The 41,961-nt window shown below is 28.8% G+C and carries 55 protein-coding genes, 1 tRNA gene and 1 pseudogene; 6 read left to right on the top strand and 51 right to left on the bottom strand.

Annotated elements, in window-relative coordinates:
• Positions 1-156: 156 nt before the first annotated feature.
• The 49 genes and pseudogenes from BLS00_RS05675 to BLS00_RS05465 form a co-directional block, all read right to left on the bottom strand.
• Positions 157-687 carry a hypothetical protein gene (locus BLS00_RS05675; protein ID WP_091403543.1) on the bottom strand — a complete coding sequence of 177 codons (531 nt, stop codon included), beginning with the start codon at positions 685-687 and terminating at the stop codon, positions 157-159.
• Positions 684-986 (bottom strand): hypothetical protein, encoded by a 303-nt coding sequence (locus BLS00_RS05670; RefSeq protein WP_091403541.1) that lies wholly within the window; start codon positions 984-986, stop codon positions 684-686. The genes BLS00_RS05675 and BLS00_RS05670 overlap by 4 nt, the downstream gene beginning before the upstream one ends.
• Positions 983-1,333, bottom strand: a complete 351-nt coding sequence (locus BLS00_RS05665; RefSeq protein WP_091403539.1) for a phage holin, LLH family — start codon at positions 1,331-1,333, stop codon at positions 983-985. The genes BLS00_RS05670 and BLS00_RS05665 overlap by 4 nt, the downstream gene beginning before the upstream one ends.
• 104 nt (positions 1,334-1,437) lie before the next feature.
• Positions 1,438-1,911 (bottom strand): transglycosylase SLT domain-containing protein, encoded by a 474-nt coding sequence (locus tag BLS00_RS05660; RefSeq protein WP_091403537.1) that lies wholly within the window; start codon positions 1,909-1,911, stop codon positions 1,438-1,440.
• A gap of 3 nt (positions 1,912-1,914) precedes the next feature.
• Positions 1,915-2,244: a hypothetical protein gene (locus tag BLS00_RS05655; protein ID WP_091403535.1), complete on the bottom strand. Its 330-nt coding sequence runs from the start codon at positions 2,242-2,244 to the stop codon at positions 1,915-1,917.
• A gap of 60 nt (positions 2,245-2,304) precedes the next feature.
• A complete protein-coding gene (locus BLS00_RS05650; protein WP_091403534.1) occupies positions 2,305-3,009 on the bottom strand; it encodes a hypothetical protein in 705 nt (234 codons plus the stop codon).
• Between the two features lie 78 nt (positions 3,010-3,087).
• Positions 3,088-7,533: a methyl-accepting chemotaxis protein gene (locus tag BLS00_RS05645; RefSeq protein ID WP_091403532.1), complete on the bottom strand. Its 4,446-nt coding sequence runs from the start codon at positions 7,531-7,533 to the stop codon at positions 3,088-3,090.
• A gap of 47 nt (positions 7,534-7,580) precedes the next feature.
• Positions 7,581-8,825 carry a hypothetical protein gene (locus BLS00_RS05640; RefSeq protein WP_091403531.1) on the bottom strand — a complete coding sequence of 415 codons (1,245 nt, stop codon included), beginning with the start codon at positions 8,823-8,825 and terminating at the stop codon, positions 7,581-7,583.
• Positions 8,826-8,866: 41 nt separating this feature from the next.
• On the bottom strand, positions 8,867-9,202 hold the full coding sequence (locus BLS00_RS05635) for a hypothetical protein (RefSeq protein WP_091403529.1): 336 nt from the start codon (positions 9,200-9,202) through the stop codon (positions 8,867-8,869).
• Positions 9,203-9,243: 41 nt separating this feature from the next.
• Positions 9,244-12,579, bottom strand: coding sequence for a phage tail tape measure protein (locus BLS00_RS05630; protein ID WP_091403527.1), 3,336 nt, complete (start codon positions 12,577-12,579; stop codon positions 9,244-9,246).
• Positions 12,580-12,591: 12 nt separating this feature from the next.
• Positions 12,592-13,092: a hypothetical protein gene (locus BLS00_RS05625; RefSeq protein WP_091403524.1), complete on the bottom strand. Its 501-nt coding sequence runs from the start codon at positions 13,090-13,092 to the stop codon at positions 12,592-12,594.
• Positions 13,076-13,450: a hypothetical protein gene (locus BLS00_RS05620; RefSeq protein ID WP_091403522.1), complete on the bottom strand. Its 375-nt coding sequence runs from the start codon at positions 13,448-13,450 to the stop codon at positions 13,076-13,078. The genes BLS00_RS05625 and BLS00_RS05620 overlap by 17 nt, the downstream gene beginning before the upstream one ends.
• Before the next feature lie 12 nt (positions 13,451-13,462).
• The gene (locus BLS00_RS05615) at positions 13,463-14,428 is read right to left on the bottom strand and encodes a phage tail tube protein (RefSeq protein ID WP_091403521.1); all 966 of its coding nucleotides are present in this window, start codon (positions 14,426-14,428) and stop codon (positions 13,463-13,465) included.
• On the bottom strand, positions 14,425-14,817 hold the full coding sequence (locus BLS00_RS05610; RefSeq protein ID WP_091403519.1) for a hypothetical protein: 393 nt from the start codon (positions 14,815-14,817) through the stop codon (positions 14,425-14,427). Before BLS00_RS05610 ends, BLS00_RS05615 begins: the two co-directional genes overlap by 4 nt.
• Positions 14,810-15,280, bottom strand: coding sequence for a hypothetical protein (locus BLS00_RS05605; RefSeq protein WP_091403517.1), 471 nt, complete (start codon positions 15,278-15,280; stop codon positions 14,810-14,812). The genes BLS00_RS05610 and BLS00_RS05605 overlap by 8 nt, the downstream gene beginning before the upstream one ends.
• Positions 15,270-15,590, bottom strand: a complete 321-nt coding sequence (locus BLS00_RS05600; RefSeq protein WP_091403515.1) for a hypothetical protein — start codon at positions 15,588-15,590, stop codon at positions 15,270-15,272. Before BLS00_RS05600 ends, BLS00_RS05605 begins: the two co-directional genes overlap by 11 nt.
• A 1-nt stretch (position 15,591) precedes the next feature.
• Entirely contained in the window at positions 15,592-15,873 is a 282-nt protein-coding gene (locus BLS00_RS05595) for a hypothetical protein (RefSeq protein ID WP_091403512.1), read from the bottom strand.
• A 48-nt stretch (positions 15,874-15,921) separates the two neighbouring features.
• Complete coding sequence (locus BLS00_RS05590) at positions 15,922-16,938, bottom strand: major capsid protein (protein ID WP_091403510.1); 1,017 nt, start codon at positions 16,936-16,938, stop codon at positions 15,922-15,924.
• A 13-nt stretch (positions 16,939-16,951) separates the two neighbouring features.
• The gene (locus tag BLS00_RS05585) at positions 16,952-17,293 is read right to left on the bottom strand and encodes a head decoration protein (protein ID WP_091403508.1); all 342 of its coding nucleotides are present in this window, start codon (positions 17,291-17,293) and stop codon (positions 16,952-16,954) included.
• A 17-nt stretch (positions 17,294-17,310) separates the two neighbouring features.
• The gene (locus BLS00_RS05580) at positions 17,311-17,937 is read right to left on the bottom strand and encodes a capsid assembly scaffolding protein Gp46 family protein (RefSeq protein ID WP_091403507.1); all 627 of its coding nucleotides are present in this window, start codon (positions 17,935-17,937) and stop codon (positions 17,311-17,313) included.
• 155 nt (positions 17,938-18,092) lie between these two features.
• Positions 18,093-19,022, bottom strand: coding sequence for a hypothetical protein (locus tag BLS00_RS05575; RefSeq protein ID WP_091403505.1), 930 nt, complete (start codon positions 19,020-19,022; stop codon positions 18,093-18,095).
• 4 nt (positions 19,023-19,026) lie between these two features.
• Complete coding sequence (locus BLS00_RS05570; RefSeq protein WP_091403504.1) at positions 19,027-20,244, bottom strand: hypothetical protein; 1,218 nt, start codon at positions 20,242-20,244, stop codon at positions 19,027-19,029.
• Between the two features lie 9 nt (positions 20,245-20,253).
• Positions 20,254-21,501: a phage terminase large subunit gene (locus BLS00_RS05565; protein ID WP_091403502.1), complete on the bottom strand. Its 1,248-nt coding sequence runs from the start codon at positions 21,499-21,501 to the stop codon at positions 20,254-20,256.
• Positions 21,498-21,923 carry a hypothetical protein gene (locus BLS00_RS05560; RefSeq protein ID WP_091403501.1) on the bottom strand — a complete coding sequence of 142 codons (426 nt, stop codon included), beginning with the start codon at positions 21,921-21,923 and terminating at the stop codon, positions 21,498-21,500. Before BLS00_RS05560 ends, BLS00_RS05565 begins: the two co-directional genes overlap by 4 nt.
• A gap of 72 nt (positions 21,924-21,995) precedes the next feature.
• A complete protein-coding gene (locus tag BLS00_RS05555; protein WP_091403499.1) occupies positions 21,996-22,199 on the bottom strand; it encodes a hypothetical protein in 204 nt (67 codons plus the stop codon).
• Positions 22,200-22,290: 91 nt separating this feature from the next.
• The gene (locus BLS00_RS05550; protein ID WP_091403498.1) at positions 22,291-22,626 is read right to left on the bottom strand and encodes an HNH endonuclease; all 336 of its coding nucleotides are present in this window, start codon (positions 22,624-22,626) and stop codon (positions 22,291-22,293) included.
• Positions 22,623-22,934, bottom strand: a complete 312-nt coding sequence (locus BLS00_RS05545; RefSeq protein ID WP_091403497.1) for a hypothetical protein — start codon at positions 22,932-22,934, stop codon at positions 22,623-22,625. Before BLS00_RS05545 ends, BLS00_RS05550 begins: the two co-directional genes overlap by 4 nt.
• A gap of 70 nt (positions 22,935-23,004) precedes the next feature.
• On the bottom strand, positions 23,005-23,589 hold the full coding sequence (locus BLS00_RS05540; RefSeq protein WP_091403495.1) for a hypothetical protein: 585 nt from the start codon (positions 23,587-23,589) through the stop codon (positions 23,005-23,007).
• A gap of 152 nt (positions 23,590-23,741) precedes the next feature.
• On the bottom strand, positions 23,742-24,233 hold the full coding sequence (locus BLS00_RS05535; protein WP_091403494.1) for a hypothetical protein: 492 nt from the start codon (positions 24,231-24,233) through the stop codon (positions 23,742-23,744).
• A gap of 61 nt (positions 24,234-24,294) precedes the next feature.
• Positions 24,295-24,462, bottom strand: a complete 168-nt coding sequence (locus tag BLS00_RS10590; protein ID WP_176759855.1) for a hypothetical protein — start codon at positions 24,460-24,462, stop codon at positions 24,295-24,297.
• Between the two features lie 10 nt (positions 24,463-24,472).
• Positions 24,473-24,859: a DUF1064 domain-containing protein gene (locus tag BLS00_RS05530; RefSeq protein WP_218119796.1), complete on the bottom strand. Its 387-nt coding sequence runs from the start codon at positions 24,857-24,859 to the stop codon at positions 24,473-24,475.
• Complete coding sequence (dut, locus tag BLS00_RS05525) at positions 24,840-25,253, bottom strand: dUTP diphosphatase (protein WP_091403492.1); 414 nt, start codon at positions 25,251-25,253, stop codon at positions 24,840-24,842. The genes BLS00_RS05530 and dut overlap by 20 nt, the downstream gene beginning before the upstream one ends.
• 73 nt (positions 25,254-25,326) lie before the next feature.
• Positions 25,327-25,497, bottom strand: a complete 171-nt coding sequence (locus tag BLS00_RS10585; protein WP_176759854.1) for a hypothetical protein — start codon at positions 25,495-25,497, stop codon at positions 25,327-25,329.
• Between the two features lie 11 nt (positions 25,498-25,508).
• On the bottom strand, positions 25,509-25,955 hold the full coding sequence (locus BLS00_RS05520) for a single-stranded DNA-binding protein (protein ID WP_091403491.1): 447 nt from the start codon (positions 25,953-25,955) through the stop codon (positions 25,509-25,511).
• Positions 25,939-26,307, bottom strand: a complete 369-nt coding sequence (locus tag BLS00_RS05515) for a hypothetical protein (protein WP_091403489.1) — start codon at positions 26,305-26,307, stop codon at positions 25,939-25,941. Before BLS00_RS05515 ends, BLS00_RS05520 begins: the two co-directional genes overlap by 17 nt.
• 3 nt (positions 26,308-26,310) lie before the next feature.
• Positions 26,311-26,487 carry a hypothetical protein gene (locus tag BLS00_RS10580; protein WP_176759853.1) on the bottom strand — a complete coding sequence of 59 codons (177 nt, stop codon included), beginning with the start codon at positions 26,485-26,487 and terminating at the stop codon, positions 26,311-26,313.
• 266 nt (positions 26,488-26,753) lie between these two features.
• Positions 26,754-26,912, bottom strand: a complete 159-nt coding sequence (locus BLS00_RS10575; RefSeq protein ID WP_176759852.1) for a hypothetical protein — start codon at positions 26,910-26,912, stop codon at positions 26,754-26,756.
• Positions 26,913-26,933: 21 nt separating this feature from the next.
• Entirely contained in the window at positions 26,934-27,134 is a 201-nt protein-coding gene (locus BLS00_RS05510; protein WP_091403488.1) for a hypothetical protein, read from the bottom strand.
• Positions 27,131-27,280, bottom strand: a pseudogene (locus BLS00_RS10910) (DUF6011 domain-containing protein); the annotation flags it as partial. The pseudogene BLS00_RS10910 and the gene BLS00_RS05510, both read right to left, overlap by 4 nt.
• A gap of 19 nt (positions 27,281-27,299) precedes the next feature.
• Positions 27,300-27,494: a hypothetical protein gene (locus BLS00_RS05505; protein WP_091403486.1), complete on the bottom strand. Its 195-nt coding sequence runs from the start codon at positions 27,492-27,494 to the stop codon at positions 27,300-27,302.
• Between the two features lie 25 nt (positions 27,495-27,519).
• On the bottom strand, positions 27,520-28,278 hold the full coding sequence (locus BLS00_RS05500) for an ATP-binding protein (protein WP_176759851.1): 759 nt from the start codon (positions 28,276-28,278) through the stop codon (positions 27,520-27,522).
• A complete protein-coding gene (locus tag BLS00_RS05495) occupies positions 28,193-28,954 on the bottom strand; it encodes a conserved phage C-terminal domain-containing protein (RefSeq protein WP_091403483.1) in 762 nt (253 codons plus the stop codon). The genes BLS00_RS05500 and BLS00_RS05495 overlap by 86 nt, the downstream gene beginning before the upstream one ends.
• Positions 28,955-29,293: 339 nt before the next feature.
• A complete protein-coding gene (locus BLS00_RS05490; protein ID WP_091403482.1) occupies positions 29,294-30,007 on the bottom strand; it encodes an MBL fold metallo-hydrolase in 714 nt (237 codons plus the stop codon).
• The gene (bet, locus tag BLS00_RS05485; protein WP_091403481.1) at positions 30,001-30,762 is read right to left on the bottom strand and encodes a phage recombination protein Bet; all 762 of its coding nucleotides are present in this window, start codon (positions 30,760-30,762) and stop codon (positions 30,001-30,003) included. Before bet ends, BLS00_RS05490 begins: the two co-directional genes overlap by 7 nt.
• Positions 30,759-32,783 carry an ATP-binding protein gene (locus tag BLS00_RS05480; RefSeq protein ID WP_091403479.1) on the bottom strand — a complete coding sequence of 675 codons (2,025 nt, stop codon included), beginning with the start codon at positions 32,781-32,783 and terminating at the stop codon, positions 30,759-30,761. Before BLS00_RS05480 ends, bet begins: the two co-directional genes overlap by 4 nt.
• The gene (locus tag BLS00_RS10570) at positions 32,767-32,928 is read right to left on the bottom strand and encodes a hypothetical protein (protein ID WP_176759850.1); all 162 of its coding nucleotides are present in this window, start codon (positions 32,926-32,928) and stop codon (positions 32,767-32,769) included. Before BLS00_RS10570 ends, BLS00_RS05480 begins: the two co-directional genes overlap by 17 nt.
• Positions 32,921-33,346 (bottom strand): hypothetical protein, encoded by a 426-nt coding sequence (locus tag BLS00_RS05475; protein WP_091403478.1) that lies wholly within the window; start codon positions 33,344-33,346, stop codon positions 32,921-32,923. The genes BLS00_RS10570 and BLS00_RS05475 overlap by 8 nt, the downstream gene beginning before the upstream one ends.
• 57 nt (positions 33,347-33,403) lie before the next feature.
• The gene (locus BLS00_RS05470) at positions 33,404-34,141 is read right to left on the bottom strand and encodes a phage antirepressor KilAC domain-containing protein (RefSeq protein WP_091403476.1); all 738 of its coding nucleotides are present in this window, start codon (positions 34,139-34,141) and stop codon (positions 33,404-33,406) included.
• Between the two features lie 348 nt (positions 34,142-34,489).
• A complete protein-coding gene (locus tag BLS00_RS05465; RefSeq protein ID WP_091403474.1) occupies positions 34,490-34,681 on the bottom strand; it encodes a hypothetical protein in 192 nt (63 codons plus the stop codon).
• A 208-nt stretch (positions 34,682-34,889) separates the two neighbouring features.
• On the opposite strand from BLS00_RS05465, the gene BLS00_RS05460 reads away from it, so the two are divergent.
• From BLS00_RS05460 to BLS00_RS05440, 5 genes are all read left to right on the top strand, one after another.
• Complete coding sequence (locus BLS00_RS05460; RefSeq protein ID WP_091403471.1) at positions 34,890-35,480, top strand: XRE family transcriptional regulator; 591 nt, start codon at positions 34,890-34,892, stop codon at positions 35,478-35,480.
• 83 nt (positions 35,481-35,563) lie between these two features.
• Positions 35,564-36,172, top strand: a complete 609-nt coding sequence (locus BLS00_RS05455; protein WP_091403469.1) for a hypothetical protein — start codon at positions 35,564-35,566, stop codon at positions 36,170-36,172.
• A 5-nt stretch (positions 36,173-36,177) separates the two neighbouring features.
• Positions 36,178-36,669 carry a hypothetical protein gene (locus tag BLS00_RS05450; RefSeq protein ID WP_091403468.1) on the top strand — a complete coding sequence of 164 codons (492 nt, stop codon included), beginning with the start codon at positions 36,178-36,180 and terminating at the stop codon, positions 36,667-36,669.
• Positions 36,670-36,917: 248 nt separating this feature from the next.
• The gene (locus BLS00_RS05445; RefSeq protein ID WP_091403466.1) at positions 36,918-38,627 is read left to right on the top strand and encodes an AAA family ATPase; all 1,710 of its coding nucleotides are present in this window, start codon (positions 36,918-36,920) and stop codon (positions 38,625-38,627) included.
• Between the two features lie 45 nt (positions 38,628-38,672).
• Complete coding sequence (locus BLS00_RS05440; RefSeq protein WP_091403465.1) at positions 38,673-39,515, top strand: DNA adenine methylase; 843 nt, start codon at positions 38,673-38,675, stop codon at positions 39,513-39,515.
• Positions 39,516-39,528: 13 nt separating this feature from the next.
• On the opposite strand, the gene BLS00_RS05435 is transcribed toward BLS00_RS05440, so the two are convergent.
• On the bottom strand, positions 39,529-39,804 hold the full coding sequence (locus BLS00_RS05435) for a hypothetical protein (RefSeq protein WP_091403462.1): 276 nt from the start codon (positions 39,802-39,804) through the stop codon (positions 39,529-39,531).
• Positions 39,805-40,254: 450 nt separating this feature from the next.
• Here BLS00_RS05435 and BLS00_RS05430 point away from each other — a divergent pair, with 450 nt between their 5' ends.
• Positions 40,255-41,721 carry a recombinase family protein gene (locus BLS00_RS05430; RefSeq protein ID WP_176759849.1) on the top strand — a complete coding sequence of 489 codons (1,467 nt, stop codon included), beginning with the start codon at positions 40,255-40,257 and terminating at the stop codon, positions 41,719-41,721.
• Between the two features lie 49 nt (positions 41,722-41,770).
• Here the strand turns inward: BLS00_RS05430 and BLS00_RS05425 are convergent.
• Positions 41,771-41,845, bottom strand: a tRNA-Glu gene (locus BLS00_RS05425).
• Between the last annotated feature and the right edge of the window lie 116 nt (positions 41,846-41,961).

Raw genomic sequence — 41,961 nt, 5'->3', positions numbered from 1 at the left:
GAGTGGATTATATGAGATAAAGATGAAATAAAAAATAACCCAAAGTTACCGAATTAAAGGTCACTTTAGGTTATTATCTCTGGTAGCCCCACGGGACTACCAGCTTTATTGATAAAAGGTTATTAATCCGAATACTTAAATAAAGTCTTTATTTATCTATATTCTATAAAATAATCCTGAATCAACTATTTCTTGAGGTGTTACATATTCAGACTTATCATGGAATGATACTCCAAGAGATTCATAGATTCTTGATACCATTTCCGAACATATTAGCATAAACTTAGTATCATAAGGAAATTCAAAATCTACACCAAATATCTTAGTAATCTCTTTAATTATATTCAAATAAAGTGAAGTAAAATCGTAAGGTTTATTATGATATTCATCAACTAATGATACCAATAAATCTTCATCTATATCAAATTTAGGTCTAAAAATATCAAAATTATCTATAATAGTTCTAACAGGATATTTAGATAATTTAACACCATTTACAGTAGCAGAAATAATCCAACCTTCACCTAAATATAATTCTACATGTAGATATTGCTGGCCTGTAACCGCGGTTGCTATATTTTCTACAATTGTTCCATAATGTTCTCTAAGGTAAGCGTGAACAATACTCTTTTCTTGTTTCAAAAGTAATAAATCACCTGGTTTTAACTCTGTAGCTTGAGCAATCATTTAGAAACCTCCTTTATTCTTACAAGGTATCTGTTCTGTTCTTCATAATAAGCAATTTCAATAATCTCATAATCTGGATAATTTTCTTTTATCCAACTTCTAACTTCTTTTTCTGTAGCACCTGGAGAAACATCTACAATAATATCTTTAATCTCAACATCATCTGTTATTTCTTCTTGATATTCATTTACTATAGCTGGATCTTGTTCCTCATATTGGTAAACAAACATTCCAGTACCTAAAGCAAGAACTGCTGCAATAACCAATATCCATTTTTCTAATGTCATCTCAAAACTCATACATTAGCCTCCTTTTTGTATTCTTTGCCTTCGTCTCTCATCTTTTTAACATTTGCATCTATAAGATTTTTTATAAATTCTTCATCAACAGAAATCCCTAACTCATTTGCATATTTTGCAACCTGCCTATAAGCATATTCTCTTTTTTCTTCAGAAGTCATTTTTCTAAATTTTGAAGATTCTTCTACAGCAAGAACAATATCATTAATTACATTAATTATTTCTTGCCATTTTTGATTTTTGCTTTCATCTTCTTTCAAGTTACCAAATTTTTGAAGAAACATGTTACCAAAATAGAAAATTAAACCTAAAATTACAGTGGAAATTATTTCCTGGAACATTCCCATAAAAATCACTCCTTTTCAATTTAATACCTCTTTATCAGCCTTTTATTTTAGAATTTTTTATATTTTTTCGATTAATCTATCTACAGAGAACATAAAAGTGTGTATCAAGCGTTAAAACGTTCTCTCGCAAAAGACATCCAAAACATAACATTTTCGTTGTAATATTTCTTTTTTTCGGGTATTGACTCGTCAATTTGAGAGTTATCTGCTACACTTTTTAACCATTTTATTGAATTTGTAATCCCCCAAGCATAACTTAAAATTGCAAGTGAAATTGACAAATAATTTTCATCGTATTTCTTTTTCCAATAAGTTATCATTTTTTTCAAAAATATAGTTCCAACCTCAACATTAATCTCAGGCTTAAATAAATCTGAATATTTGTACTTGTGTAATAAATCTTTTTGAATATCTTTTAAAGCAATGCGACTCATTTGCATTAATCCTCTTGCATATCCAGAGTCTGCATATTCGTTCCCAGCGGATTCAGTTTTTATGATTCCAAAAATAAGATATGGATCTACATCATATTCACTTCCAAATTTTTTACATAGTTTAAATATCTCTTTGTCAATCATTATTTAACCTCCAAACATTTCAATTAAAAAGAAAATCAGGGTTAAAATGTTTGTTCCTATTAATGCCATAACCCATTTACCAATTTTTTTATAAATAATGTCACCTACAATCTTTTCCATTAATTCGTCTTCTTGCTTCAGAGTTTCTATAGTCCTGCGAGGGATGTATCCATTTTTTATTTGCTCAATAAAAGTATCAAATTTGTTGTCAATTTTGTCTAATTTTTTGTCTAACTTATCTAATCTTTCGTTTTGATGTTGTTGAATAATGCGTTGTTCTGTATCTTTCATTTGCAACTCCTTTATTGTGTTTTCGTACTTACATTCCTGCATCAATATCCCACCTTTACTATAAAAAAAGAAGCCCGTTAAGGCTTCTTGATTGATTTGTTTTTAATTTGTATGAGTTAAAGTTCCTATATCTGTTATTGTTGTATTCCCAGAATTGTCAATTATTTTTATATAGTAGTTCCATGTGCTTGGCGGAGTTGGATCAGTTAAAAAATAGCTCATCGATTTATTTGTACTCCATTCAAATGTCATTAATTCATTTTCTAAGTATATAGTTCTTGGCTCTTCAAATTTTCCATATTCATCTATTCTTGTTAATTTTATCAATGCTTCTTTTACTCCTGATGGCTTTTCGTCAATTTCAAGAGTTAAAGGTGATGCCATATCTCCTGTTTCTTCTAAACTGTAATTATTCTCAACTATAATTGGTGGCGTTGAATCAGAAGTCACTTTTGTTTCAAATTCACCTAAGCTATCACCATATATAATTTTATCTTCAATAAATATTTTCCTATTAAATTGTGTTCCAGGGTTAATGTTAGTAGCCTCAAAAGTATATTCTGTATTATCAGAGTTCGCGTTACCAATAAAAGTTTTGGTCCAACCATTTTTTCTTATAAGCATCTTTACATCATCAGTTGGAACAGGATAATCAGAATCAAAGATAATTTTAAGCCTGACTCCTGTATTTTCTTCAATTGTTTCAATGCTTTTTATTTTTGAATTCTCGAAATTTTTCTGAGTTGTACAACTTAATAATAACAACAATAAAACAACAACTAACCCAATAAAAATAATTTTTTTCAATATAATCACCCTCGCTTTATTAAATATTCATCAATATTGTATCAGAATTTCACGTTAATAAATCAATCACTTGATTAATTAATAACCTATTACTACATATTCGATATCTGCTTCAGCAGATTGTTTTGTAGCTCCAGTCCATATATCTGTTAAATCTGCTGTATATGATGGATTTTGAGCTGTTTTAGTTTCTTTTGTATAATCTACTGAATAAACATCAAAAGGGTGGTTTGTCACTATATCTGGCTCAAAATCAAGAGATTTTATAAGAACTGTTTTGATTAAACTTGAATTTTTATAAATATATGCATATAAATCTGCTTCGTAACCATTATAATTTTCTGTTTTTACTTTCACTTCAATTGTACCTTGAAGATTTGAATCAAAAGATATTATATAATCATCTTGAGTATGAGATGAAGAATTATAGTTAGATAAATAACCATAGTCTATACTTATTTGCTTTACTGACTCGTTTCCTGTAAAAGTTCCTAAATTTATTTTACCAGTATCCAACGGATAAGTGTTAAGACTTACTAATTTTTGCTCCCATAAATAGTCAACACTAGGATTTATAGATTTAGATTTAGTTATTGAACCACCATTTCCAAAATTAACTGTTATATTCTGAGTGGTTACAAAAGTTGTTGAATTAACACTCGAACTTCTGCTTATTGTTATTGTAGTTGAAGTCGCTGTTCCATAATCATATAAAAATTCTAGATTAGAATATACAACTCTTGCTTTTAGTATATTAAGTAAATTAGAAACTAAAGTAAATGTACTGTCTGATGAAATAGTAACAGAGTCACTTCTTTTTATATTAGTATTTGAAATTACAGTATAAGCATTAATAACAAAACCAGAAGCGTTTTTATTAGAAACATGTTGAGTTAAATATCTTTTTTGTTGAGTTTGAAAATTTTCATCCCAGTATTTAAAATTCACTGCATTTAAAATTACATTATAAGAATTTTCTGATGAAGCATTAGGATTTAAGGTGATAGCTTTTTGTGTCTCGTTAGAATCAAAACTTACTATATCCCTTTGTAAAATTGAAGGTATTTTCTTCTCTTGACCACCTATCAATCTACTTAATCCTGTCGTACCATCTAATTTATACCCATTATTACTATCTCCAACTTGGATATACTTTCCAGCCTCTAAAATAAGAGAAGATAGCTTATCTGCTGAAATAGTTCCATTTACTATAGCATCACCTAAGACTTCAAACATGGAAGCAATCACTTGTATTTTTCCATCACTTATCAATAATTCCGTATTTCTAAGCACTTCGCCTGTATCCATGTCCTTTGCAACTATTCTCTGAGATATTTCATCTGAGTGCTGTGCGATGGTTGAAAGTGTTTTTTCATAAGGTTGCCAAGTTTCTGTGTAACCCTCTGGAGTTAATCCGTTTATTTTGTCAAATAAACTATCAGACCAGTAAGCAATAGCTCCTTCTGGTACACTTAGAGCATATTTATATTTTATTCCTTCCACTGTGCTTGATATTTCATCCGCATTTTGAACTATAGCAGAGATGCTGTTTTCCATGCTTGTACCATTACCGTCTACATCATTTAATCTTTGAACTGTCGAACTTATTGAAGTTGCATTTTGAGTAATCAATGATGAATTAGAAGATATGTCCGTTTCATTTGTATCAATTCTTGAAACAGCTGTAGTTATACTGTCTGCGTTTTGTTTTATAGCTGTATATTGATTTGTTGCTCCTGGAGTTGAATTTAATATTCCAACCATAGATGTTATATTGTCAGCATTTTGAGTTATTTCTGAAATTAAAGTCTCTGTTTCACCAAGATTATTAATTCCAGTCTTAGTTACTAATTGAGTAATATTATCAGCATTTTGAGTTATCTGGGTCGCATTAGTTGAAATTGCATTGTTATTGTTTGATATATCATTTTCAGCTGTATCTATTCTAGATACTGCAGAAGTTATTGATGTTGCATTTTGGCTTATTTTAGAGCTTAATGTTTCAGTCTCTCCTAAATCATTAACTCCAGTTTTTGTAACTAAACTTGATATTTCATCTGCATTTTGTGTAATTTGAGATGCGTTTGTAGTTATATCCGTTTCAGCTGTATCTAACCTTGTACCATGATTTGAAACTGTTGTTTGTATTTGTCCTTGAGTTGTTTCTATACTAGTTATATTTTCGTTTATGTTTGTTATATCAGTATTCATTCCATTTATATTTACTTGTATTGTATCTATATCTGTATTTATATTGGAAACATTAGTATTTAAACTTGTAATATCTGAATTAATAGTATTTATATCTGTGTTTATATTTGTTATATTTCCGTTTATGTTATCAATAGCTTCTTCTGAAGCAGCTTTTCTTTCTGTAGTAAAACTCCCAGTTGCAGCAGTGGACTCGTTTTCTGAATAGTCTATAGCAACAATAGAATAATTATAAGTTGTCTCTGGTTGAAGCCCGCTTATCACTATATAGTTGTTCGAAAATACATACTCTACAGTGTTGATAGTTAGTTTATATTCTTTGAAATCTTCTTCTGTGTTTTGTATAAGCTTGAAAACTACGCCTGCATAATTTGGGGTTACTGATATCCCTGTTGGAGTTGCAGGAGCAGTTGAATCTTTTGCTGTTGTTACACTCAAAATATTAGTAAACAGCGAAGCATTCCCTTCTGCATCTAAAGCTCTAACTCTTGCATAAACTGTTATATTACCTTGTACTTCTGCTTGAGCTAGATTGTCTTTTGATTGTATAGAATTCCAATTAATCTGGTCGTAGCTCCACTGAAATTCATAACCAATAAGGTCTGTTTCTGTATTTTCATCACAACTCATTTTTATAACTGAGCGTTTATTCAAGAATTGTGTTTGAAGAGAGAAATTGGTTGGTTTTGCTGGTGCATTACTATCAAGAAAATCGGTCTTTTGTTTCTGATCTTCTACATCACCTTTTAGTTCTTCCACTTCTCCTTGAATGAAATCAATTTGATCTCCTGTTCCTGGAGCTGCTCCTGTATTTATTTTTTCATATTCTTTGTCATTTATATTAAAAACTACGTCTTTGTATTCTGTTATTGTAATGTTTGTTTTATATGTAGATCCTTCTATCTTATGAGTAACTGAATTGACTATGAATGTACCGTTTGAAATTCCTTTTTCTGGTAATGTAAGATTAATCAAATTACCAGCATAAAGCTCTGGATAAAACTCATTTAGAGACAACTCAAAAACTATATCTTTTGATATCAAATTCTCAGCTACATCTGCAATATTTGAAAGCATTGCTTTAGTACTATAGAATGATTTTATAGCGTATTCCTTGTCTGGGAAGCCTGTATTATTTACTTTCACGAGATTTTCTAATGACACTTTATTTATTTGTCTACCGTCTAATTTAAGAGCATCAATGAGTATATCTATGCTTGTATTTAAGTTTTCTATTTCTAAGATTAATTTATCTGGTCTTATATCAAATTTGTTGATCTTTATATTGCTGTCTGAATCGTTAAGAGAAAAAGCACTGTCATAAGCTATACCTTCAGTATTAGGACTTGAATAACTTATGAACACAGTATTTGCTACATCTTTTGCAAAATCTGATTTATATTCAAAGTCAAATGTTTCTATTTCTCCTTTTTTTATAGTTCTATTCTCATCATCTTGAAGTTCTACATTGATTATTTTAGATATATATGTATCTATTTTATAGCCCTCTGATTCTACTTTTATTTTGTTGTATTTTTGGTCTCCAAGAAGCTCATATTCTTGAATTTTATCTGCATCTATTGATAGAGCAATATCTGGGTCATAAAAGTTTTCTATCTTAGTTCTGTATATTACTTTTCCTTCTGGAGTTACCGAAAATCTTGCCTGTGTACCTTTTATTATTTTGAGAATATTTCTCCATACAGTAGTGTTTTCTTCGGTTATATAAACTTCGAAAGGTGTTGTAAGAGATTGAAAGTCTTGATTTTCTACTGCTATTCCTGCTCTTGTTAATAAGTCTGAAATTATATTATTTGGTGTGTAATTTGGATATAACAAAGGATATGTAAGCTCTTTATTAATCGCATAGTGCAGAATATCTTTAACAACAATCTCTGCTTTTTTATGTTTTTCTGTTATCCCTCCAACGGGTTTTATTCCAGTAAAAAGAGGAATTGCTATTTTATTTGCATCTTCATTACTAATTTCTACATATATTTTTATTTCCCATTCTTTGTTAAGATAATTCTGCTCAACAGTGCCATTAAACTTACCCACACTTGGATCAAAAACATCATTGAATTGTGTTTTAGTGAACATATTATTTTTGTTGGCAACTGTTATCTTGGCGTTGTCTATTGCTGGATCTTCAAGCAATTCTATTTTGTTGTTTGTTGTTATTTTTTGTACGTATTCACTTATGTCATAAAAGTTTGTACCATCTATTTTAGCTAACACTTTTATTTTTTTATTTCGTGTTGGTTTTCGTATATATTCTAAAAAACTATTATCATAGCTTATAGGAGGAAACATATTATCACCTCAATTAAAAAAATGCGTATAATCAGTCTTATACGCACTCATAAATTAGTATTGAATGGTTTCTTCGCTTCGTACACTTCTTGTATATATTCATCTGTCCATATTACATTTCCTTGCTCATCTTTATATTTGCCGATGAAAAGGTTTGAGATTAAATTCGAACGATTTCTATAATCTTCATTAAACCATATATCATCGTTTATTGATGGGCTACCAGAAACATATAAATTAGCAAATACATCTCTTTTTAAAATTCCGTCATAATAAACTTTGTGTTCTCTATATATTTCAGTTGAACTTTCATTTATTACATCAAAGATAAAAACTATATGATGCCACTTATCTTCATAATTTCCAACCGTATCTAAAACATTAACATAATGGCTAAAACCTAAATAAGGTGCTGAAATACCTAAATCCCCATCTTGTCTTGAGATTATAATCGCCCATTGCCTTCTTCTGTGCGAACCCGTCAATACATCATGGTCGTTTCCTATTATTTGTTGAATAAAATCCCAAGTATAAGTTTCTGAGATTATTTCTTCATCTTGAACTTTTGGAACTTTAAACCAAAATGACACAACATGATTATTAAATAAATTAACCTTTGAGCCATCATCCAATGTATAATTTTTTGTGTTTAATTTTTCTGAAGAAAAATATAATTTCCCTTTTGCTCTACTCCCATCAACAAAAGAGGTTGGATATGGCTTAATTTCAATTTGAAAATCACAAAATAAAATTGTACTATTCGGTGGCATTTCTGAAATACCAACAGATCCTGTAATATCTGAAGTATCTGTCCATTCAGGGCTTGTTCCATATCTTAACTTCCAACCATTACCAATGTCTATATCATTTATAGGATATGTCGTAGAAAACCCCCATGTTCTAAAATTAAAAGTACCACCAGACCCAGGATCTATTATTTTATACTTAATTTGATAAGAAATTCTATCTCCAACTTGTATATTATTTTTAATATTACTTGTAATATTTGTATCGTAAATTTGAAAATTAATTTGAGTGTCATCTTTTACAATTTTTACAGCATTTCTACCATTGTATCCTCCACCTTCTATAATTTCCCTGGATATTATACTTACAGATCCCCAATTCAAATCCTCAAAATTTGCAAGATTTGATGGTACTAAATTCTCTGTACTTTCCTCAATCGCATAAGATTTTACTCCTTCAAAAGGTACATCATCTTCTCTAACAGTTACACATAAACTACCATCATCGTTGTATATTAAGCCATAATCTTCTTTTATTAAAGCCATTTAATTCACTCCTTTGCTTCGTATAATACAAATTATACGCATTAAATATCGAACTCTCGAGGTAATTCAACATCTGCATAATCACCTAAACTTTCTAGCCTAGGGCTGATTTCTGTGTATAAACTTTTTAATATATCTGGAATTGATGATTTTAAAAATAAATCAAATTCTTGTTCAGAAATATATTCTTTATATTCCCATGCTAGCACTTGATTAGTTACTTCTTCTCCTGTTTCTTCATTGAAAGTTGCTTGCTCTGTTGTTGTTTCAATTATTGAATATCTAAAAGCAAACTTAACTTTCACCTTTCCATTTTTTATATCATCTTTACTATTTAAAATTATTATTTGTTTAGGTTTCTCTGTACTTGCAATCATATAAATACCTCCATAAAAAGAAGCCCCGAAGGGCTTCGTTATTAAGTTGCAAATTTTAAACCTGATTCTTTTTCATATTCTTTTATTAGTTTGAATATTAAAGTTTTGAATTTTTCTTGACTATCTTGAATAAAACTATCATTAGCATTTATATTAAAAGTATTATAAACATTTTCTGGGCCAGAGCTAGTAACTGAACTCTTATATTCTGTGTTATATTCGTCTTGTTTTTTGATATCAATTTCCTGGAATTTTTCTCCTGCTTCTTTTATGATTTGATCCATTGATTTTACTGCTCTTTTACCCATGTTTATAGCTCCAAAAGTTAAGCCTTTTATTATGTCTGAAACGACGTTATATACCCAATTAAACCCAGAAGCTATTGAAGCAAACACTATATACATTCCCTTTCCAATTGGTACTAAAACTTTGTTATATACCCAAGTTAAAACATTACCTAGTATCTGCAATCCTGCTAAAAGTGGATTTAACAAAGGAACTAATAAAGTACCAAGCATTTTACCAAGATTTGTAAGTATATTGACAAAAGGCATAAGAGCATTGTTTATCAATGGCCCTAATATTGTCATCATTCCTTCTACAATTGTTGTTATTGGATTTAAAAGAGCTTGAACATTTGAAAGCATTGCAACAGCTTCTCCAAGAGGACCTATTAAATCTTTAAATAAACCAGCAAAACCTCCAAGGAAGTTATCTTTCATACTCCCTTGCCCTGCCATACCCAAAGAGAATATTTTACCTAAATTACCTGCTTCACCTTTATCTTTATCGTAATACTGCTTCATTTCTGGAAAGAATGTATATAACTTATCTATGGTTTTTTCTACATTACTTTTTTCTGGTTTTTCTTCATCTGATTTTTGGATTCCAAGCATTTCATTCACTGCTTGCTGAATAACTGATAACTCCTCTTCTTGCTCTGGTATGTAATTCTTAACAAAATCAAATATATATCCAACTGTGTCTGTGGTTGTATTTATATCTTTACTAACTCCACTATCTTCTTCCCCACCTATGAAGTATTTTTTTAATAATTCAACAACATCTCCACCATCAAAATAACCAGGTAAAAATCCAACAGCTCCACCATTTGCGTATCCTTGTTTTCTGACATTTTCAATCGTTCCAACAAGTCCAGGAGCTTTTTTAACAAGCCACTGCGGAATAACATATTCCCCCGCATGAACTATCCCAGCAGGTTGATATTTTCCCCCGTCTCCTGTATATCCACCAACATCAAATTGTCCACCTTTATAACCACCTGGTAAAAAAATCTCTGGTGATGGAATGAGATATTTTAACCAACCATCATTTTTCTTTTCTTCACCGAATGGCCCTATATTAAATAAAGTTCCATCTTCAAATTCATTTTTTCCCATCAACAAGTCTAATGTAATCTGTATTGCATTATCTTCCCACTCTTTCATTTTTTCATACCATTCCCATGCAGTACCTTCTAAATTTATTTTAAAATTTTCTACTGCTTCTGAATCAGCCCCAAATAATCCATAAAGCCAACCCAAAACATCAGATAATATATTTATTCCAAATTTTACAGTTGTATCTACAATTGAAGATAACCATTTTAATACTGCACTTAAGGGACTATCTTCACCATTTTTTATATTTAAAAACATTTCTTTAGTTGCACCAATTATTCCAGAAAGCCAATCATAAGCATCACCAGCTAACTCTAAAGCTAATTTTGCTGTATTTAAAGCTCCTTTTAAAACATTCTTAGCCCATTGAGGTAATCCACTTTCATCAACCTTAGCTATGAGCATATCAATAGCTTGTTTACCTTTATTTATCCATTCTGGTATTTTGTCTCCAAGCCATTTAACAACTTCAACAGCTATCCCAATAGTAAAGTTGCCTATATTTCCAAACAAACTGCCAATATCTTTAAATATCTTTTGTAATACAGCCATAAATCCATCGTTAGACAATAATGAGAATAGCTCTTTTACATAAGAAATTATATTGTCTATAGCTTTGCCTATCCATTCAAATATAGCTTCCTTTTGTTGATCTTCAAGCATTGTGAAAACTGCTGCAATTGCTCCCAATATCCAAGTGAAAGGATTAGTAAGAGCAGATAATACTGAACCTAACTTGCTAAATATATTTAATGCGATATTGAATCCGATAATAACTCCTAAAAGCCTTACAACAGCACTTATTAATTCAACAAACTGGTCTTTATTTTCTTCAATCCATCTCGTAAGGCCTTGAACCCAAACAGCTGCTTTTTGAATCCATTTTCCTAATGTATCTTTAAAAGCACTGTATATTGTTTGCTTAAGGTTGTCTAAAACAACAACTAATTTTCTAAACTGCCACTCTGCTGTACTTGTTTGCTTTTCAAACATTTCATTTAAAGCTGAAACATCATCAGTTGTGCTGCTTAATGTGTTTTGCAAGCTTTCATAGTTATTTACTAAACTTTTTACAGCATTCCCAGCTTCTTCTGATAAACCCAATGAATTGAAAAACTGTGCAACTTCTTCATTTGTTTTTCCATCAATCTGAGAAGTTATTTGTCTTAAAACTTTTGAAAAACCAATAAATTTTCCGTCTCTATATAATTCAATACCCGCTTCTTTCAAACTTTCTGATTTCTCTGTCAATTCATTATATACATTTGATAGAGCATTAGCCGCTTGAGAGGCATCAGGCATATATTTTGTTAATTCTGCAAAAGTTGCTGTTGCATCAACCCAATTTTCACCAAGAGTTCTAGCTGTCGCTGCAACTTCTGGTATTGATTGAGCTAACTCTTCATAAGTGAGTAACCCTTTTTGAACACTTTGGAATTGTACAGCGAAAACTCTTTCAAGGTCTTTTATTTCTAAACCAAAAGCTTTTATCTGTTTTATAGCTCCTGTAAATGCTGTAGATGTATCAGTATTACCTGCAACCGCTGCTTTAGCAACTTTTTGTAATACTGCAGGGACATTTTCTAATGTAATTCCAGCTGATCCTAAATCATATGTTGCTTGCCACATTGATTCTAAGTTTTGACCATATTGCATTGATATTTTCGATATATCTTTTCCTAAATATTTTTCAAAATCTTTTGCAGTCTTATTAAACATTGTTGAAGCATTAGCCATAGCCTTTTCTGTATTTTTAGAAAACATGAATATAGCTCCACCAGCTGCACCTATTGCACCTAAAGCTATTTCTGCACCTCTTGCTAATTCATTATATGAATTTTTAAAATCATTAAAGCTTCTTTGAACTCTATTAGCTGTTTTTTGTAGATTATTCAAAGAACCACCTATACCAGCTATAGTTTTTGAAGCCATATCTTTTGCATTTATAATAATACTCATGGTAGCTGCATTAGCCATATCAGCCACCTCCTATTTTTTTCTTTTTGATAGATTGTTATAATGTATTTTCAATTGTTCTTGATAAATCCTTAAAAAGTACATATATTTTGCATTCTGTTCTAAATATCCTCCTCTTTCTGGATAACTAATCATATTTCCTCTGTGATCAAATAGAGTATTTTTTATTTTTAAACATTCTTTAATTACTTTAATTTCTTTATCTTCAAATCCTCTAAAAGATATTTTTTGATTACCTGACTTTTTTATAGTACTTGCTATCCATCCAGATAACATATTTTCTTCAATATTTTCTAATAAATCATATTCTTTTCTCGATTCTTTATAAATCCTTTCCGCTGCTTCAGGACTTAAATTCAATACATTTTTAAAACTTATTTCTTTATCAATACTCCACTCTAAAATTAAAAAAGGAAGGATCTCATAAATCCTTCCTCCATTTTCTATTGTCATTAAAGACTTTAAATCAATTTCTTTGAATAAAACTTTTACTCCATTAAAACTTAATATCATTTTGTTGATCTAATCCATATTCGTGGAGTATCTCATTCCAAAGATTGTTTATTAGTTTTGAGTGTACCTTTGTTTTTAAAGTGTTTAAATTTAAAGGTTCATCTTCACTCCAACCCTTCACAACTTTTGCAACGATTTCCAAAGGTATATGGCCAAGACTAGACATTTCCATTTCCATAGACATATCTCTAGCTATTTTTAAGTTTTTTGGTTTGATTGCTTTTTTAATATCTTCTACTACTTCAATGTTTGGTTCTGCTAAAATTTCTACATAATCTTTAGTTTCTTTTTCTGAAACTTCCATTCTTTCATCAAAATATATTTTTTTAGTTTTGTTAGTATCAATTATGAATGCCATTGCTATTCCTCCTTAATATGTACCTGTATCGTTAGTTTTATCTACAACTTCAATAACATCACCTAAAGCTGGAATTATTGATGTAAAATTAGCATTAAGACTTATCTTATCTGCTCCACCAATGTCATGAGGCATTTCTGTGAATTTTATTCTTGGTAAAAATATCTGTAATTCTTCGCCTGTATCTTTTACTAGTTTAATACCTATCTTAGCATCTTCAAAATTTTTGTATTTGCTATATTCATTAGTTAGAACGGAAGAATCAAAATAAATGTTTACTGATCCAGTAACTTCTAACTTATTAGCAGTAACACTTTTTCTTTTTCCTGTTCCGTCTAAACGATAATCATCTGCATCTATGTTGTTATTTATCTCTATATCAATAGATGAATACAAATCAGCAACGGTTGTAAATTCGTCGTTGTAAAGAGTTAATTCTTTAAAGTAATAAGGATCCTCACCTGGTTCTACGAGAGTAGAACTTACAGTAGCTGCTCCTATAATCTCTTCTTTACCAGTAAAATCTACAGACATAGTTGGAATATCTCCTACAGCTCCAGAAAAACTCAATGAATTAACTGTCATACCAGTGTATTTTATTTTATTTCCTGAATGATCTACTTCTATAGTTGCTGAAGGAAGATCCTCTGTTATTCCAATAGGAATAATTTTTGTTGAATCATCTGTAGAATCACTATTAGAATCATAAGCAACAGATTTTCCTAGGGCTAAATAAAACAAAAATCCCATAATACCAGGATAAGCTTCCAAATCAATAGAACCTTCAGCTCCTTCTTTTCCAGGAGCAAGAGATTTAACAGCCCTGTTTCCTAACAATGCTTCTGATTGATTTGTTTCTACACTATGATTAAGACTTTCAGAAGTAAATGGAACTTTATACTTAACTTCTGCTTCGGTAGCAAAAGTAGTTTCTTCCCCAATAGTTACTGCTGACTTTGCACCAGTTCCTATACTCATATTGCTTTCACCTCACTTGTTTTGAATGTTATCATTACATATAAACCATTATTATCTTCACTAAACTCTGTATTTGTTAGTACAAAATTTTGTTTAAAATAATCTTCTATTACTTCTATATCTGAATACTTTCTTTGCAAAAAAAGTTCATTTTGAGATAGATCATCTCTTTTTTTATTAAAAATACAAACTAAATTAATTGTTGGCTCTGTTTCATATCTCCTTGAAGTTAACTGTCCGTGGTTTGAATTTGCTAAAAAAATAGAAGCTACATTCAAATCATCATCCGATTTCGTAGCTCCTTTAGTTACTTTGTCAAATATTAAAATGTCATTGTTTTTTATAACAGATAAATCATTTTTTATTTTATCTAATAATTCGTTATACATCTTCTATCCCTCTTTTAAATATTTCAAGGATTTTATTTTCGTTGTCTTCTAAAGTTCTCTTAAAAAAATGTCTTGCTTTCGTTCCTGGATGTCTTACATGTTTTGCTACAGCCCATTTGCCTGAATCGCCCATATAACCTTGAGGTTTTGGTTTTGGCCCAACATACCAAGATAGAGCTTGTTTTCTTTTTGGGAAAATATCATGAGGCTTTGTTCCATACTCAAGAAAAGTTGCATGAATTTGGTCTGTATATAATTTTCCATTATCACTACTTTGTTCAGTAAATAATTTATTCTTTATTTTTGAAGTTTCAAGTTCTTGATCATATAATCTTTGGAGATAATTTTTAAGTAAACTTGTTGCCTGACCAAACATAATTCTTCTTTTTTCTGGACCAACATTTTTCTTCATTTGTTTTATCTTTTTTTGTATGTCTTTAGAACCTACAAGTTCAATCTTCATACTCCATCGCTCCAATTATTAAATCATTTAGATATGTCCTCTCTATTTTCTCTATTTCTGATACTATTCCACCTTTACTATAGCTTTCTTGCATATCCCCTGATATTTTAGTTTGAGCTGCATTCCAATCTCTTAGCAAGCTTCTTAAAGCATCTCTAACTGAAAGCATTAATTTAGGCTTGTTTTCTAATACATATTCATCATTTTTATTTAGAGAATTATCTATTAAAAAAGATTCTAACTCAGTATCATTAAATATAGTTCCATTTTGATCTCTCAATTCTATTTTCATTTTTTCTAGATTTGTCATTTTAAATCACTTCGCTTATTTTTTTGATTATCTCCTCTTTAGTATCTTTTGCCTTTAATTCAACTTTCTTTTTTTCAGCTATTTCTTTTAATTCTGGAACTGTATTTTCTTCTAACTGTTCAACAGTCAACTTATTTTCATCAGAGTTTTCATTTTTTTTTATTTCTTCCAAAACTCCTCTTTTAACTAATGTATCTCTTACTTCATTTTTGTCTAATTCAATTATTCCTTCATTTACAACTTTCCCTTTATAAGTAACTGGCTTTAATACCTTATATTTCATGTTTTTTCCTCCTCTAAAAAATTAACCGCCCATTAAGGGCGGCATTATTTATATTACAGTTGCTGAAACTTGTTGTTCTGCATAAGGCATGGTTACTATTTGAGCACCTGCTGCCTTTGTCCATAAATCAACTGGATCATTAGTTTCCCATTGAGTTACTGTAATACCTTTCAATGTTTTAACTTTTTTCATTGTTGTTGATAATGATTCAGCTGTAGGAGCTACTAATGTTTTACCAGCTTGCCCATTTCCAGGAAGTATAACAAATTTGTCTTCGTCAAAGAACCTTTTTACATTTCCATCTAAATCTCTGGCTCGTAAATCATATGTAGTAACTTGAGGATAACCTTTTGAACCAAAATAAGCGTTTAAATCTTTCTGAGTCAATAATCTATCTGAATTAACTCCTAAAATAGCTTTTCTTAGGTTTGCGTTGTTCAATATGTGATTTAATACTTTTGTTGAAGTTATAGCTTTTGTAGGTGCTAATCCGCCATTTTCTTTTATCATAGTCATCCATGTGAAAATATCTGCTTCTGGATTTGAATTTGTTTCATCACTCCATAATGTAGATACAGTTGGTTTGTTTTCAGTTGGCATTAAATAATCAACGGTGATCTGATAACCATCATTAGTATAGTCAAGAATACCTTTACAAAGAGCTTGCATTCTTAAGTATTCTATTTTGTTTTCTACACCGTCATATGTGTAAATTACATCATCAAAATATTTCTTTATTACTGATTGAGGTATATTGCTACCAGAATTTCTTGATTCGAATAATTTGATCATATTTTCCTCACCAAGATTCATTTTCAATTTGATAGCGTTGATTTTACCAGAGATAGTTGCCATATTATCTCTACCTCTTATAGGAGCTTCTTTACCCCACGCTATTACATTACCCATTACTGGGTTAGCATTAGCACCTTTTAGATATTCAAATCTTAATGAATCAGTTGGTTCAGAAGGAAATATTGCTGCTCCCAAATAATTTCTTTGTGGTCTGTTCATTACATGATCCACAAATTTCTTTGAATCTAATAAATTATAGATATTCTTCATAAGTCTTCACCTCTTATACGAAAATTATGTGTGGTAAATCGGTTTTAGCTGCTTCATCATAACTTGTCAATTTACTTTCTATTACTGCACCATGAACCATATATGTAACCATAACATCTTCCTCTGCTACTACTGGTTCCATTAATATTCCCACAGCTGTTTCTCTCCCATCTGTTTGAGTATCGTCATAAACAGCTAATTTACCCGTAGCTGTCACTTTTCCTAAAACAGTTCCTGCTTCTAGATACTTATCTGTTGTTGTAATTAACGAAGAATCAATAGTACCACCCAAAACAATCTTATGTTCACTTGCCAAAAAATTTGCTACTGATCCATAATCAGTTTGATTTAACATATAATTTCACCTCCGAATTATTTCCAAAAATCATCTAAGTTTGAAGAATCTCCAATTCCACCCAACGCCATTTCAACTTCTTTATCAATTTGATCTTTTGATAAATCTGAATTACCTTGAATTCCTTTACCTTTTTTTAAGTCATCAATTTTCTTTTGAGCTGACTTTTCAATGATTGTTTTAAGAGTTTTAATATTTTCTGTTATCTTTTCAGCATCATCAGTCATAACAATTGGTAAAAGTGAATCCATGTGATCTGAAAGTCCTTCTTTAACTAATGTTTTCTCAGCCATATTTTCAAGGTCTTTCATTTTAACTTCATTTTTAAGTTTTTCTAACTCTTTCTCAACATCTGATTTTTCTTTATTATCTTTTTTCTTAGAATCTTCTTTCTTTTCTTCATCTTTTGGAGTTAAATTTTCTAAAATCTTTGACATTTTTTCTAATCTTTCTTCTAATTTTGTTATTTTTTCATCTTTTTTGTTATCATCTGCATTGTTTTTGTTACTGTCCTGGTTATTTTGGTTGTTTTTACTATCTTGATTGTTATCTTGATTACTTGAATCGTTATTTTCTTGATTATCTTCTCCATCTTCTGCAAAAAGTTGAAGATCGATATTCATTCCGCTTTTTTCTTCTGGCATTTTCACTACCTCCTATAATATTGATTTTTTAACCCCTTTATAATTGCCTTTATATTAGATTTATTGAAGAAATATGATTAATTACCCTCTAACATTAAAAAAAGCCCCTATAAAAGGGGCTCCTAAGGAGGGCAATGGCATCAATTCAATGAGAATTAATCTACATTCTCAATTTTTTGTATTATTTCATCATTAAAAACTTCAGAATCATAACATTTACACCAAGGATGTGCGGGAGCAGGCGGATAATATTTTGGAGGATAAACTCCTTTTCCCATTTTGAAATCATTAGCTGTCGAATTATCTTCACATACACAGTCATATTCACCATGCTTGTGTTTTGAAGATAAATTCCACTTTAAGCCTTTGATCCACTCTTTTCCTTCAACAAGTTTCTGATTAGTAGTCCTGTATGCTCTTTCAATTTCAGACTCAACTAATCTTCTTGTCATATAATTTGTTTTTTTGACTGTATAAAGGTCAACAGTTTTTTGAATTTGTTCATCTCCCATTAAGTGAAACTGTTCTCTCAAATATTTTGGTATTTCAACATTAGGATTGTTTTTTAACTCCATCATTGTATCCCATACAGATTCACCAGCTAAAATATTTTTTTGCAAAGTATTTATTAGATTATCTCTTATTTGTTTTGAGTGTCCCCATAATCTATCTGATATTTTTAAACCATCTTGAGCCTTATAAGCAATGAGATAATCCATTATGTTTTTGTTCCACTTCACATTTTCAGTTAAGACATCAAGAGAAAAGTTTTTATATATTGCTTTAGTATCCTCTAATGCTTTTATGCTTGCTCTTTTTAATAAATCTTTATGTTGTAAATTCAATTCTTTGTTAAATTTTCTTATCTCATCATCAATATCTTTTTTCATTTTTGTTAGATGAAGTGATCTGTAATTATTGTTTTCATCTTTATATTTAGATATTTTATGAGATATATTGTAGTTTAATTCTTTAAAAAGTTTCTCATATTCTTTATTGTATTTCTTTTCAAGCTTTTTTATAGATGTATTCAAAAACGCTCTTCTTTGCATATTAAATTTATCGTAGAATTCTTCTTGTGTCATCTAATCACCAACCCATCGGGTTAGCTTGTACTTCTTTTTTTTGTTTTTTTAGTTCCTCTTCAGCTGAATTTATTATTCCATTATTTTCTAACCTATTTAACTGCCAATCTTTAGACAATAACCCAGTAGCTTTTGAAACTTCTTGAATAATATCATTAAAAGATTTTGGAATAATATCCTCGAAATCTATCTGAGTTTTACTTTTATTGTTATTTACTAACCATCCTATAAGTTCATTTAATTCTTCAAGAGCGTTCTTTATTTCTCCTCGGGCATAATTAATACTTGTAGTTATTTCAATTAATTTTTTATCCAAACCAACACCAGTTATATTACCAGAAGATTGAAGCATTTCCATTAAGACTATTTCTGGGTATAACCTTTTAATTTTATCCCATATTTTATCTTGTTGTTCTTGAATTCTTTGAGCCATAGCTCCATTGCTTTCAAGCATGCTCGCACCTTTACTATCTCGAGGATAATGCAAGAACTTTCTAATCTTTGTTTTGTCATTACTTATTTTTATAGAAGTTTCTTTTTTCAATTCTTTAGCTCTAAATGCTTCACCTAAATCATCAAATAAAATTGGATCGGCATGTAAATCAAAAAGAGCATCTAAATATCCCTCATACCTATTCTCTGTATCTTGAAGTCTTATTAAACTTTTTATTCTATAGTTAGAGTTTTCGATATGAACGAAAGGTATTGAATCATATAAATTATCTTTAATTTCTGGATTTTCTTCCCCTCTTTGAATTGAAATTGTATTTCTAGTTAAAATCTTTTTTATATTAACCGTTTTACCATTTTCATCTAATTCTTTAGAATTTATAGTAACTTTTATTATCTGATCCCCTAGTTTTTCAATCTTTACACTGTCTGGATCGTGAAGTATAATTCTTGTTCCAGTTATTTTATCTTCACCTTCCCAAACTGCTTCAAGATTTACTTCCTTAAATAAAAAATAATGCAAAGCTATTTTATATTTAAGCGTTTGCATATTATTTTGTTCCCATATTTTCCAAATATCTTCTATTTGATTATCTTTTTCTTTTTCACCTATTAAATGTAGTTTTTTCTGCATTGTAAGAGCTATTGATAGCAGAATAAATTTAGGGACATAGTTATATACAAGGGCTATATTACTTTTATTATCATACTCAAATTCATCTTTATATAACTCTAAAAGTAACTTATTATCTATCGTATCGTGATATCTCATTTAATCACCTCACCATTCTATTTCCTCTTCTGAATACATAGATATATTACTTCTTCCCCATTCAGCTAAAGCAAGAGAAATAACACAATCATCATGATATCCTGCTGGAGCATTCATTTTTAAGTTTCTTGAAGGGGTTAGTTCATAAGCATATATCTCTAATTCATTAATTAAAACAGGTATATCTTCATAATGTATCTTGTTCTGTTCTATAGATATTGAAAGATTGTTTATTAAATCCGTTTTACTGCTATTGTTAAACTTAAAAGAATCAATATTAATTCTTTCATTCCTTAAATCCTCATAAATAGGATCTCCAACACCTGTAGAATCTATAGTTATTTTTCCAGGATATTGCTTATATACACTTTTAATTCTTTGTTTTTGTAAGCTCCAATCTACTTGATTAAATCTATCAAAATAAACAAGGTTACCAAGCTCATCAAGAACAGTTATCACTGTAAAATCCATGTATTTAGCCAAATCGACACCAATAAAAAAATGTTCTCCTGGTTTAGCTTCTCTCAATGTTTTTCTTATGTTCTTTCTAACTCCTCTGAAAACTCCACCAGTATCGTCTAAAAATTCTGCTTCATATTCTTGCTGAAATATTCTCTCTGGTAATGACCCTCTTGCTTCATCTATTTCTTTTGAATCTATAAAAGGGTTATGCCAAGTTGGGTGTTTCCAACTTACATAATTTTCAAATAACTGATCTTGACCTCTTGTATATAAATGAAAAAACCAGTTTTTACCTTTAGGAGTAGAAATAATAATAGCTCTACCTTTTTTATCTGTTAGTGTTGGCCTTAAAGATTCAGTCCATATTTTTTCTGGAATCATTGCAGCTTCATCAATTATTAGCAAATCAACGCCTTCACCAACGAGTGATTTAGGGTTATCTGCTGATTTTCCTACGAATTGAGTGCCTGTATTAGTTTCAATAAACAGCTCACTCTTCGACATAGTGCATCTACCCTTTTTTTTCCATATAAATTCTCTGGGGTTAATGTAGTTATATATTTCTCTAAAAACCTTTTTTGTTAGTTCATAAGTAGGAGCTACAATCCAAACCATTTTATTTTTCATGAAAGCATAAGGTATAGCTTCTATTGAAGCATATAAAGATTTTCCCCAACGTCTGCCATTGTCGAGAACTTTAAATCTTGCTTCTGAAAAGAAAGCGTCTATTTGTCCACCGTCATGCAAGTTAGCTCCTATATCTTTTAAATATTGTTTCTTGCCTTCAAGTGTCATTTATCTAATCCCCACTTAGATCTAATCTTATCTAAAACATCATCTACAGTGTTCTCTTCTGCCCCAGAATGTTTTAATTTTAGTTCTATACCTTTTAGTAAGGAATTATATACTTGAAGCCGTCTAGACTTTTTAAGATTTTCATCGTTGAACCATTCTAAGAGTTTATTATTCATATCATCTAAGTTTTGCAAATCATCTGGAATACTTTTTTGAATATGTTCTTGTATTGTTCTTTTACTAGACTCCGCTCTCTCTTCTCTTGTCTCTTGTAAAAATTTATTTATAGCAACATAAGAAATATTTTTATTCTCTTTCTTTTTTATCTCTTTTGAAATTTCTCTTGATGACATACCTTGTGATGCTAAACTTAACACCTCGTTTTCTAGTTCAAACTGCACTATTTTAGATATTCTTGGCATGTCATCACCTCCTTATATTTTCCGTTATGATATGTTATATTTAACAGTGTTATGTTATTCCTTAACAGTTTCTTACCAACCATTATCTTGCTGATCTTCAACAATTTCTATCTTAACCTTGAGTATTTTTCCTCTTCCAAAAGCAGAAAGTTTATGATAAGCTGCACTTTCACTTTCGGGTATATCTAACTTTATTCTTGCTCCATCAAGTCCTATAGTTATACCTGTTTGAATCGGAGCTATAATTGCCGAAAACTCTATATTATTTTTATCCATATCGCACCTCCCTCTCAGAGGCTCATATTTCAATCGTTATTATTATGTGGTTAATTTATCGTAAAAGAGAAAAAAGTCTCACATGCTTTGACTATTTAGCTAATTTGCTTTTATTTTTTATAAGACACTCTATTAATTTTGTTGTTGTTTTAACCAACTTAGCTCTCTGCCTGCTTATTTCAATTTCTTTCACTTTATCGTAAACTATATTCCCATTGTGAACACGAAAATGATGTTTTGAACATAATAGAATTAAGTTGTCTGGGTGATTGTTGTTAATCGTTTCTTGTATTTTTAAATGTGCAGGAATTTGAGAATACCTGGAATATATATGATGAACGTGTTCACCCTCTAATCCACAAAAACGACAACGACCACCATCTCTTTGCCAAACATAATCATGTATTGGCTTTGGTATTGGTTTCATAGTCTGTCACCCAAAAAGTCCAAAACTCTTTTATTTAGTTTTATGAAATTTAATAATCTTTCAGTAACTCTTTCAACATTCTCTTCATTGTTTATAGCCATTCCTTCAAACAGACCGTGTATGATTTCATGTGCAAGGATTTCTTTAGCTCTTTCAAGAGATACATCTTTATTTATTTGAATTGTTGTGTCAGAAAAATTAATTACACCATCTTTTATTTCATTTCCTATACTTGGCTTTTCTACTATTGAAATATCATAATTAAGACTATTTATGCTTACTGTTTTCACATCAATTTTTTCAATCATATTTATATCTCCTTTTAAATTGGTATAAAAAAAGCCCTGCTCGAAAGCAAGGCTTTTTGCATTTAATTATTTATAAATTCATTTTTAATTTACTCTTTAATTCTACATATAAATAGTCACTTAAAAAATTAAAAGCGTTTAGTAATTCTTCTCTGTCTTCTTTTATAAAATCTTTTTTATTAATTGGAATATTTGCATATATTTCATTATTGTCTCCTTTTCTGAAAGTTGATTTAATATGACTTAAAGAATAATGTATATAATCTGAACTTTTTTTATAAAAAGAATTGATTAAAATATAAATCCCTCGATCATTTTCCTCTATCTTATTTAATAGATTCCGATCAGTCATTCGTCTGCCGTCTTTCATTTTCATTTTATTTATTTGTTTTCCTGCTAAAAAATCATCTATAAAATTATTGTTTGAGTATTCATAAGCAGTCATTCTTATAATATTGTCAATTTGTAATCTTATTATAACTACGCTATTATCATATAAAGCATTGTTATAAAGTAAATAAAAGCTATGTATATTTTGTATAGTCCTTGCTATTATAGGAATTAAAAAAGATTCAAAAATAGAAAGACTTTTTTTTTCTTGAATTTTGCTTAGTAAGTCGGAATATGTTTCTAAAAGATCTTTTTTCTTATTCATTCTTATCCCCCCAATTTATTAATCATTTATATTATAGTAAAAATAATCAAAAAAACAAATTGGGGATATAAATAAAAAACACCCAACCAAAAGGTTAGGTGTCATCAACTTACAATACAATTATACCATAAAATTCAAAATAAGGTGAAATGCTAAAACAATCTATTACCAAAATTCATGAATTTGATAATCGTATCAAACCCATTATTACTTGAATAGATAGCATTTCTTTTTGTAATTTTTAATCTGTCTGATAATACTTCCCATTTCTCATGTTCGATATATCTCCAGTAAATAACTCTTCTGCTCTCAGGTGAAATCCATGTCCAATATTTTTCTACATTATTCTTAATAATAATTGGATCAGTGAATTTCCCTATTCTTATCTCATTAAAAAAATCAAGTTCCCTTTTATAAGTACTCATTGATTCAATATATACCTCTAAAGCAGTAACCTCATTCAATACTATTTCAACTGGCCTTTCATAAAGAACTCCTAAAGCGTGTTTATAATTTCTAAATAATGCTTTCAAATATTCTTTGTCATTACAAATTTTGGATAATTTTTTTAAATCTCTTATTACTTTTAAATCTTCTTTTGTATAGCTACAAGATTTATTTTTTGATTTATCATTAACTTGCATTTCGGATTACCTCCCTATTTTGGTAAAATAATAGAGAGGATAGGATTTTTAACCCCGCTCGCTACGGGGTTTTTTTATTATCTAAAGATAACCTTGCTGCTTCATTTATGGCATCATAACTACTCTCGATATCTTTCTTTAGAATTTTGTATCCAGCAAAATTATTAATCTCTCTTGAATATAACTGAATTAAAATTTCGTTATCTGGAGTCTGTACAATCGCATACAATATGATCACCTCATATTTCTTCAATAGTTAAATTCTTATATCTCTTTTCAAAAAGTTTTTTCTTCAATCTATAAACTTGTGTTTTAACTCCTTTAGTATCTATAATCTTTTCTGTTCCATCTTTATACTTAACCCAAAAATCAGCTATATAGTAGATTGGCCTATAAGTTTCTCCGTTCTTTTTAAAGCCTTCTTGCAATAAAAAACGAGGCTGTAATTTAAAATCAATTACAAACCCCGTTCTTTTTAATATTATTAAATTTTTATAATAATTTGCTTCTTTTTTAGAATCGAATTTTATCCCATCGATAATTACTTTTTTATTTCTATATTTTGATTTTTTTGATATAAGCTTTTTGTATTCTTTTGCTGAAATACTACCTGCCTGTTGAGCCAAATCCGTTTGCCCCCCTTTCAGTATCAGAAGGAGCAACTCCAATTATCTCGTTATAGTCTAAATGACAATTATGGATAATCATTTGAGCTATTCTATCGTATTTTTCTATAATAACAGGTTCTTTATTTAAGTTATGTAGAACAACTTTAATTTCACCTCTATAAGAAGCATCAATAGTTCCTATTTTGCAATCAATACCTTTTAAATTCATAGATGATCTTCCAACAACTTGTCCATAAGTGCCTTCATCTAAAACAGAAGTTACTCCTGTTGAAACTGCTACTATTTCACCTGGTTGAATAGTAATTCTTTCTTTTGCTTTTAAATCGATTCCTGCATCATCAAAATATTTTTTCTCTGTTCTTAATTCCTTTGATTCATAATAAATGTTCATGTTGACAACTCCTTTATATGTTTTAATAAAAATTTTATATTTTTTCTGTTATTCATTTTTGTTATTCTACAGTTTAACTTATTTCCCTTTTTTTAAATCTTATTACATTGTAATTATCATCTAAATAAGTTCCAGGCTTATTCTTTTCTGAAACTAAAACTCCTTCATTAGCAACTAATATACTTCTTTTATCTTTATTCATTTTTTTAATTTTTTCAATAGGTTTATTCAAATAAATATACATGAAATCACCTTCTATCTTGTTAATGTATTTGTATCTAAATCATTCTCAATATCCTCGAATGGATCTTCATCAAATCCAGGCATTTCATCATTATATTGGTTGTTTTGGGTTGGTTGTTGAATATTTTGATTTTGAGCTTTTTTAGTTTCCATAAATGCCATTCTATTAGCCCATACCTCAGCTGTTTCTCTTTTTACATCATTTCTATCTGTCCATTTATTTATTCTTAATTGACCTTCAACAAGAATGAGCTTTCCTTTAGAAAGATAGTTACTTGCAAAATCAGCTTGTCTTCCAAAAGCAACTATATTGATAAAATCAACGTCATTGTTATTCTTAGACTGCCTATCAACTGCTAATGAAAAGTTAGCAACGCTTGAACCGCTAACAGTTGATCTAATTTCTGGATCTCTTGTTAATCTTCCAATAAGAATTATTTTATTATATGCTATTGACATTATTGTCATCTCCTAATATTCTGTCTAGGAAATCACCATGGGATTCAATTACCCAAACTTCAAATTCCCCAGGTTTTTTCTTTCTTGCAGCAGCTGTTGTCGTTAAAGCATAACAACCACCATCAAAATCACTTCCATCTACGGAGTCTGGAGGAACTGGAAAATATCTTGCATAATATTTTTCTGGTTCTGGTGGTTGTGCATTTGATACTATTTGTATTTCTTCATTTGTAAAAATGTCATTTTCATCTATTCCTATTATCCATAAAGCTTTAGCGTCTTCTTTAGTATATTTATTAGCATTGAAAACCCATATGCCAGTATTCCATATATCATAATCATAATTTGCCATTATTCATCTTCCTTCCATTTTATTATTTTGAATTATCGTATTTATAGTTTCTACATGCGAAACCAAATCATATTTCATTTCTTTCAAATCAATCAATTCAGCATTTTTAAATTTTTCTTGTTTTTTAATATCTAACATTATATTGTCTAATTCCTCCAAAGTTTTCTCAATTTCTTTCATTTTAATAAGGTTTACCTCCTCAATTTTTGTAAACTGTCTATAATTAAAAATTATTTATTATTTTCAGTCATTAATTTAATAATTTTTTTGTAAATTCTTGCTTTGTCATTTTTTATCCCCTTTTTATTCAATTTATAAACATTCTCCATATTTATACCTCCTAAAATCCCCGCCCAGCCGGGGAAATTGACTGATCAGTCTGCGTATATATAGCTTAAAGGAGGAGTTTCTCACCTGCCTTTTATTAGAATTTGCTGGGGATATGTTTAAACTTTCATTTTTGTCTCTCTCCTAACCAAATAAGTTCTTTTGATATCATCTCTTTCAGCAATACGTTTTGCTAAATCTTCAGCAAATTTATAATGTCTGAAAGGTCCTTTTTGTTTAAGTTTTCCTTTATCATCAAGAATTTTTATATACCACATTTTATTACCTCCAAAAAATTTTTAATTTCGTTTAATATAACCGTGTCTTAAAAAATGTAAATGATCATTAATCTTCTGCTCTTTTTTTCTCTTCTTTTCTTTTAAAAACTGAATTTGATATTCATCTTCCAAATGTTGCTCAATATCTGAATGTTGTCCAATGAACTGCAAAAGCCTAAAAAACAAAATATATATTAAAACTATTATTAATATCCAAATCATTTCTTTTCCTCCTTAAAGAGTTTTAGCTGATTTTTATTTATCTGAACACCTTTTACAATTTTTATATTGTCAAATAGAATTTTGAAACAAGTTGGCCCATAACCTTTTAACCTTGAATCAAAATTTTTTAATTTTTTTCCACATCTTCTGCAATGTTCAAAACAACTAAACCACCACCTTTAAACTAAGCTTCTTATTCAGCTCTCTTACCTCTTCGTATTTTTGCTTTAAAAAATCATCTTGTCTTATCAATTTATTTTCTCTTGATTCTTCAAGTATTTTATTTCCTAAAATTTTTGCATATTCAGCGGTTGAATGTCTTAATAACATAATTTCTTTTTCTGAAAATTCAAAAGTCATCAAATCACCTCAATCATGGTAGTATTTAAATATCTAACAGATCTCTTTTCTTTTTTCTATAACTCTCAGGAGTTTTAATTTCTATAAAGACACTTTTTTCCTGGAGTCTATCCCATACTCTTGGTCCTATAGTTTCGTTTTCTAATACTTTTTTACTCAGATTACTTGTTAAAATTATCCCTTTATTAGCTTCATACCTATAGTTGATAAGATTAAAAAATTCTTGCGAAAGGAAAGAGTTTTCTAATTCCCCCGCAAGATCATCTATAATTAAAAGATCTACATCTTTTAATTTATTAAATTTTTCTCTTACTTCTTTAAATTCTCCACCAAGCTGTGGACCAGTAATAAAAACAACTGATTCATTAGAAACTATTGCATGTCTTGTAATAGCAGCAGCAAGATGTGTTTTACCTCTGCCATAACCACCAAGGAAAAATAAATTAATTCCTTTATTCCACAGTTTTTTTGTAGCGTATTTTTTACTTTTTTCAAGAGCTTTTTTCAATGATTCGTTATATGTTTCAAAATTAGGAAATTTCTTATTCCAGAATTGTTTTGGTAATGTAATCTGTAGTTTCTTAATTATTTTTTGATTCTTTTTCCATTTAAAATATTTCTCACATCTTCTGACTGTTCCATCGTCTTGTAAAATATATCCTCCTAACTGACAAACTGAAGGATCTTTACAAGGACAATCATAGTGAGGCTGGATCTTTGATTTTTCTGAGTTTTTCTTTTCTTCTATCTTCTTGATAGTATGTTGAATATCTTCTTGTTTCATATGTATCCTCCTCATTAAGATATCCTTCAAATTTTGGAGAGAACAAAGTCTCTGGTCTTAAATATCTATTCATAGTTGGATCATCTTTCCATTGCTTACACTTTTTATCTATAACTGTTTTAAAATCATCAAAATCAAACCCTTCTTTCAAACGAGCTCTAATACATTTTTGTGTTTTAGGTGTTGTATGTTTGTATTTTTTCCCGCTTTTATCGTTCAAATAATTAACAATTTTTTCAATTTCGACTATATATATACCTTTGTTATTATTATTATCACTGTTATTATTATTAATACTGTTATTATTAGTGTCAGGTTTTTCCCGACTCGGAAATTTACCGTTACGGTTTTTTTCCGTAACGGGTTTTTCTCGTATCGCTAAAATTAAATAAATATTTCTCTGAAAATTACCTTTTATATTCTTTTGTTCTTTTTTTATGTAACCTTCCACAACTAATTCGTTCAAATATTTAGTTAAAGTATCTTGGTGAATTCCTAAATCATAACAAATCTTTTTTCTTGAAGGATAAGCTGTATTTCCTGCTCCAGAATAACTACATAAGTAGGAGTAAAGAGCTTTACTTCCTATTGATAATTCTTGTGATTGCATAACTTCTTTTGAAATAAGCCCATATCCCTTTTTATATATTCCTTGTAATTCTAATTTATCTGACATTTTAATCCTCCTTGGTAAGAAAATCTTGGGGGAAATGATTCAATCCCCAAGAAATTTTAATCGTGCCAGCACACTACAGATCTACTCCTAACTGATTGAGGTGATCTCAGAGGGGATGAATTACAGATTCATCCCCCTTTCCCTCTCACCTACTCAATTTATTCATTCACACTAAACACATATACACCTTTATATAAAGATAATCCCTTGATTTCTATTTTTCTTTCCATATATTTCAAAACATCATCAAATTTTCTTGTTATACAAACCATTATTATCACCTCTTAAAAAGAGCCTGGAGGGTGGTTAATCCTCCAAGCAAAATAGGGTTTGGTTAATCTATGTCAACGGGAGTAATTTTCCTGTATCTGCAATTTCTGTTTTTATAAAAGTTAAATTTTCAATTTCTTCTTTAAACATTTTTGAATCTGAATTTTGATCAGATAAATGTATTAAGGTTATTGATTTTACTCTGCTTAAATCATTAGCCAACAACCATTCTTTCACATTTTCTAATTCAAAATGACTTTTTCTTATACGGTTGGCCACAAATTCAGAAACATTTCCTGATTCTACATTGTTTTGGAGAATATCCTCCGAATAGTTTGCTTCAATAAGTATATGATTCAAATTCTCAAACTTGTACTGTAAATAATAAGTATCAGTAGCAAAAAGAATGTTCCCATATTCAGAGTTGATATAAAACCCAACACTACCATCACAGTCGTGCTGGGTCTTAAATGGGAGGATTTTGAAGCCATCTATTTCAAAGAGGTGCTCTGATTCAATTTCTTTGATTCTGTGATGTTCAATTCCTAACTTTTCTTTTGTCTCTTTTGTCATGTAGCAATCAACTCCAGAAGCAACATAATCTTTTACATATTTGGAATGGTCACCATGCGAGTGCGTAATCAAACAACCTTTTACAGAAGATAAATCAAAATCTAATTCTTTTTTTACTTCTTTGAGCGATATTCCAGCTTCAAGTATTAATAATTTATCAATAAGATAGCAGTTACCTTTTGAACTTGATCCTAAAACTTTTATCACCATCCTGGTCCTTCATTTCCAAAAATTTCATCTTTCATTAGTTTAATTTGGTCATTTTCTGGTTCTTCTACTGTTATTTCAGGTTGTTCGATTTCTTCTTTTTCTTCTGTTTTTTCATCTTGTTTTTCTATTTTAAGAGTCTTTTTGTTTGCATTCTCTTTTATTTCTTCTTTAGGAATATTTGTTTGTCTTATGGCTTCTGCCTCTTCTTCGGTATATAAAGCACCAAGATCAACTGGAAAAGCTTCTCTAAGTGCTTGAACTATTGCAACTTTTCTAATCATAGTTTTTTTCATTTCTTTCCAGGTACTTTGTTTTTTGTCGTATTCTTGTAAATCAACTCTTGCAACAGAAGGAATTTTTCTATCTTTTCGATAAACTTTGGCCCAACCACCAAGAAGTGTATCTCCTTTTCTGATAAAACTTCCTTCTATTTCAATTTCAGTTCCATCTCTGTCAACAATTAATCCAGCTTGAAAACCATCAAAATTTGGGTTCCTTTCTGCTTTTTTCATATAAGCTTCTTTTGACGTTATAATCTGAGCTGAACTTCCCTTGAATTTTACAAGATAAGCTTCATTTAGAAAGGGATTCAACTTCTGGTATTTACAAAGATTCATAAACATTACGGCTTCTTTGTCTGTTATTGTTTCATTTCCACGAGTCAAATAATTTTTAACTGTACTAAAAGTTAAACTAATTGATTCACCTTCAATATCAAATTTCACGCCTTTATTGCTTTCTAATAAATTACTCATTTAACTCCCTCCATTTCTTTTGATTCTATTCTTAGTTCTACATCTTCAGGACTTACATATAAATTAATTATCTGGCTTTTTGTATCTATAATTTCTGTAATAAGATCTCTGTTGTCTATAAAAATAGGAGCTATAACTCCGTAGTAATCGTTTAATACGTTGATTATGTCTAATCCAGCGTTTACTTTCCCAGCATTATTGGCACTGGTAAAAGGTACACCATTTATTAACGGCTCACAAGTTGGTTCAATCCCACCGTTGACTAACTCTTTAAAAAGCTTAAACCTAACTGTTTTAAATTTCTTGTTTATCTTGCTTTCAAGTAAATCAACTTTTGTTTTTATAAACTCTTCGCAAAGAAATTCTTGACCTTCAATTCTTGCCATTTCCTGGCTTAAATTCTTTTCTTTTTCTTCAAGAATTTTGATTCTTTTATCAATAGTTTCATTTTGTTTTTTATAGGACATTTTTTCTTTTAAATTATCTATAGTTTTAGTTATTTCAACTTTTTCTGCTTTTAAATCATCTAAATTAGTATCTGATACTGAATCTACCTTTGCCTTTAAATCTTCTATTTCTTTATTTAACCTTTTCTCTTCATCAGTCTCCTCAATCACCGGTGCAAAATTTTTGATCCTTGATTCTAAATTATCAACTATGTTTTTCTGTTCTTCAATATCTTTTTTTATGCTTTCTGTATCCATTTCATTAATTTCTTTTTCAAGCTTGTTGATGTCATTTCTAAAATCTTGTATATATTCTTGGTACTCTTCAATTTGTTTTTTATAACCCAATCCTTCTTGTGTGATTTCTGCTAATTTGTTTTTCTTTTCCTCAAAAAAATTAAGTTTAATCTCTTCAATCTTTTCATCTATTTGTTCTTGAGGTAATTCTTGTTTGCAATAAGGGCACGTAAAATCATGAGGTAATTCAAGTTCTTTTTCTTTTTCTAATCTCCATTGATTTCTCTTTTTATCTGTTTTATCTTGCAAATCTTTTATTTTGTTTTCATAGTTAGTTATCTTTTCTTTGTATTGACCAATAGCATTTTTATTTCTTTCAATTTGTTGTGTTAGATTTTTTAAGTTTCTTTCTTTTTCTTCTAAATCATTTTTGGCCAAAGATAAACTGGATTCTAATTCTTGTTTTGGTTTGAATGCTTCTGACTCTTTTTTGTATCTTATTTTGTCTAATTCTGATTTTTTCTGATAAATAGTTGTTTTTAGTTCTGAAATTTCTTTTGTCTTTTCTGATTCATCTGCTATTTGATTTTCAATCTTTTCAAGCTTCATCTTCTCTTGTTTAAGCTCTTTTTCTATCTGTTTAAAATCATAATTATTCTTTGAATTGTTTGCTTCATCTATTCTTATAGGAATAGATTTTATTTCCTCGTTTATTTTTCTTTTTTTAGAATTGAACGCCACTCTTAAATCATCTATGTCGTTATCTTCAAGTAACTCTCTTAAAGCTTCAAATTTCTTGTTTGTTTTTATAACATCTTCGTTTGTTATATCGCCAGTTATTTCAAGTAGTATCTTTCTCCTTTCTTTCCAATGTAGTACTTCAGAAAAATATTTTGGATCAGAAATTATTTTGAAAATGTTCTCTTCTATAAGTTCATTTATCTTTTCCTGGAAATCTTTTTTCTTAACTGGAACATCATTTATATAATGATCCGTTGTATGGCCCGTGAGAGTCTTTTCTGATTCACCACGTCTTTTTGTCCAAATCTCTTTAAAAACTTTCCTCAGGCTCAAAATTTTGCTATCTACGTTAAGCTCAGCTTCGACTTCATGATCCAATCCGTAGATAACATTGTTTTCTTCATCAAGTTCTTTAATCTCAAAATTTGCACTATCGTTTGAGTCTTTATTAAAAAGTAACCAAAAAAAAGCATCTACCACAGTTGTTTTTCCTGAACCATTTCTCCCATATATATTTGTTTCTTTACCCAAATCTATTTCTAAGTCTCTAATACCTTTAAAATTCTTGAGTTTCAATTTTTTAAGTGTTATATTCATGCTCTTCCACCTCTTTGTTAGTTTTTTCTTTCTTTTTTCTTGCTTGAAATTTCTCAATGATTTTCATTTCTTCATGAGTTATATAATTATCTTTGCTATTTTCAATATTCCATAAAGCTCTTGTTAGAGTAAATTTTTTATCCATTGTTATCCTCCAATCTCATTTGTTTATTCCTGTATTTTCTGTATTTGCTAAACTCTCTAAGCCCCTTTTTAACCATCGCTTTTTGATATACCCCTTTATTGTCATAAAAAGATAATTTTCCATTAGATCTCCTGTTCTCTAAAGCTATTCTTTTCATTAATAAATAAATTTCTTCTATAAACATATCTTGCAATTTATCTATTTGAATCAATTGGTTATATATTTTTTGATATACTGTATTCCCAGTTCTTTTGTGTTCTTCAAGAATGTATTTTTTAAGCTTATCTTCCACCTTTTCTTGTTCATTGTATAGATCTATAAGTTCCTGAGCTGTAAAAGAATTTGTTATTGTATTCATGTTTTCGTTTATTGCATATGTCAAGGCTTTTCTTTGAATATTTATAGTAGTTGATACCATTTTTCTGCCTCCTTGTGGTATAATAAAAATGTGTGGGGCTCTTTTAAGGGCCTTTTTTTAATGAGTTTTTATTTTTAAAAACTTATTGACAAAATATGTCTGCCCTTTGCCTGTAATCTTTGGAGTTTTGCTTATGGTTATTTTCCCGTTTGAGCGGGTTACAGTAGTCTCTTTGACTCTGAATAACCCTAAGTCCATGGCCTTTTGGGTGGGCATATTTCTATCATGACCCCTTGCCCTTATTAAATAACCATTCTCCCTCAACCATTCAAATAATCTTTTCTCCCCAATTTCTATTCCATTCTGTTTAAGAATTTTAGCCATATCTCTTACCAAGATAGTTGATTCTGAAGCTGATACACTGTCAGCAAACATAGCTTTTGGTCTTGCAACTTCTAATTCATAAGATAATTTATCTACTTTCTTATTTGCTATCTCAAGAGCTCTTTTCATTATCATTTCTGGACTATTCCATGCTTTTTCTACTTCAATAAAATATTTTCTAGCCATTTTTCCTTTACGACTTCTTTGGATCATTGCTATTTCTTTTGCCATATCTATTTTCATTACATAATCTTTTGTAGGTTGATTGTTTAAGGGGTGGTCAAAAATGACCGGGGTATAATCTTCATTTTCTTCAAAACCATAACCACACATCCTTGGAAACCAATGCCTAAAATCAGTTCTTATTTCCAAAAATTCATGTAAATCTCTTGCACTTACTAAAACTTCACCATTTTCATTTTCTTTCAGGGGTATAATTTGTTGATTTTTAAATAAATCTAAATTGTTCATATTTATTCCTCCTTTAAAATTGCCCACCTGCAAAGCAGGCAGGCTAAGGGTAAATGAAACATTGGGGTTTGGTATATATCTAAAAGATAACCTCCTACCTTCACTGCTATAAGTTAGCAATCGCAAAGATTGAACGGGTTTTCCATATAGCCTTCCAGTATTCGTTATCCTATTAACTTGTCAATCAGCTTGTGTTGTTATTAAAAAATCTTATTTAGTTAACTCGGTGTTTTTTTTGATTTCTTTCTTCTAACATTCCGCTTCTAATCAAATATCCTGCGATAGCTTCTTCAGGAGTAACTCTATGCATATAAAAACCTCCTTTAGCTCTAAATGATTTAATTCTTGTTATTGTTTAAGTAGTTCAGGTAATTTTTCATATAATTTCTTAACTTTATCCAGATCTTCATTTTTGTATAATGTGTATCTAGCTGATTTCTGTATAAAGGGTTTTAACTTTGTTGCTTTTACAATATGAAAAAAAGATTTGTAATCTAATTTGTTTTCTGTGCAATATTCATTTATTGATTTATAATCCATTTTGATTACCTCCTTGTTTAGTTATTTTGCGTGATTTCACTAATATATTATCACATGTTTAGTGTTGTTTAAAACATATTGTACTGTAAATAAATACAAATAATATCAAATAAAGTCGATTATAATAAAAAATCTTTAAATTCTGTAAAGTTTTAAATTGTTTAGTATTGTTTAGTTAAATTATAATATAATTTGTAGGGGTGATTAAATGCGTTTAAGAACCGATAGACTTCTATTATCAATGACTAAAAAAGGGATAAGTCAAACAGAACTAGCAAAAATAATTGGGGTTTCTAAATCTCAAATTTCTAGATATAAAAATGGGTATGATAGTCCTTCAAACGAAAATATAAGGAAATTAGCTAAAGCGTTAAACACAACTGTTGAATATTTAACGGGATATGATGAAAGTAAAGTTGCTAAGGTGGGTAATGTTAGCTTCTATGAAAAGCCTGTTATAAAAGGGGTTTATTTTGAGAATGGAATGCTACAATTAAATGAGATAAGGAAAATTACTTTACCTGATATAGAGGGTTGTGATTTTATTGTTGCTGTTTCAAATAACGAAATGGCTCCAAAAATCAAAGAAAGTGATTTAGCTTTGTTTACCTCAACAAAGAATTTCAAAAAGAACGATATTGTCTATGTTTATTTAGATAATGAAGCAAAAATAAGACGAGCTTTACCAATAAACGATAAAGAAGTCTTATTCCAAACTATTGATACTGAAAAACAAGATATTTCAAAAGATTATAAAATAATAGGTAGGTTTATAGGAGTAATAAGAATGGAGTCCTAAAGAAGGACTCCATTTTTTAATTAATGTATCAAGTGTTATACGAATAAAGGGTTATTAATTAATCAAATTTTAGGAGGGGTAGTATGAAGAAAGTATTTATGGCAGTAATGTTTTTATTAGTTATGATTACATTGGGAGTAAACATTGAGAATGATAAACTTTCTCTAAACGTTTCTTATGGTTGGGATACTTTGGACGAAGGGATAAATTATAGAACATATGGTATTGTTATTTCAAATAATTTTAATGATTTTTCAAAAGACATTTTAAAAGTAATTGACGAAAATTCTACTTATTCAAAAAAAGAACTAAAAAATAAATTAAGTGATAAATTCACTCCAATTATGTTTACTGTATTACTAAAAGAAAAAACAGATGTTTATGTAGATAAATTTTATAATTCAAAGATTATTTTTAGAAGCAACAAATTCATTTGGTTTGATAATTCTTTACAAGAAGTTATGCATCCTTTTTCAGCTTTTTTAAGTATTGAACCTCCAATTAATTTTTTGTATAAGACTTTTGTTTTATTTCCTAATGAATATTTTAATAACATAACTATAGATTTTTATTATAATAATATTCCAAATATAAATTTAAAAGATTCATCAAATTATTTCGAAGAGTATAAAGAATTATTAGAAAATGAGTTAGAAAGAATAAATAATTTAATAGAAACGGAAAATGAGTGATAAAAATGTCAAAATGTAAATTATGCAATAGAAAAGGATTATTTTTTAAAACAAATAAATATGGTCTTTGTGAGCCTTGTACTCAAACATTAGTTATGACTTTGGAAAGAGATAAAGAAATCTTTGATGATTCTATTGAGTTAATAAACATATCAAAAAATATAGATACTAAACTTAGCAGAATAGAGGTTATTGAAGAAATTGGGGAAAGACTTCTTAAATATGAAAAAAAGAAAATCAAAACAGTTGATCCAAAACCATCAAAATTATTGAAAAGTATCCCATCTCTTAGAGAAGATACTATTGTAAGACATTATAAAAAATATTTTAAAAGTGAAATTAAAAAAATAAAAGATTATAAAACATCAAAAACAAGAATTAAAAAATTTCAAGAATATTATAACCAAATTGAAGAACATAAAAATTATTTGAAAAAACCTAAGGCTCTTGATAAATATTTATCTAAAATAAATGATTTGAAAGACAAAGAGCTTTAAATAAAAAAGAGAGCCTAAAAAGGCTCTGAATGATTTTATCAACGTATATCAGGTAGAGAAAAATCTTCTGAGAGAAAAGAAGATTTACTTATGTATTTTATAACATTTTTTATCACCTGTCAACTTGAAAAGAAGATTCTATGGAAACACTTTTACTAATATCATTAACAGTAATAGCAATATCAGTAATTATTTACTTGGTAAAAAATAAAAAAGAAAATTAGATCAAGAGATTGAGAATATTAAGAATGAAAGGGGAAAAAATAAAAATGATTAAAAATATTTATTTTGAACATTATCGAAAATTTAAAAATATTTCATTTGAATTTGATAAAAATATTAATGTTATTTCCGGAACCAATGGAACATGTAAAAGTTCTCTTTTGCATATAATTAGTAATTCTTTTAAAGCTATACAAAAAGGTAGAGAAAATAATTGGACAAAGGATGAAGAGTCTATTGACGTTATAAAAAATATTAATAAATTAATAAACCCAAAAATTGAATCATTAACAAGAGGAGACGATAAGTATAACAACCCTGCTTTAAATAAAAAAGGCACATTATTTAAATGCCACTATTTTGATGATACTAAATTATCTTTCAGAAGGCATAATTCTACTAAAGGAAATAAAAATAGATTTTCAATAAAACCTGTATACAAAAAAGGAGCGTCAGAAAGTTTACCAATGTTACCAATTATATATTTAGGGTTATTTAGATTATTTTCGTATGGAGAATTTAATTATGAAAATCAAATAAAAAAAATTAATAAAGGATTACCAAATAAGTACAAAGATGAATTAATCAATATATATTATAGTTTTACAGGGCAAAAAATAGAATTATATGATAGCAAAGAAATGGGAGATATTAAAAAAAGAGCTGATTTTGACACAGATATTGAAGGAATTGATTCTAATACAATTTCTGCTGGAGAAGATAACTTATTTATAATATTAACCTCTTTAATATCTCTAAAATATTATTACGAATCAATAGAAAGTTTTAGAGAAATAGAAAGTATTTTATTAATTGATGAATTAGACGCATCTTTACATCCAGAATATCAAATTAAACTACTAAATTTATTTAGAAATTTTTCAAAAGACTACAAAATACAATTCTTCTTTACCACACACAGCATAACATTATTAGAGTATGCTTTAAAGAAAAAAGATAAAGTATTTTATTTTTTAGATAATGTTGATAGTATTACTTATAATGAAGACATAGATATTTATAAAGTTAAGATGTATTTAAAAAATAAATTAAAAAAAGATGAATTTTTAAAAAATTTTATACCAATTTTATCTGAAGATGATGAAGCAAGAGTATGGATTGATATGCTATTTAATTATTATAAAGATGAATATAACAAAGATCTTTATTCATTTTTTCATTTGGTAAAAGCTGATTTATCTGGGGATAGTTTGAAAAATATTTTTAATGATGATAAGCTATTAAGAACAAGCTTTCAAATAATTGGCATACTTGATGGAGATAAAGATTTAAATGATATTTCATTAGATAGAAAAATAATCTCTCTCCCAGGTAAAAATTCTCCAGAAAAAATATTGTTTGATTATGCAAAAACAATTATTTCTAACGATAATGATTTCTTTAAAAATAATATATTAGAAAATGAAGGCTATACAAAAAACCATTTTTTGAAAAATATATTAGTGGATATAGAAAAAAAAGAAAAGAAAATAAAAGATGTCAAAAATGATGAAAATAAGAGCTCTAAAGGGTTAGAAAGAAAGGAAAATAAAAAGATATTTAATAAATATGAACTTTTCTGGAAATATGTAATAAAACATTGGATTGATAATCCTATAAATAGAAAAGATATAGATAAATTTTTTCATGATTTGAATATTTTATTTAAGAAAGTATCAGATTATCATGATATAAACTCAAAAGATTGGGATCATAAACCACTGGCCAAAAATTAAAAATTATTGTATAATTAAATTGAAATAAATAAAAGGAATGATATTATGGCTTTTAAATCTTATTCTCCTCTAAGATATCCAGGGGGAAAAGCTAAACTTTATAATGAAATTGTAGAACTAATTGAAAAAAATAATTTTAATAATTATTCATATATAGAACCTTTTGCTGGAGGAGCAGGTCTTGCTCTTAAATTACTTATGAAAAATAAGGTGAAAAAGATAATTATTAATGATATAGATATTTCTATATATTCATTTTGGTATTCAATTCTAAATCACACGGATGAATTTATAAAGCAAATAGAAGAAACTGACATTAACATGAAAAATTGGTATCATTATAAAGATATTCAAAATAATAAAAATAATGAAGATATTTTTAATTTAGGTTTTTCAACATTTTTTCTCAATCGTACTAATAGGTCTGGAATTATAAACGCTGGGGTAATTGGCGGGAAAAATCAAAATAGTGAATATAAAATGGATTGCCGTTTTAAAAAAAATGAATTAATAAAAAGAATTATAAGGATTTCTGAGTTTAAATCTAAGATTAAAATGTATAATAAAGATACTTCTGATTTTATAAAGCAAAATATAAAAAAAATGAAAAAAGATTATTTTATTTTTTTTGACCCTCCATATTTCAATAAAGGTAAACAGCTTTATCATAATTATTATAATGAGAAAGACCATAAAGATTTATCATTGAAAATAAAAACTGTAAAAAATATTCCATGGATAGTAACATATGATAACGTTCAATCAATCAAAAATATGTATTCTGAATACAATCAAATTGAATACAGTTTAAATTATTCAACCGGAAAAAAACATAAAGGAAAAGAAATAATGATTTTTAATAAAAATGTTAATCCAATTAAAATATAACCTCTGATTAATTTCAGAGGTTTTTTTCTTCTTTTGGGCAATTATAAGTTGCTTCTCCATAGATAACTTCACATAAAGATATAAATCCTTTTATATTCAAAATTCCTTCATATAAAACAACTTCTATATTAAAGTCTTTTAAATAATCAAGTATTTCAAATAGGTCCTCTGAGCTAAATTGTAGCTTCAAAAAATCTTCCTCTTCATAAATTACAGGCAAAAGAGACAAAGAATCTTCTAATAACGTATATTCACTTTCTTTATATATTATTTGGATCTCTCTCAACATTATATCCCCTCCTGGGGATATTTTATTTTATAATCTCTATTTTGTAGTATTCTGATAATTAATATATCAATTGATAAGTTTATGTTTTACATAATCGTTACATAGTACTAAATTATAGCAAATATAAGAATTTCACTCAAATAACATATATTAACACGTGTTATGACTATAATTGTCGTAATTTATTTTCTTGACTTTTAAAATTTGTGGGAGTATAATTTTAATAATACGTTCGTATAACCATCATATTATTCAATGTTCATGCAAGGTAAGGGGGAGATAGTATTAAAATTATCGATTATATTAAAGAAGAAAATCGAAAAGAATTTTCTATTCTTCAATTAGAAATGATTGAGCGAATAGTTGGGAAAGATTTACTGATTTCAGAACTAATTCTTGAACAGCTACAAAATGAAAAGGATGAATTAGAATAGTCTTGAGGTGATGATTATGAAATATGCTGCAGCTTATGCCAGAGTTTCGACTAAAGAGCAATCAATTTTAAGTATAGAAGGACAATTTGAAAAAATTGAAACATATGCTCGTAATAACAAAATTCAAGTTGTAAAAAAATATTATGATAAAGAATCTGGCACATCTGAAAGTAGAGAGAATTTTGATAAGTTATTAGAAGATGCTTATAGCAAAAAATTTAGCATTATTTTGGTTGAAAAAATAGATAGATTTTCGAGATTTTCTAAAACAAGAGCTGAAATGATTATTGAAGAATTAGAAAAAGAAGGTATTTTTGTTATAGCAGTAGATCAGCCTTTTGATGTTGGGTCTCCTTATGGAAGATTTATGAGGTCTATATTATTATCCCAAAGTAAGTTAGAAGCAGAAGTTACTCAAGAAAGAACTACTCAAAGAATGAGAGATATTGCTAAACATGGTTATTGGATGGGCGGAAAACCTCCATATGGATATTATATTGATAGTACAAAAGATTCAGAAGGTAGAAAAAGAAGTGTGTTAAAAATAAAAAGAGATGAGGCTAAAGTTGTAAGAGAAATATTTAAACTGTTTAATCAAGGTTGGGGGTATAAAAAAATTACAGAATACTTAAACAATCATCTTGAATTTGCCAAACCGAGAAGTAAAAAAGGTCTTTGGAATACATCTACAGTGCATGATATGCTAAAAAATGAAAAATATGTGGGTACTTATGTATATGGAAAAGGATACAAAAAGAGAAACCATGTTGAAAGAGAAGATGCAATTAAAATTCCTGGAGTAGTTCCAGCTATAATAAAAAAAGAAGAGTGGGAGTTAGCAAAATCAAAAGTTGCTTTAGGTGGTCAAAGAACTCGAACTGTAAAAACATATATATTAAGAGGATATTTAATGTGCGGAGAGTGTGGAGCTAAAATGTCAGGAACTTCTGGTAAATATATTTGTAGTGCTTATGCAAACAAGCAACATGATGTTTATGTAAGTGTAAGCCAGAATAAAATAGAAAAAATAGTTATAGATTATATTTTGAAACAAATAGAAAGGTTTACTGATCAAGATTATCAAGAAATGGCAGAATTATATAAATATCTAAGAAAAATAAAAGATAAATCAAAAAATGAAGATATAAACAAATTAAAAGAAGCTTTATCAAAAATTCAAAATAAAATAAAAAATATTGTTGGAATAATAAGTCAAGGTGAATTAAATAGATCTTTACTTCAAGAATTAGATGAAGAATCAAAAAGATTAGAAGTAGAAAGGGATAATATTGTTTCTGAATTAAACTACATAAATTCAAAAGCAGGTATAACTATAACCGCTGAACAAATAAAAGAAAAATATGAAGATATGAAGGTAAAGTTAAATTCCGAAAACTGGTTACACAGACAAGATGTAATAAGTGATGTTATTGATAAGGTAATATACTATAAGAGTGGATTATATGAGATAAAGATGAAATAAAAAATAACCCAAAGTTACCGAATTAAAGGTCACTTTAGGTTATTATCTCTGGTAGCCCCACGGGGAATCGAACCCCGACTCTCGGACTGAGAATCCGATGGACTGGCCGTTATCCTATGGGGCCATTTTTACAAGATTAATTATATCACTATTGTTTTCTTTTGTAAAGAAAAAATTTTATTTGACGTAATTTTATAATGGTGATATAATATAAATAGAAACGATTTATGACTAATATTT

It is taken from the genome of Geotoga petraea (assembly GCF_900102615.1).
Classification (GTDB): Bacteria; Thermotogota; Thermotogae; order Petrotogales; family Petrotogaceae; genus Geotoga; species Geotoga petraea.
Note: the sequence above shows the minus strand (reverse complement) of the source record. Positions and strands in the feature narration are given on the sequence as shown.

Excerpts from the sequence above, each read along its gene's own strand:
- BLS00_RS05675 (WP_091403543.1), bottom strand. The coding sequence starts at position 687 with ATGATTGCTCAAGCTACAGAGTTAAAACCAGGTGATTTATTACTTTTG.
- BLS00_RS05670 (WP_091403541.1), bottom strand. The coding sequence starts at position 986 with ATGAGTTTTGAGATGACATTAGAAAAATGGATATTGGTTATTGCAGCA.
- BLS00_RS05665 (WP_091403539.1), bottom strand. The coding sequence starts at position 1,333 with ATGGGAATGTTCCAGGAAATAATTTCCACTGTAATTTTAGGTTTAATT.
- BLS00_RS05660 (WP_091403537.1), bottom strand. The coding sequence starts at position 1,911 with ATGATTGACAAAGAGATATTTAAACTATGTAAAAAATTTGGAAGTGAA.
- BLS00_RS05655 (WP_091403535.1), bottom strand. The coding sequence starts at position 2,244 with ATGCAGGAATGTAAGTACGAAAACACAATAAAGGAGTTGCAAATGAAA.
- BLS00_RS05645 (WP_091403532.1), bottom strand. The coding sequence starts at position 7,533 with ATGTTTCCTCCTATAAGCTATGATAATAGTTTTTTAGAATATATACGA.
- BLS00_RS05640 (WP_091403531.1), bottom strand. The coding sequence starts at position 8,825 with ATGGCTTTAATAAAAGAAGATTATGGCTTAATATACAACGATGATGGT.
- BLS00_RS05635 (WP_091403529.1), bottom strand. The coding sequence starts at position 9,202 with ATGATTGCAAGTACAGAGAAACCTAAACAAATAATAATTTTAAATAGT.
- BLS00_RS05630 (WP_091403527.1), bottom strand. The coding sequence starts at position 12,579 with ATGGCTAATGCAGCTACCATGAGTATTATTATAAATGCAAAAGATATG.
- BLS00_RS05625 (WP_091403524.1), bottom strand. The coding sequence starts at position 13,092 with ATGATATTAAGTTTTAATGGAGTAAAAGTTTTATTCAAAGAAATTGAT.
- BLS00_RS05620 (WP_091403522.1), bottom strand. The coding sequence starts at position 13,450 with ATGGCATTCATAATTGATACTAACAAAACTAAAAAAATATATTTTGAT.
- BLS00_RS05615 (WP_091403521.1), bottom strand. The coding sequence starts at position 14,428 with ATGAGTATAGGAACTGGTGCAAAGTCAGCAGTAACTATTGGGGAAGAA.
- BLS00_RS05610 (WP_091403519.1), bottom strand. The coding sequence starts at position 14,817 with ATGTATAACGAATTATTAGATAAAATAAAAAATGATTTATCTGTTATA.
- BLS00_RS05605 (WP_091403517.1), bottom strand. The coding sequence starts at position 15,280 with ATGAAGATTGAACTTGTAGGTTCTAAAGACATACAAAAAAAGATAAAA.
- BLS00_RS05600 (WP_091403515.1), bottom strand. The coding sequence starts at position 15,590 with ATGACAAATCTAGAAAAAATGAAAATAGAATTGAGAGATCAAAATGGA.
- BLS00_RS05595 (WP_091403512.1), bottom strand. The coding sequence starts at position 15,873 with ATGAAATATAAGGTATTAAAGCCAGTTACTTATAAAGGGAAAGTTGTA.
- BLS00_RS05590 (WP_091403510.1), bottom strand. The coding sequence starts at position 16,938 with ATGAAGAATATCTATAATTTATTAGATTCAAAGAAATTTGTGGATCAT.
- BLS00_RS05585 (WP_091403508.1), bottom strand. The coding sequence starts at position 17,293 with ATGTTAAATCAAACTGATTATGGATCAGTAGCAAATTTTTTGGCAAGT.
- BLS00_RS05580 (WP_091403507.1), bottom strand. The coding sequence starts at position 17,937 with ATGCCAGAAGAAAAAAGCGGAATGAATATCGATCTTCAACTTTTTGCA.
- BLS00_RS05575 (WP_091403505.1), bottom strand. The coding sequence starts at position 19,022 with ATGACACAAGAAGAATTCTACGATAAATTTAATATGCAAAGAAGAGCG.
- BLS00_RS05570 (WP_091403504.1), bottom strand. The coding sequence starts at position 20,244 with ATGAGATATCACGATACGATAGATAATAAGTTACTTTTAGAGTTATAT.
- BLS00_RS05565 (WP_091403502.1), bottom strand. The coding sequence starts at position 21,501 with ATGACACTTGAAGGCAAGAAACAATATTTAAAAGATATAGGAGCTAAC.
- BLS00_RS05560 (WP_091403501.1), bottom strand. The coding sequence starts at position 21,923 with ATGCCAAGAATATCTAAAATAGTGCAGTTTGAACTAGAAAACGAGGTG.
- BLS00_RS05555 (WP_091403499.1), bottom strand. The coding sequence starts at position 22,199 with ATGGATAAAAATAATATAGAGTTTTCGGCAATTATAGCTCCGATTCAA.
- BLS00_RS05550 (WP_091403498.1), bottom strand. The coding sequence starts at position 22,626 with ATGAAACCAATACCAAAGCCAATACATGATTATGTTTGGCAAAGAGAT.
- BLS00_RS05545 (WP_091403497.1), bottom strand. The coding sequence starts at position 22,934 with ATGATTGAAAAAATTGATGTGAAAACAGTAAGCATAAATAGTCTTAAT.
- BLS00_RS05540 (WP_091403495.1), bottom strand. The coding sequence starts at position 23,589 with ATGAATAAGAAAAAAGATCTTTTAGAAACATATTCCGACTTACTAAGC.
- BLS00_RS05535 (WP_091403494.1), bottom strand. The coding sequence starts at position 24,233 with ATGCAAGTTAATGATAAATCAAAAAATAAATCTTGTAGCTATACAAAA.
- dut (WP_091403492.1), bottom strand. The coding sequence starts at position 25,253 with ATGAACATTTATTATGAATCAAAGGAATTAAGAACAGAGAAAAAATAT.
- BLS00_RS10585 (WP_176759854.1), bottom strand. The coding sequence starts at position 25,497 with ATGTATATTTATTTGAATAAACCTATTGAAAAAATTAAAAAAATGAAT.
- BLS00_RS05520 (WP_091403491.1), bottom strand. The coding sequence starts at position 25,955 with ATGTCAATAGCATATAATAAAATAATTCTTATTGGAAGATTAACAAGA.
- BLS00_RS05515 (WP_091403489.1), bottom strand. The coding sequence starts at position 26,307 with ATGGCAAATTATGATTATGATATATGGAATACTGGCATATGGGTTTTC.
- BLS00_RS10580 (WP_176759853.1), bottom strand. The coding sequence starts at position 26,487 with ATGAAAGAAATTGAGAAAACTTTGGAGGAATTAGACAATATAATGTTA.
- BLS00_RS10575 (WP_176759852.1), bottom strand. The coding sequence starts at position 26,912 with ATGTGGTATATAAAAATTCTTGATGATAAAGGAAAACTTAAACAAAAA.
- BLS00_RS05510 (WP_091403488.1), bottom strand. The coding sequence starts at position 27,134 with ATGATTTGGATATTAATAATAGTTTTAATATATATTTTGTTTTTTAGG.
- BLS00_RS05505 (WP_091403486.1), bottom strand. The coding sequence starts at position 27,494 with ATGACTTTTGAATTTTCAGAAAAAGAAATTATGTTATTAAGACATTCA.
- BLS00_RS05500 (WP_176759851.1), bottom strand. The coding sequence starts at position 28,278 with ATGAAACAAGAAGATATTCAACATACTATCAAGAAGATAGAAGAAAAG.
- BLS00_RS05495 (WP_091403483.1), bottom strand. The coding sequence starts at position 28,954 with ATGTCAGATAAATTAGAATTACAAGGAATATATAAAAAGGGATATGGG.
- BLS00_RS05490 (WP_091403482.1), bottom strand. The coding sequence starts at position 30,007 with ATGGTGATAAAAGTTTTAGGATCAAGTTCAAAAGGTAACTGCTATCTT.
- bet (WP_091403481.1), bottom strand. The coding sequence starts at position 30,762 with ATGAGTAATTTATTAGAAAGCAATAAAGGCGTGAAATTTGATATTGAA.
- BLS00_RS05480 (WP_091403479.1), bottom strand. The coding sequence starts at position 32,783 with ATGAATATAACACTTAAAAAATTGAAACTCAAGAATTTTAAAGGTATT.
- BLS00_RS10570 (WP_176759850.1), bottom strand. The coding sequence starts at position 32,928 with ATGGATAAAAAATTTACTCTAACAAGAGCTTTATGGAATATTGAAAAT.
- BLS00_RS05475 (WP_091403478.1), bottom strand. The coding sequence starts at position 33,346 with ATGGTATCAACTACTATAAATATTCAAAGAAAAGCCTTGACATATGCA.
- BLS00_RS05470 (WP_091403476.1), bottom strand. The coding sequence starts at position 34,141 with ATGAACAATTTAGATTTATTTAAAAATCAACAAATTATACCCCTGAAA.
- BLS00_RS05465 (WP_091403474.1), bottom strand. The coding sequence starts at position 34,681 with ATGGATTATAAATCAATAAATGAATATTGCACAGAAAACAAATTAGAT.
- BLS00_RS05460 (WP_091403471.1), top strand. The coding sequence starts at position 34,890 with ATGCGTTTAAGAACCGATAGACTTCTATTATCAATGACTAAAAAAGGG.
- BLS00_RS05455 (WP_091403469.1), top strand. The coding sequence starts at position 35,564 with ATGAAGAAAGTATTTATGGCAGTAATGTTTTTATTAGTTATGATTACA.
- BLS00_RS05450 (WP_091403468.1), top strand. The coding sequence starts at position 36,178 with ATGTCAAAATGTAAATTATGCAATAGAAAAGGATTATTTTTTAAAACA.
- BLS00_RS05445 (WP_091403466.1), top strand. The coding sequence starts at position 36,918 with ATGAAAGGGGAAAAAATAAAAATGATTAAAAATATTTATTTTGAACAT.
- BLS00_RS05440 (WP_091403465.1), top strand. The coding sequence starts at position 38,673 with ATGGCTTTTAAATCTTATTCTCCTCTAAGATATCCAGGGGGAAAAGCT.
- BLS00_RS05435 (WP_091403462.1), bottom strand. The coding sequence starts at position 39,804 with ATGTTGAGAGAGATCCAAATAATATATAAAGAAAGTGAATATACGTTA.
- BLS00_RS05430 (WP_176759849.1), top strand. The coding sequence starts at position 40,255 with ATGAAATATGCTGCAGCTTATGCCAGAGTTTCGACTAAAGAGCAATCA.